Origin of the sequence: Pasteurella sp. XG20 (assembly GCF_018968665.1) — a bacterium.
Taxonomy (GTDB): domain Bacteria; phylum Pseudomonadota; class Gammaproteobacteria; order Enterobacterales; family Pasteurellaceae; genus Pasteurella; species Pasteurella multocida.
Window position 1 is genome coordinate 1,038,087 of sequence record NZ_CP076656.1, and the last position, 57,671, is coordinate 1,095,757.

50 protein-coding genes, 1 other RNA gene and 1 riboswitch (2 of these 52 cut by a window edge) are annotated in these 57,671 nt (G+C 40.2%); of the genes, 16 read left to right on the forward strand and 35 right to left on the reverse strand.

Going from position 1 to position 57,671, the window contains the following annotated elements; genetic code table 11:
• The 12 genes from aroG to KPF51_RS04795 form a co-directional block, all read right to left on the reverse strand.
• Positions 1-499, reverse strand: partial view of a 3-deoxy-7-phosphoheptulonate synthase AroG gene (aroG, locus tag KPF51_RS04740; protein ID WP_005726369.1) — the start only. Its footprint begins 587 nt before the window's first position; the window shows 499 of its 1,086 coding nt (coding positions 1-499); the start codon lies at positions 497-499; its stop codon lies beyond the left edge, outside the window.
• 146 nt (positions 500-645) lie between these two features.
• Positions 646-1,899, reverse strand: coding sequence for a lipoprotein-releasing ABC transporter permease subunit LolE (gene lolE / locus KPF51_RS04745; RefSeq protein ID WP_005726367.1), 1,254 nt, complete (start codon positions 1,897-1,899; stop codon positions 646-648).
• Complete coding sequence (gene lolD / locus KPF51_RS04750; protein ID WP_005726366.1) at positions 1,900-2,583, reverse strand: lipoprotein-releasing ABC transporter ATP-binding protein LolD; 684 nt, start codon at positions 2,581-2,583, stop codon at positions 1,900-1,902.
• Positions 2,584-2,599: 16 nt separating this feature from the next.
• Positions 2,600-3,790 (reverse strand): lipoprotein-releasing ABC transporter permease subunit, encoded by a 1,191-nt coding sequence (locus KPF51_RS04755; RefSeq protein ID WP_005756466.1) that lies wholly within the window; start codon positions 3,788-3,790, stop codon positions 2,600-2,602.
• An 81-nt stretch (positions 3,791-3,871) separates the two neighbouring features.
• On the reverse strand, positions 3,872-4,822 hold the full coding sequence (locus KPF51_RS04760) for a 2-hydroxyacid dehydrogenase (RefSeq protein ID WP_064661118.1): 951 nt from the start codon (positions 4,820-4,822) through the stop codon (positions 3,872-3,874).
• Positions 4,823-5,005: 183 nt separating this feature from the next.
• Positions 5,006-5,860 carry a 3-deoxy-8-phosphooctulonate synthase gene (gene kdsA / locus KPF51_RS04765; RefSeq protein WP_061406050.1) on the reverse strand — a complete coding sequence of 285 codons (855 nt, stop codon included), beginning with the start codon at positions 5,858-5,860 and terminating at the stop codon, positions 5,006-5,008.
• A gap of 13 nt (positions 5,861-5,873) precedes the next feature.
• Positions 5,874-6,668, reverse strand: a complete 795-nt coding sequence (locus KPF51_RS04770; RefSeq protein ID WP_005722041.1) for a SirB1 family protein — start codon at positions 6,666-6,668, stop codon at positions 5,874-5,876.
• Between the two features lie 5 nt (positions 6,669-6,673).
• Positions 6,674-7,570 carry a peptide chain release factor N(5)-glutamine methyltransferase gene (prmC, locus tag KPF51_RS04775; protein ID WP_061406049.1) on the reverse strand — a complete coding sequence of 299 codons (897 nt, stop codon included), beginning with the start codon at positions 7,568-7,570 and terminating at the stop codon, positions 6,674-6,676.
• Between the two features lie 58 nt (positions 7,571-7,628).
• Positions 7,629-8,711 (reverse strand): peptide chain release factor 1, encoded by a 1,083-nt coding sequence (gene prfA / locus KPF51_RS04780; RefSeq protein WP_005751423.1) that lies wholly within the window; start codon positions 8,709-8,711, stop codon positions 7,629-7,631.
• 164 nt (positions 8,712-8,875) lie between these two features.
• The gene (locus tag KPF51_RS04785; protein WP_005751422.1) at positions 8,876-9,340 is read right to left on the reverse strand and encodes a glycine zipper 2TM domain-containing protein; all 465 of its coding nucleotides are present in this window, start codon (positions 9,338-9,340) and stop codon (positions 8,876-8,878) included.
• A 27-nt stretch (positions 9,341-9,367) separates the two neighbouring features.
• Positions 9,368-9,673 carry a hypothetical protein gene (locus tag KPF51_RS04790; protein WP_005751421.1) on the reverse strand — a complete coding sequence of 102 codons (306 nt, stop codon included), beginning with the start codon at positions 9,671-9,673 and terminating at the stop codon, positions 9,368-9,370.
• A gap of 1 nt (position 9,674) precedes the next feature.
• Positions 9,675-10,265, reverse strand: a complete 591-nt coding sequence (locus KPF51_RS04795; RefSeq protein WP_005722027.1) for a VOC family protein — start codon at positions 10,263-10,265, stop codon at positions 9,675-9,677.
• An 86-nt stretch (positions 10,266-10,351) separates the two neighbouring features.
• Here KPF51_RS04795 and argS point away from each other — a divergent pair, with 86 nt between their 5' ends.
• Positions 10,352-12,085 (forward strand): arginine--tRNA ligase, encoded by a 1,734-nt coding sequence (gene argS, locus KPF51_RS04800; RefSeq protein ID WP_005756456.1) that lies wholly within the window; start codon positions 10,352-10,354, stop codon positions 12,083-12,085.
• A gap of 301 nt (positions 12,086-12,386) precedes the next feature.
• On the opposite strand, the gene mdh is transcribed toward argS, so the two are convergent.
• A complete protein-coding gene (gene mdh / locus KPF51_RS04805) occupies positions 12,387-13,322 on the reverse strand; it encodes a malate dehydrogenase (RefSeq protein ID WP_005726340.1) in 936 nt (311 codons plus the stop codon).
• Positions 13,323-13,540: 218 nt separating this feature from the next.
• Between mdh and argR the strand changes: the two genes are divergently transcribed.
• From argR to KPF51_RS04830, 5 genes are all read left to right on the forward strand, one after another.
• Positions 13,541-14,008 (forward strand): transcriptional regulator ArgR, encoded by a 468-nt coding sequence (gene argR, locus KPF51_RS04810; protein ID WP_005726338.1) that lies wholly within the window; start codon positions 13,541-13,543, stop codon positions 14,006-14,008.
• A gap of 23 nt (positions 14,009-14,031) precedes the next feature.
• Positions 14,032-14,919: a TIGR01777 family oxidoreductase gene (locus KPF51_RS04815; RefSeq protein ID WP_005726337.1), complete on the forward strand. Its 888-nt coding sequence runs from the start codon at positions 14,032-14,034 to the stop codon at positions 14,917-14,919.
• A 317-nt stretch (positions 14,920-15,236) separates the two neighbouring features.
• A complete protein-coding gene (gene purR, locus KPF51_RS04820; RefSeq protein WP_005722015.1) occupies positions 15,237-16,241 on the forward strand; it encodes an HTH-type transcriptional repressor PurR in 1,005 nt (334 codons plus the stop codon).
• Positions 16,242-16,485: 244 nt separating this feature from the next.
• Positions 16,486-19,125, forward strand: a complete 2,640-nt coding sequence (gene ppc, locus KPF51_RS04825) for a phosphoenolpyruvate carboxylase (RefSeq protein ID WP_005726336.1) — start codon at positions 16,486-16,488, stop codon at positions 19,123-19,125.
• A gap of 260 nt (positions 19,126-19,385) precedes the next feature.
• A complete protein-coding gene (locus KPF51_RS04830) occupies positions 19,386-20,417 on the forward strand; it encodes an ABC transporter substrate-binding protein (protein ID WP_064661119.1) in 1,032 nt (343 codons plus the stop codon).
• Positions 20,418-20,495: 78 nt separating this feature from the next.
• On the opposite strand, the gene KPF51_RS04835 is transcribed toward KPF51_RS04830, so the two are convergent.
• The 9 genes from KPF51_RS04835 to msrP all read right to left on the reverse strand — a co-directional run bounded on the left by KPF51_RS04835 (position 20,496) and on the right by msrP (position 34,909).
• Positions 20,496-22,952, reverse strand: a complete 2,457-nt coding sequence (locus KPF51_RS04835; RefSeq protein WP_061406006.1) for a glycogen/starch/alpha-glucan phosphorylase — start codon at positions 22,950-22,952, stop codon at positions 20,496-20,498.
• A 124-nt stretch (positions 22,953-23,076) separates the two neighbouring features.
• On the reverse strand, positions 23,077-24,519 hold the full coding sequence (gene glgA / locus KPF51_RS04840) for a glycogen synthase GlgA (RefSeq protein WP_046333160.1): 1,443 nt from the start codon (positions 24,517-24,519) through the stop codon (positions 23,077-23,079).
• Between the two features lie 79 nt (positions 24,520-24,598).
• Positions 24,599-25,906: a glucose-1-phosphate adenylyltransferase gene (gene glgC, locus KPF51_RS04845; protein WP_005722006.1), complete on the reverse strand. Its 1,308-nt coding sequence runs from the start codon at positions 25,904-25,906 to the stop codon at positions 24,599-24,601.
• Positions 25,907-25,978: 72 nt separating this feature from the next.
• Positions 25,979-27,997 (reverse strand): glycogen debranching protein GlgX, encoded by a 2,019-nt coding sequence (glgX, locus tag KPF51_RS04850; protein WP_061406005.1) that lies wholly within the window; start codon positions 27,995-27,997, stop codon positions 25,979-25,981.
• A gap of 43 nt (positions 27,998-28,040) precedes the next feature.
• On the reverse strand, positions 28,041-30,233 hold the full coding sequence (gene glgB / locus KPF51_RS04855; RefSeq protein ID WP_005726331.1) for a 1,4-alpha-glucan branching protein GlgB: 2,193 nt from the start codon (positions 30,231-30,233) through the stop codon (positions 28,041-28,043).
• A gap of 31 nt (positions 30,234-30,264) precedes the next feature.
• Positions 30,265-32,358 (reverse strand): 4-alpha-glucanotransferase, encoded by a 2,094-nt coding sequence (gene malQ, locus KPF51_RS04860; RefSeq protein WP_211599581.1) that lies wholly within the window; start codon positions 32,356-32,358, stop codon positions 30,265-30,267.
• Positions 32,359-32,812: 454 nt separating this feature from the next.
• Entirely contained in the window at positions 32,813-33,259 is a 447-nt protein-coding gene (locus KPF51_RS04865; RefSeq protein ID WP_061406003.1) for a YcgN family cysteine cluster protein, read from the reverse strand.
• Positions 33,260-33,359: 100 nt separating this feature from the next.
• Complete coding sequence (msrQ, locus tag KPF51_RS04870) at positions 33,360-33,950, reverse strand: protein-methionine-sulfoxide reductase heme-binding subunit MsrQ (protein ID WP_005726327.1); 591 nt, start codon at positions 33,948-33,950, stop codon at positions 33,360-33,362.
• Positions 33,950-34,909: a protein-methionine-sulfoxide reductase catalytic subunit MsrP gene (msrP, locus tag KPF51_RS04875; RefSeq protein ID WP_061406002.1), complete on the reverse strand. Its 960-nt coding sequence runs from the start codon at positions 34,907-34,909 to the stop codon at positions 33,950-33,952. The genes msrQ and msrP overlap by 1 nt, the downstream gene beginning before the upstream one ends.
• Positions 34,910-35,115: 206 nt before the next feature.
• Here msrP and KPF51_RS04880 point away from each other — a divergent pair, with 206 nt between their 5' ends.
• Positions 35,116-35,436, forward strand: coding sequence for an HI1450 family dsDNA-mimic protein (locus tag KPF51_RS04880; protein ID WP_005721994.1), 321 nt, complete (start codon positions 35,116-35,118; stop codon positions 35,434-35,436).
• A 39-nt stretch (positions 35,437-35,475) separates the two neighbouring features.
• Here the strand turns inward: KPF51_RS04880 and thiI are convergent, their stop codons facing one another.
• Positions 35,476-36,918: a tRNA uracil 4-sulfurtransferase ThiI gene (gene thiI / locus KPF51_RS04885; protein WP_005753929.1), complete on the reverse strand. Its 1,443-nt coding sequence runs from the start codon at positions 36,916-36,918 to the stop codon at positions 35,476-35,478.
• A gap of 300 nt (positions 36,919-37,218) precedes the next feature.
• On the opposite strand from thiI, the gene KPF51_RS04890 reads away from it, so the two are divergent.
• From KPF51_RS04890 to dxs, 5 genes are all read left to right on the forward strand, one after another.
• Complete coding sequence (locus KPF51_RS04890) at positions 37,219-38,334, forward strand: NapC/NirT family cytochrome c (protein ID WP_014325971.1); 1,116 nt, start codon at positions 37,219-37,221, stop codon at positions 38,332-38,334.
• Positions 38,335-38,336: 2 nt separating this feature from the next.
• Positions 38,337-38,473: riboswitch (molybdenum cofactor riboswitch) on the forward strand.
• Positions 38,474-38,493: 20 nt separating this feature from the next.
• Entirely contained in the window at positions 38,494-40,980 is a 2,487-nt protein-coding gene (gene torA / locus KPF51_RS04895; protein WP_061406001.1) for a trimethylamine-N-oxide reductase TorA, read from the forward strand.
• 177 nt (positions 40,981-41,157) lie between these two features.
• A complete protein-coding gene (xseB, locus tag KPF51_RS04900) occupies positions 41,158-41,403 on the forward strand; it encodes an exodeoxyribonuclease VII small subunit (RefSeq protein WP_005721990.1) in 246 nt (81 codons plus the stop codon).
• Between the two features lie 18 nt (positions 41,404-41,421).
• Entirely contained in the window at positions 41,422-42,309 is an 888-nt protein-coding gene (gene ispA, locus KPF51_RS04905; RefSeq protein WP_064661120.1) for a (2E,6E)-farnesyl diphosphate synthase, read from the forward strand.
• 66 nt (positions 42,310-42,375) lie between these two features.
• Positions 42,376-44,220 carry a 1-deoxy-D-xylulose-5-phosphate synthase gene (gene dxs, locus KPF51_RS04910; RefSeq protein WP_005756428.1) on the forward strand — a complete coding sequence of 615 codons (1,845 nt, stop codon included), beginning with the start codon at positions 42,376-42,378 and terminating at the stop codon, positions 44,218-44,220.
• A gap of 106 nt (positions 44,221-44,326) precedes the next feature.
• Here the strand turns inward: dxs and KPF51_RS04915 are convergent, their stop codons facing one another.
• The 4 genes from KPF51_RS04915 to glnS all read right to left on the reverse strand — a co-directional run bounded on the left by KPF51_RS04915 (position 44,327) and on the right by glnS (position 48,771).
• Positions 44,327-44,866: a hypothetical protein gene (locus KPF51_RS04915; RefSeq protein ID WP_005726321.1), complete on the reverse strand. Its 540-nt coding sequence runs from the start codon at positions 44,864-44,866 to the stop codon at positions 44,327-44,329.
• Positions 44,851-45,342 carry a GNAT family N-acetyltransferase gene (locus KPF51_RS04920; protein ID WP_061406000.1) on the reverse strand — a complete coding sequence of 164 codons (492 nt, stop codon included), beginning with the start codon at positions 45,340-45,342 and terminating at the stop codon, positions 44,851-44,853. Before KPF51_RS04920 ends, KPF51_RS04915 begins: the two co-directional genes overlap by 16 nt.
• Positions 45,343-45,441: 99 nt before the next feature.
• A complete protein-coding gene (locus KPF51_RS04925) occupies positions 45,442-46,887 on the reverse strand; it encodes a sodium:alanine symporter family protein (RefSeq protein ID WP_005726317.1) in 1,446 nt (481 codons plus the stop codon).
• Between the two features lie 204 nt (positions 46,888-47,091).
• Positions 47,092-48,771 (reverse strand): glutamine--tRNA ligase, encoded by a 1,680-nt coding sequence (gene glnS, locus KPF51_RS04930; RefSeq protein ID WP_005726301.1) that lies wholly within the window; start codon positions 48,769-48,771, stop codon positions 47,092-47,094.
• A 477-nt stretch (positions 48,772-49,248) separates the two neighbouring features.
• Between glnS and KPF51_RS04935 the strand changes: the two genes are divergently transcribed.
• A complete protein-coding gene (locus KPF51_RS04935; protein WP_211599582.1) occupies positions 49,249-50,616 on the forward strand; it encodes a TolC family protein in 1,368 nt (455 codons plus the stop codon).
• Between the two features lie 55 nt (positions 50,617-50,671).
• Positions 50,672-51,406 carry a copper homeostasis protein CutC gene (locus tag KPF51_RS04940; RefSeq protein ID WP_005726298.1) on the forward strand — a complete coding sequence of 245 codons (735 nt, stop codon included), beginning with the start codon at positions 50,672-50,674 and terminating at the stop codon, positions 51,404-51,406.
• Here KPF51_RS04940 and rnpB read toward each other — a convergent pair.
• An RNA gene (gene rnpB, locus KPF51_RS04945) (RNase P RNA component class A) lies at positions 51,400-51,779 on the reverse strand. The genes KPF51_RS04940 and rnpB overlap by 7 nt on opposite strands.
• 189 nt (positions 51,780-51,968) lie before the next feature.
• On the opposite strand from rnpB, the gene KPF51_RS04950 reads away from it, so the two are divergent.
• Positions 51,969-52,904: a KpsF/GutQ family sugar isomerase gene (locus KPF51_RS04950; protein WP_005726295.1), complete on the forward strand. Its 936-nt coding sequence runs from the start codon at positions 51,969-51,971 to the stop codon at positions 52,902-52,904.
• Complete coding sequence (locus KPF51_RS04955; protein WP_005726292.1) at positions 52,904-53,449, forward strand: HAD family hydrolase; 546 nt, start codon at positions 52,904-52,906, stop codon at positions 53,447-53,449. The genes KPF51_RS04950 and KPF51_RS04955 overlap by 1 nt, the downstream gene beginning before the upstream one ends.
• 62 nt (positions 53,450-53,511) lie before the next feature.
• Here KPF51_RS04955 and KPF51_RS04960 read toward each other — a convergent pair whose 3' ends face one another.
• The 7 genes from KPF51_RS04960 to recD all read right to left on the reverse strand — a co-directional run.
• A complete protein-coding gene (locus KPF51_RS04960; RefSeq protein WP_061405999.1) occupies positions 53,512-53,994 on the reverse strand; it encodes a ClpXP protease specificity-enhancing factor in 483 nt (160 codons plus the stop codon).
• 6 nt (positions 53,995-54,000) lie between these two features.
• Positions 54,001-54,639: a stringent starvation protein SspA gene (gene sspA / locus KPF51_RS04965; protein WP_005726291.1), complete on the reverse strand. Its 639-nt coding sequence runs from the start codon at positions 54,637-54,639 to the stop codon at positions 54,001-54,003.
• Positions 54,640-54,837: 198 nt separating this feature from the next.
• Positions 54,838-55,230: a 30S ribosomal protein S9 gene (rpsI, locus tag KPF51_RS04970; protein ID WP_005721962.1), complete on the reverse strand. Its 393-nt coding sequence runs from the start codon at positions 55,228-55,230 to the stop codon at positions 54,838-54,840.
• A gap of 16 nt (positions 55,231-55,246) precedes the next feature.
• Positions 55,247-55,675 (reverse strand): 50S ribosomal protein L13, encoded by a 429-nt coding sequence (gene rplM, locus KPF51_RS04975; RefSeq protein ID WP_005726289.1) that lies wholly within the window; start codon positions 55,673-55,675, stop codon positions 55,247-55,249.
• Between the two features lie 280 nt (positions 55,676-55,955).
• Positions 55,956-56,300, reverse strand: a complete 345-nt coding sequence (locus KPF51_RS04980) for a YegP family protein (RefSeq protein ID WP_005726287.1) — start codon at positions 56,298-56,300, stop codon at positions 55,956-55,958.
• 90 nt (positions 56,301-56,390) lie between these two features.
• Complete coding sequence (locus KPF51_RS04985) at positions 56,391-57,038, reverse strand: GrxB family glutaredoxin (RefSeq protein ID WP_005726286.1); 648 nt, start codon at positions 57,036-57,038, stop codon at positions 56,391-56,393.
• A 37-nt stretch (positions 57,039-57,075) separates the two neighbouring features.
• Positions 57,076-57,671 carry the 3' portion of an exodeoxyribonuclease V subunit alpha gene (gene recD / locus KPF51_RS04990; RefSeq protein WP_061405998.1) on the reverse strand. 1,378 nt of this gene lie beyond the right edge of the window, so only the last 596 of its 1,974 coding nucleotides appear in the window; the start codon falls outside the window, past its right edge — the gene reads right to left on this strand; it ends in the stop codon at positions 57,076-57,078.

Below are 57,671 nucleotides of genomic sequence, written 5' to 3' on the forward strand. Positions count from 1 at the left end.
CCCAACTCATGAAATCAGCCAGATATTGTGGGGTAATCATATCCAAAAATTCACCCGCAGCCGGTACCCCTAAATCATTAACGTCCGATAATAATTTACGCGCAAGACGCAACCCTTCATTCAGCTCAAAGGTACCATTTAGGTGAGGATCATTAATCAAGCCTTTCCACCCTACCGTGGTTCGCGGTTTTTCAAAATAGACACGCATAATAATCTCCAAGCTATCTTGGTATTTTTCGCGCATCATTTTAATCCGTTTCGCATACTCCAGCGCAGAAACAGGATCATGAATGGAACAAGGTCCCATGACAACTAATAAACGGTCATCTTTTCGATGAATAATATTATGTGCTTTTTTTCGTGTTTGTCTGACGGTTTCTACTGCCACATCACTGGCAGGAAATTTTTCTAATAACGCCACAGGCGGTAAAACTTGTTCAATTTTATCAATTCTGGTGTCATCATTTTCGATATAAATTTCATTTTTATATTCTGTCATACTGCGCTCACTTACTTCTTATAAAACGGTTCATTTTTTAATCTTATTTTTCAATAGGTTATTTTATCAAAATCATTGATACTGCCAATCTAGCACCAATAAACACACTAGTAAACTAGTTTTAAGCTTCAATTATAATAATTCATCTAATAATGACTCAAAACCTGTGCAGGTTGTAATTTGGCGGCACGATTTGCAGGATATAGGCTAGCAAGTAAACTCAAAATTAATGCTGAACAGAATACGAGCAAAATATCTTGCCAATGTAATTCACTTGGTAAGAAATCCACAAAATAAATCCCATCAGATAGCAGTTTCCGCCCTAGTAAATATTCAACCCCCTGTATGATTGAGGTTAAGTTTAACGCCAAAATAATGCCTAAAAAGATGCCAATTAAACACCCTTTCATGCCCGCTTGCAAGCCATACCAAATAAAAATTTGCTTAATAAAGCGATTATTTGCCCCTAAAGTACGCATAATCGCAATATCACCTTGTTTATCTTTCACCGCCATAATCAAGGTCGAAATAATATTAAAGCAAGCTACACCGATGACCAATACCATAGCGATATACATTACGCTACGAATTAATTGGATATCTCGATACATATAACCAAATTTATGAATCCAATGTTGTGCATAAAGGGCTTGCGGGTAGTCCTGTAACATCGGAAACGTTAATGTTTGTACTTGAAATGGCTGTTTCACTTTCAGTTCCACACCATGTACTTCGTCTGTGCTTATACCTAATAGTGTCTGAGCTTGTGTAAGCGGTAATAAAGCATAGCTGTGATCTAATTGACCTTCTAAACGTAAAATGCCACTGACTTGGATGCGATGACGAATGGGCTGAGCCAATTGATTTTGCTCATTGGGTGGCGAAATCAGTAAACTCACCCAATCCCCAGCGACTACGTCCAGCTCACGAGCAATGCCATAACCTAAAATCAAACCAGACTGCTGTTCAAAAACCTTCCACCCTTCATCTAATACAAATTGCCCTAACGCGCTGACTTGATCTTGTGCGGACTTTTCTACCCCTTTGACTTGCACCACTTTGAGTTTAGTGCCATTTTCAACTAAAGCAGTAAAAGTCACATAGGGCGAAATGCCGTCGATTTGCTCATGCTGCGCTAATGTTTTAACCAAGGGTTGCCAAGGTTTAATACTACTGGTACCTTTTTCATTGGGATAAGCCATTATTTCAACATGCGGAACCACCGCTAAAATGCGTTGATTTAACTCTCGTTCAAATCCATTCATAGCACTCAATCCCACAATTAGCACTGCCACACCCAGTGCAATACCAATGCTAGAAAACGCAGAAATCAAAGAAACTAAGCGATTTTTTTGCTTACTTCGCTGATAACGCCAGCTAATAAAAAACGGTGTATTCATTTAATGCTCCTCACGTAATACACCATCTTGCATCACTAAACGACGCGATAGTTTTTCAGCTAGCGCTAAATCATGTGTGACTAATAAAAACGCAATATTTTGTTCTTGATTGAGTTGTTTAATCAGATCGAAAATACTTTCTGTGGTTTTCCGATCTAAGTTACCAGTAGGTTCATCAGCCAGCACCAAGGCGGGATGATTGACCAATGAGCGTGCAATGGCAACGCGCTGTCTTTCTCCACCAGAAAGGGCGGACGGGCGATGTGAGATACGATGTGATAAACCCACCGCAGTTAACATTTTTTCTGCACGATCTTGCGCTTCCGATCTATTTTGCTTACCAATTAACATGGGCATCATCACATTTTCAAGCGCGCTAAAATCCGCCATTAAATGATGAAATTGATAAACAAACCCTAAATATTGGTTACGTAATTGCGCTAACTGATTCGCATTAATTTTCTGCAATGATTGATTTTGAATAAAGACTTCACCACTTGTCGGCTGATCTAATCCCCCTAACACGTGCAAGAGTGTGCTTTTCCCCGACCCTGAACTCCCGACAATCGCGACAAGCTCCCCTGCTTGCATCGAAAAAGAGACGTCTTTTAAAACTTGTGTCTGTTGCGCCCCTTCTTGATAATATTTTGTAATATGCTGACAATGTAATAAGTGTGATTTCATATCCAAGTTTGCCTTCTTATTCATAACGTAGTGCTTCTGCCGGATCAATTTGCGCTGCACGATAAGCAGGATAAATTGTGGAAATTAAAGATAATAATAACGAAAAAAATAAAATAATCATGAACTGGAGCGGATCAAATGCCGTCGGTAAATAAATATCCGCAGAATTGAACCAACCGACTAGCCTATCTAAGTTTAGCGTCACGAGAACACCTAATATGGCACCAATCACGGTACCAACAAAGCCGACCAAACAACCTTGATAAATAAAAATCGACCGCACTTGGCGTTTATTAAGTCCTTGTGTTTGTAAAATCGCGATCTCGCCTTGTTTATCCACGACCATAAGGCTAAGTGATGTCACAATATTAGAAACTGCCACAACAATAATTAAGCTAATTAAGAGTCCCATCATGTTTTTTTCCATACGCACCGCTTGGAAAAATTCGCCTTTTTGTTGACGCCAGTCGTATAATTGCCAAGATTGCTCAGCAAAATATTGTGGAAGTTCAGTAATTTGGAAAGGGTCTTGCAGAAATAAACGATAGCCTTGTGCCTGCTCAGGTTGAATGCGCATTAAACGTCCAATATCAGATAAATGAGCAAAAACTTCATAACTCGATGCTTCATCTCCTGAATAATAAATATCACTGACCGTAAACAGACGTTGTACGGGAACACGACCGAAAGGGGTATATTGACTGTTTTCTGTCATCATCAAGCGCACTTTATCGCCAATATGTAGCTGTAATTTTTGTGCGAGTTGCGCCCCAATCACTAAATTAAAGGCGCCTGGTGGTAGAATTTGTTCAAAATCAGGGCTCAACATATCCATTAATAAAGGATCATCAGCCGATTGTTGTACACCAATGACTTGACCTGCACTCACGCCTGTTGCCGTTTGTAAAATCACTTGTGTTTGATTGATCGGCACCGCTTTTTGCACAAAAGGCGGTAATGCAATCATTTCATCTGTTAATGTAATGCGTTGTGTTGCTGGCATAACAATAGCGTGTGGAATGTTTGCTAAGACATGCTTCTTTTGATGTTGTTCTAAGCCATTCATCACAGACAACACAATGATCAATGCCATCACGCCCAACACAATACCAATACTGGCCAGATTGGTAACCAGACGTCCAAAACGGTCCGCACTTTTTGCTCGCCAGTAACGCAATGCAATGAATAAAGGAACAGAAAATTTCATTTTTACCAAAATCAAGTCATAAAAAATATCGTGCTATTATTGCATAAACAACATACAACAACATCACGATATTTAATTTAGTTAAGCAATCTGCTCATTTTTTACAAAGTCTTCAATGTTTTGTTTCACCTTATTCACTAAGGTAGTAACCGCACTGTCGGATGCCCAAGCAATATGCGGGGTAACAATTAAATTAGGCAAACGTGTGGCAGCTTGGATAATTGGGTTGTTTTTTTCAGGCGGTTCTTTCACTAACACATCAACTGCGGCACCACCAAGATGTCCACTTTCTAATGCAGCGACTAACGCCTGTTCATCCACTAAAGGACCACGTCCTGTATTAATTAAAAATGCGCCTTTTTTCATCAAAACTAAGGTGTCTTGATTGATCAGATTTTGTGTGGTGTCCGTCAATGGGCAATGTAATGTCAAGATATCCGCTTGTGCTAACACCTCTTCAAAGGGGGTATAACCCTCACGACATGTTTTCGCACCTTTATGTTCTGCATAAAGTACATTCATGCCAAGTGCGGTCGCTAATCGACCGATTTCAGAACCTAAACAGCCTCGTCCCACGACACCAAGGGTTGAGCCTTTCACATCTGTAATCGGATAATCAAAGTAACAAAATTGTTTGCAATCTGCCCATTTTGCAGATAATTGATCGCGATACCAGCTCATAATACTGTGTTTGAGCGCATATATCAGACCTATCACATGTTCTGGTACGGTTGTGGATGAATACCCTGTCACATTTTTCACCGTGATTCCAAGTTCTTGTGCAGCCACCAAATCCACATTATTGGTCCCTGTTGCCGTAATCGCGATTAATTTTAATTTAGGTAATTGTTGCATCACTTCACGACTAAAGAGGACTTTACTGGTTACCGCAATGTCTACATCTTGCATACGTTCTACGACTTGATCTGGTGTCGTATGCTCATATTCAACCCATTGATGTGGAAAACTTGGGCGAGGAATCGGGATATGTTTAGGTATCGCGGTACTATCTAGAAAAACAATTTTTAACATTATTCACTCCTTTTTGTTATCAGCATTTCTATTCTGTCCAATTTAATTTCAGATAGCAAATAGAAATTTGCGCAATAATAAATTTTTGCAATACATTCAAAAATAAGTGACTTTTATGAATAATATAGACATATAAAAAAAGCCCTACCTCAGAAAAGGCAGGGCTTTCGTTTTTCACACAAATTAATTGGCGGTATCTAATTCTGGGAAATGTTTCACCAGATCATCAATCGCTTTCATTTGATGTACAAAACCTTCTAATGCAGATAGCGGTAAAGCTGAAGGCCCATCACATTTCGCTTGACTCGGATTCGGATGCGCTTCTAAAAATAACCCGGCTAATCCCACTGCCATTCCCGCGCGTGCTAATTCCGTGACTTGCCCACGGCGTCCCCCTGAGGCCGCACCGAATGGATCACGACATTGTAATGCGTGGGTCACATCAAAAATCACAGGGCAACCTTTTGATACTTTTTTCATCACAGAAAAACCCAACATATCTACAACTAAATTGTCATAACCAAAATTGGTGCCTCGATCGCATAAAATAACCTTATCATTACCACATTCTTCAATTTTCTCAACGATATTCCCCATTTGACCTGGACTTAAAAATTGTGGTTTTTTCACATTAATAATCGCGCCCGTTTTTGCCATCGCTGCCACTAAATCGGTTTGACGTGCTAAAAAAGCAGGTAATTGAATGATATCAACAACTTCAGCGACTGGTTGACATTGATAAATTTCATGTACATCTGTAATCAATTTAACCCCAAATGTGTCTTTCAACTCTTGGAAGATTTTCAGACCTTGTTCCATACCCGGTCCACGATAAGAATGGATAGATGAGCGGTTTGCTTTGTCAAAAGAAGCCTTAAACACATAAGGCACCCCTAATTTTTCCGTGACCTTAACATAAGCTTCGCACACTTGCATCGCCATATCGCGACTTTCTAATACGTTCATTCCCCCAAACAAAACAAAGGGTTTGTCATTAGAAATCTCAATTTCGCCTAAGCGAATCACTTTATTTTGCATCATGTTTTCCTTCTTAATGTATAGGATAAGTATCTTGTTTTAACTCTTCTAACTGATTTTTCAGTAAAAGCGCGGTTGGGTCCTGAGGGCATTGATCGATAAAATACTGAAAATCCTCTGTTGCCACATGGTAGCAGCCCATTTGCGCTAAAACCAATCCTCTATCACGAATTTCATAAGGATCTTCAGGATTATAATGAATTAAACGTGCAATATAACAAAAGGCTTCATCATTTTTTTCTTCCCGAATTAACGCATTCTTGGCAAGTTGACGGAAACGCCCTAGTAAATCGCCCACATTCGCAATCGCTAATTCAGCGGGTGTCAATGTCATACCAAATCCCATCGCTCCTTCGTACCATTTATGTAATAACGCTTGCGAAATATATTGCCCATCCCACGGGTTAATAAAGGCAACTTCTCCTTCTACTTCCGCACGAATCACTAATTGGGTTGGGAAATTGACAGGGTAAAGCGGTAAATTGAGCTTATCTGCAATATATAACAAAATTGCGCCCAGGCTCACCGGCATACCGCGACGTGTTTCTAAAACATCATTGAGGTATAAATTGGACGATAAAAAATACGACTCTGGATCACAATGAAATCCCCACTCGCCATAAAATAGCTGCAAAAGAAGATGAATTTTCGCTTTAGTTTCCAAGGTATCTGGAATTTCTTTTCTTGCTACACGGACTAAATGGCCTATCTGCCCACGAAGACGTAACCGATCTTCATGTTCCATACCGAGTGTTGTATGGTAAAAACTCAACATTTCATCATATAGGGCTTTTTTCACATAGTTCATTCTACTCACCTCCAACAACCTAAGGTTACCCTTTCATTCCCACTATAATCTTTTAGCGTCGCAACTTTATGCCATAAATTTTTTTGAAAAATTGACCGCACTTTTTCAGCTTGTTGCCAGCCATGTTCGAGTAATAACACCCCTTGTGGCTTTAAAAACAAAGGAGCTTGTTCAATAATATGGCGGATATCGGCATACCCCTCTTCCGCGGCGACTAAGGCAGATAAAGGCTCAAAACGGACATCACCTTGTGTCAAATGCGGATCGTTTTTATCAATGTAAGGGGGGTTACTGACAATCAAATCAAAGCGAATCTCTGGATTAAGTGCATCAAACCACACACTTTGTAAAAAGTTAACTTTTAAGTCATTTTGCTTGGCATTGTCTTTTGCTAAAGCGACCGCTTCAGCAATACGATCAACACCCAAAATATTTAAATTGATACCGCACTTTTGCGTTAACGGCGTCAATTCTGCCGCTAAGGCTAATGCAATTGCCCCCGTTCCTGTACCTAAATCAAGTATTGAAAGTTCGCCGGAAACGTGCGCTGAAGTCACTCGTTGTTTTGCGAAGTCTAACGCATGCTCAACTAAAACTTCAGTATCTGGACGAGGAATCAACGTGTGTTCTGATACTTTCAATGACAATGACCAAAATGCTTTTTCCCCGAGAATATAGGCAATCGGCTCACCTTTAGCACGACGCATTAAAAGTTGTGCTAACTGCTGTAATTCTACTTCCGTTAGCACTGTTTCTGAAAAAGCGAGAATATTCGCTTTTGAACGTTTAGTGACGGTTTGTAATAAGAGAACACTCTCACTTTTTACATCTAAAAAAGGATCGTTCTCCTTATTTTTCATCAATACATGTTCAGCGAATTGTCGCCATTCTTGATACGTCATTATTTAATCATTTGAATGTGTTTATATCCATCACCTACAGATTTCGCTTTAATATCTATTAGGCTTGCTCTGACAAGGCAGCAAGTTGATCTGCTTGATATTCGGTAATAATCGGTTGAATTAATTCATCAATTTTACCATTCATCACTTCATCTAAACGGTAAACCGTTAAGTTAATACGGTGATCTGTCACACGACCTTGTGGATAGTTGTAGGTGCGGATTTTGTCTGATCGGTCACCAGAACCCAATAAATTACGACGGGTATCCGCTTGAGCTTGCTCTTGACGTTCTTTTTCCGCCTGAACAATACGTGAAGCTAATACAGACATGGCTTTCGCTTTGTTTTTATGCTGCGAACGCTCATCTTGACACTCGACCACAATTCCCGTTGGAATATGAGTAATACGCACCGCCGAATCTGTGGTATTTACGTGCTGACCACCCGCCCCTGAAGAACGGTAAGTATCAATACGTAAATCAGATGGATTGATTTCTGGTAACTCAGACTCAGGTAACTCTGGCATCACGGCAACGGTACAAGCAGAGGTATGAATGCGGCCTTGTGATTCGGTCTTAGGGACACGCTGAACACGGTGACCACCTGACTCAAATTTTAATTGCCCATAAACGCCTTCACCATTGACCTTCACAATAATTTCTTTATAACCACCCTGCTCACTTTCATTGGCACTTAATACTTCTACTTTCCAACGTTTACTTTCTGCATAACGGCTATACATACGGAATAAATCGCCAGCAAAAATCCCGGCTTCATCCCCACCTGTTCCAGCACGAATTTCTAGATAGCAGTTATATTCATCATTTGGATCTTTTGGCAGCAATAAAATTTGTAATTGTTGTTCAACTTGTTCGATTTCTGTTTTACATGCTTCAATTTCTTCTTGCGCCATTTCTTTCATGCTAGGATCATCGAGTAAAAGTTGCGCTTCTTCCATATTACTGTTTAATTGATTCCAACGAGCAAAACATTTCACCACATCTTCTAATTGTGCATATTCTTTTGAGTAAGCTCGAAATTTATCTTGATCACTGATAACAGAAGCCTCACCCAATAATGCTTCTAGCTCCTCGTGGCGCTCTTTCAAACTTTCTAATTTACTGATAATTGTGGGTTTCATTCCTTAACCTTACTGAATTAACAAAAACGAAATAAAAAATCGAATAATTCTAACATGTATTGTGAAAGAAATTATAGAAATATTGCCAATAATCTGTTTCTAAGAGTAAAAGAAAAAGGCCTTCAGTTAAGTTACTGAAAGCCTTTTCATGAATAAAAGAAATCTTAATGAATCACAGATACATTCACTTTAGAACCACCTACGATACGCACACGCGCACCTGGAACTAAGCTTTGATCATATTTTTGTACAACAACGATTTCTTGTCCGTTGTCTTTTTTGATCACTAATTCTAAAGAATCTACTTGGTTCAATTTTTCTTCCGCTTTCGCGCCAATAACTGCACCAGCAATTGCTCCAACTGTCGTTGCAATCATTTGACCAGTACCACCACCGATACCAGAACCTACGATACCCCCTAGCGCACCGCCACCAAAGCCACCAAGAACTCCTTGGCTATCAGCTTGAATTTTGACAGGACGACTAGAAACAATCGTACCATAAGAAATTGAACGTACTTCTTTTGCTTGATTACCTTCGTACACATTACCACTGTAAATGTCGGTATTAGCGCAACCTGCTAAGCCTAAACTCATTAAAATAGCTAAGGCAAATGTTACTTTTTTCATAGAACTCCTACTTTAAAAATAGAATTATTATAAAGGTGATCTTGGATTAAAGGTAGAAATGTTCTTTAATCCTTCATTATTGTCAAGTACTCGAACACAAGCACCGACAACCAAAGTTGAATCGTATTTATGTCCAATTTGTATTGTTTCAATTGGACCATCTTCATGTTCGCAATTATTTTTACGCACAGTTAAGGTTAAATTTTCGCCATTGTATTCACTAAATAGGATTTCTGCACGATAACCATTACCATGATATTGGTCATTATAATTTTTACTACAGCCTGCTAATCCTAAACTTAATACCACTGCTAATACCGCTGCTTTCTTCATTTTACTCGGCCTCAATAATTTTTTTTATGTGATAAGGGTGAACTTTAATACAAGTAGGATTGTGTTGCTTATCCACAAAGCTGACGGCAATCGATGGATTAAGTAATTGTTCGCCTTCCACTCGAGGTTCACTCAATTTGACGTTTAAATTATCCGATAGTTCCCATAAAAATGTATGATTGATCCGCGCGACCCATTTCTCTACCGTTTCATGTGGCAAAAATGGCATCACAATTTCAATATGTTCCCATCCTTCAACGGGATAACTCTTATTTTTAGGAAAAGGTAATTCAATAACATCAATAGATTGTCCCAAAAACAGCAAGGGGCTATCTAACTTGATCAAATAAATAATCCGTCCATTCACCAGATTATCGGACAAAATTGTACCGTATTTTAATAAGAGTGTCAGCCAATATTTTGCACTTTGTTCCGTGTTAACACGCAATGCAATGTGATCGATTTCATATTGAGAAAGATCTAAGTGCATGATTTCTGCCAATTGCTGAATATTGTGTTCAAAGGTACGAAATTGTACGAAATGTTCAGCATATTGATTGCATAAATCATGTGAAGGATTAAAAGTTATCATTTTTTCTCGCTTTATCTTTTCTGAATAAGGAAAGAACGGTATCATAACCGATTATTTTATTAATTGTTATTCTTAGGTATAAAACGGTGAATATTCAATCTATTTTATCTCATAAAATTCAACAAGCCATGATTGCTAGCGGTGCAGATACCCAATCTGATGCTTTAGTTCGCCAATCAGCAAAAGTACAATTTGGTGACTATCAAGCTAATGGCATTATGGCGGCAGCGAAAAAGCTTGGACGTAATCCGCGTGAATTCGCACAACAAGTTATCGAACAACTTGATTTAAGCGAAATAGCTGAAAAAATCGAAATCGCGGGTCCTGGTTTTATTAATCTTTTCTTAGATAAAAATTGGTTAGCTGAACAAATCAGCCTTGCCGTCAACGATGACAAACTCGGTATCCAAGCCACAGAAACACAAACCGTTGTTGCCGATTATTCCTCACCAAATGTTGCCAAAGAAATGCATGTGGGTCACTTACGCTCCACTATCATTGGTGATGCTGTCGTACGAACACTCGAATTTTTAGGTAATAAAGTGATTCGTGCTAACCATGTGGGTGACTGGGGAACCCAATTCGGTATGTTGATTGCTTACCTAGAAAAAGTTGAAAATGAAAGTGCCAGTGAAATGGAACTGAGCGATTTAGAAGCCTTCTATCGTGCGGCGAAAGAACATTATGACTCGGACCCCGTTTTTGCGGAAAAAGCGCGTAACTATGTGGTGAAATTACAAAGTGGTGATGAATATTGTCGCACTATGTGGAAAAAATTAGTTGATATCACCATGCAACAGAATCAACACAATTATGACCGCTTAAATGTCACATTGACCGAAAAGGATGTCATGGGAGAAAGTTTATACAATCCCATGTTGTCCGATATCGTCGCGGATCTGAAACAACAAGGTCTTGCTGTTGAAGACGAAGGGGCATTCGTGGTTTACCTTGATGAGTTTAAAAATAAAGAAGGGGAACCAATGGGGGTGATTGTCCAGAAAAAAGATGGCGGATTTCTGTACACCACCACAGATATTGCGGCAGCCAAATACCGCTATGAAACGTTAAAAGCGGATCGCGCACTGGTATTTTCAGATACACGTCAAAGCCAACATATGCAACAGGCTTGGTTAATCACACGTAAAGCAGGTTATGTGCCAGACAGCTTCCAATTAGAACATAAAAACTTTGGGATGATGTTAGGCAAAGACGGAAAGCCTTTCAAAACGCGTACTGGGGGAACGGTAAAACTGGCAGATTTACTCGACGAAGCAGTTGAACGAGCCACCCAATTAATTCAGGAAAAAAGCACCGCACTTTCCGCACAAGAAAAAGCGGCGGTCATTGAAGCGGTTGCGATTGGTTCTGTCAAATATGCTGACCTCTCTAAAAATCGAACCACAGATTATGTGTTTGATTGGGATAATATGCTCAGCTTTGAAGGGAATACCGCACCGTATATGCAATATGCCTATACCCGTATTCGCTCTATCTTCAATCGTAGTGAACTAAATGAACAGGATCTTAGCGAAAGTCCTGTTGTGCTCAGCAATGAAAAAGAGCGCTTATTGGCGATTAAATTGTTGCAATTTGAAGAAGCAATCCAAATTGTTGCCAAAGAAGGCACACCTCATGTGTTGTGTACCTATTTATATGAATTAGCAGGTGTCTTTTCTTCATTCTATGAACACTGCCCAATTCTGAATAATGAAGATGAACAAATTAAACGCAGTCGCTTAAAACTGGCATTATTAACAGAAAAAACCTTAAAACAAGGACTCGATTTGTTGGGTATTAAGACTGTTGATAAGATGTAATCATCGAAGGCAATCACAAAAGCTGATAGAAATATCAGCTTTTTTTGAAACAAAAAAAAGTGCCTTGAAACAAGGCACTACTCGGAAAGCAAAATATGTCGGCTATTTTTTATAGCACTTATTTTTAGCTAGACACAGAATACGAAAATAAACCTTAGTTAGCAAATGGGTATTTTCAATAATGTGAACTAATTCACGCTTTTAAGATAAAAAAGTAAAAATGATTTCGGCTTAGCTGTGATAAAAAAAGAGTATCAATAAATCTCGATACTCTTTAGAAATCACTTTTTCCTGTCACAGATTATTGATTGACAAATTTCTCGCCTAATTCAATATCCGCACGTAATGTTTCTAGCATTGCATCTAATGCGTGTTGTTCAAATGCACTCAATGACCCTAATGGTAGAATTTCTTCAACGCCTTCTTTACCTAAACGAACAGGCTGAGCAAAGAAACGGGCATATTTGCCATCACCTTCCACATAAGTACATTCAACTACATTTTCCCCATTTAAGCCTTTAACTAAAGAAAGTGCAAAACGTGCTGCGGCTTGTGCCATGGATAACGTTGCTGAACCGCCACCCGCTTTTGCTTCGACCACTTCGGTACCCGCATTTTGAATACGTTTTGTTAATGGTGCAATTTCCGCTTCATTCCACTCTGCGTATTGGACTTGAGAAAGTAATGGAAGAATGGTGACACCAGAATGCCCACCAATCACAGGCACTGTCGTACGCGCTGGCTCTAAATTTTTCAATTCTGACACAAAGGTTTCAGAACGAATAATATCTAATGTGGTTACACCGAATAATTTACGCTTATCGTAAACACCCGCTTTTTTCAATACTTCAGCCGCAATTGCTACTGTCGTATTCACTGGATTAGTAATAATCCCCACACAAGCTTTTGGACAAACTTGCGCAACTTTCTCAATTAAGTTACGCACGATACCGGCATTAATATTAAATAAATCAGAACGATCCATACCCGGTTTACGTGCAACACCTGCAGAAATTAATACTACATCAGCCCCTTGTAATGCAGGTGTTGGATCTTCACCGGCAAATCCTTGCACTTTTACAGCTGTTGGAATATGGCTGACATCCGCAGCAACACCTGGTGTCACGGGGGCAATATCATATAATGATAACTCTGAACCGGCGGGTAATTGTAATTTCAATAATAATGCTAACGCTTGACCAATACCACCTGCGGCACCTAGAACTGCAACTTTCATTTGCTACTCCTTATGGGTTAATAAACTAAATACCTATGATTTTAGAATGAACCACAACCAATTTCAAATAAAGAAATGCAATAGTGAGATCTAACTCAAATTTTCACAAAAAAAGCCTCTTATTTGCATAAAAACAAAACAAGATGGCGGAATTCATTTGCATATTTATGCAAATTTATGCAAGATCATTGCATTATCTGGTGAAAGGAACCCCCACTATGAATTACGAGAAACAAGATAACTTACTCAATGCCTTTAAAGAGCTTCTTGCCCAGGAACGATTTGGCTCACAAAGCGAGATTGTACAAGCCTTACAAGAGCTTGGTTTTACACAGATTAACCAATCGAAAGTCTCACGAATGTTAACCAAATTTGGCGCGGTCAGAACACGCAATACCCGCATGGAAATGGTTTATTGCTTGCCAAATGAACTCAGTGTACCAAATACCAAAAGCCCACTGAAAAATTTAGTTCTAGACATTGATCACAACCATTTTGTTGTCGTGATAAGAACGACGCCTGGTGCCGCCCAATTAATTGCGCGACTGCTCGACTCGATTGGTAAAGCCGACGGCATCTTAGGAACAATCGCAGGTGATGATACGATTTTTGTCACCCCCACTTTAGATGCCAATATTGCAGATTTAATCAAAAGTATCCGAAATTTATTTGAAAGCAGTATATAACACAATGATAGTGGGGGCTTAACATGAATATTTTAATTACCGGTGCAACAGGATTAATTGGCTCCCACCTAACTTCGCAACTCATCAAACACGCACATGGGGTCACCGCATTGGTTCGAGATCCTAAAGCCGCCAAACAGAAGTTACCTGCTTCTGTCACACTCATTTCTTCTCTTGCACAATATACAACGCTAGATACCTTCGATGCGGTTATTAATCTCGCTGGCGAACCTATTTTTGAAAAACGTTGGACAGCCCAACAAAAACAACGTTTAGTAGAAAGCCGCGTCAATTTAACGGCACAGTTAGTACAACGAATCAATGCCAGTCGCACCCCACCGCATACCTTTATTTCAGGCTCAGCCACTGGTTATTATGGACATAACGCAGAAGAAATCATCACGGAAAACGCGCCAGCAACAGATACATTTCCAAGCCAACTATGCCAACGTTGGGAATCAGAAGCGTTATGCGCCAAAACACGAGTTTGTTTATTGCGTACGGGGATTGTCCTGAGTAAAACAGGCGGGGCTTTAGCTAAAATGCTTCCCCTCTATCGTTTAGGTCTTGGGGGAAAGTTAGGTTCTGGCAAGCAATATTGGGCATGGATCGCACTCGACGACATGGTGAAGGGCATTTTATTTTTATTAGAAAATCACCAATGTCAGGGCGCCTTTAATTTGGTTTCCCCTAATCCAGTTCGTCATGTTGAATTCAACAACACCTTAGCGAACATCCTTAAGCGACCTGCATTTGCCACTGTACCTGAATTGCTTCTCCGCTTTTTCCTCGGCGAACGCACACAGTTACTTTTAGATAGCCAAAAAATTGTGCCCGAAAAACTTCTCGCTCAAGGATTTGTCTTTGATTACCCTGAATTAAAATCCGCACTTCAAGCAATACTCAAATAAAAAAGACCGAGGCGATTATGCCTCGATCTTTCGTTATTTTTATTTTGTTTAGTCTTAAAAAATTGAGAACGCCAATACAACAATTAAACCTAGCGCCAAAGCAACTGTCATCATTGCATAACCAAATTCACTCATTGTTACCTCTACGGATTAATCAAATAGAGTTCCATTCTATCAATAAACCGATATGAAATAGAAGTCTCTTTCAACATTTAAAAATGAAAATTGTGATGTTAGACAAATATTTCTCATCTATTACTTAACCAATTGTCATTCACTCTTTATAATGAAATCCATTTGTATGGAGAAAAAGAATTATGGCAACAATTAAAGATGTCGCAAAAATGGCTGGAGTGTCCACCACCACAGTTTCGCATGTAATTAATAAAACCCGCTTTGTTGCAGCTGAAACAGAAAAACTGGTATTGCAAGCAATTCAAGAACTCAACTATTCCCCTAGTGCGGTCGCACGTAGCTTAAAAGTCAATACGACAAAATCGATTGGCATGATTGTCACCAGTAGTGAAGCCCCTTATTTTGCAGAAATCATTCACGCGGTGGAAGAACATTGCTATCGCCAAGGTTACTCACTGTTTTTATGTAATACACAAAATAACGTGGAAAAAATTAAAAACCACCTTGAAATGCTGATTAAAAAACGCGTCGATGGCATCTTAGTCATGTGTGCAGAATATACTCAAGATTCACTCGATTTATTAGCGAATTTCACCTCTTTGCCACTGGTCGTGATGGACTGGGGACCAGACAATAAACATACTGATATCATTCAAGATCACAGTTTTGAGGGCGGTTATCTTGCCACAAAATATTTAATTGATCACGGGCATAAAGATATCGGTATTATTGCAGGTGAGCTTACGAAAACGACAGCCAAAACACGCTATGAAGGTTTCATTAAAGCGATGAATGAAGCAGGGCTAAAGATTAACCCTGATTGGGTGATGGAGGGATTCTTTGAGCCTGAGGATGGTTATGAGTGCATGAATAAAATCTTGGCACAAGACACTCTCCCGACGGCTGTCTTTTGCTGTAATGATGTCATGGCGTTAGGGGCAATTTCCGCAATCGGTGAAAAAGGTTTACGTGTGCCAGAAGATATTTCAATTATTGGTTATGATAATATTCACGCTTCACGCTTTTACTCCCCGCCTTTAACCACCATACACCAATCAAAATCCCGTTTAGGTGCTCGTGCGGTGACTTTATTATTCGAACGCATTAATGAAAAATCTGAAGAGCGTGCCGTCATCGAAATGCATCCTGAACTTGTCATCCGTAAATCAGTCAAATCTCGCCTTTAACCTCCATAATGCCCTTATTTTTTCACAATATAAGGGCATTAATATTTGACGCCATTCATTAAAAAATATTCAATAAAAAATCTAAAAAATTGATTAAAAACAAAAGAAATCCACTTATTTCCATTTTTTTATTTTATGAATTAATTATCATTGATCTTTCAAAGTATTTTTGTTTATATCTTGCTTAGTCGAGGTATTTTACCTTTCATTCGTTGAAATCGAGGATTATTCAGAGAGGCTTTTTATGATTCAGCAGTATTCTACTATGCGTAATAATATCAGCATGTTAGGACGTTTTTTAGGCGAAACCATTAGTGATGCACAAGGTAGTGACATTCTGGAGTTAATTGAAAACATCCGTGTCCTTTCACGTAACTCCCGCCATGGGGATGATCAAGCACGTAATGCGTTATTAAACACCTTAGCGACTATCTCTAACGAAAACATTATCCCTGTGGCTCGCGCATTTAGCCAATTCCTCAATCTAACCAATATTGCTGAACAATATCAGACGATTTCTCGTCACCACCACGATCATGTTGCCTCTGAGCGTTCTATTTCAGCCCTTTTTAAACGCTTAAAAGCGCAACAGGTGCCCAAAGAAAACGTCATGGAAACCGTGCAAAAATTATTAATTGAACTGGTCTTAACGGCCCATCCCACTGAAGTAACGCGTCGTTCCCTAGTCCATAAACATGTCGAAATTAATAAATGTTTAAGTAAATTAGAACATACTGATTTAACCGACGCTGAGCGTAAAGCCATTGAACGCCGTTTATTACAGTTGATCGCACAAGCTTGGCATACCAACGAAATTCGTACCCAACGTCCTACCCCCTTTGAAGAAGCAAAATGGGGATTTGCCGTCATAGAAAACAGTTTATGGCAGGCGGTGCCTGAATTTCTGCGCCATTTAAATACCAGTGCGGTCGAATATTTTGGTTTTCATTTACCCGTTGAACTCAATCCAATTCGTTTTTCCTCTTGGATGGGAGGCGATCGTGACGGGAATCCTTTTGTCACCGCTGAAGTAACCCGTCAGGTATTGCGCTTAGCCCGTTGGAAAGCTGCCGATCTCTTTTTAACCGACATTCAAGCCCTGTCTGATGAACTTTCGGTAGTAAAATGTACCCCTGAATTCCAAGCCAAATACGGTTCACATGTAGAACCTTACCGCACTGTTGTAAAAGCATTACGGAGCAAGCTTACTGCAACACTAGCCTATTACGATGATCTCTTAGCTAACCGTACACCACGTGTTGCTGAAGAAGACATCATTACGCAAGATGCACAACTTTGGGAACCGCTTTATGATTGCTATCAATCTTTACAAGCCTGTGGCATGCGCATCATTGCTAACGGATTATTACTCGATTGTTTACGCCGTATTCGTTGCTTTGGCGTAACACTTTCTCGCTTAGATATTCGTCAAGAAAGTACCCGTCATGCAGAAGCGATTGCGGAAATCACACGCTATATCGGTTTAGGCGATTATGCGCAATGGAGTGAGAGTGATAAACAAGCCTTTTTAATCAAAGAACTGAGTTCACGTCGTCCATTATTACCAAGAGAATGGCAACCTTCTGCCGCAACGCAAGAAGTGTTGGATACCTGTCGTGTCATTGCTGAACAGCCTGAAGGGGTAATTTCTTGTTACATTATTTCTATGGCAAAAACTGCCTCAGATGTGCTTGCTGTACATTTATTACTGAAAGAATCTGGCGTGCCTTACCATCTCCCTGTGGTGCCGTTGTTTGAAACCTTAGATGATCTTCGCGCCTCAGAACAAGTCATGTCCGAACTCTTCAATATTGGTTGGTACCGTGGTGTCATCAATAATAAACAAATGGTGATGATTGGTTATTCGGATTCTGCCAAAGATGCGGGGATGATGGCGGCCTCTTGGGCACAATACTGTGCACAAGAAGCCTTGGTCAACCTCTGCGATAAATGCAATATTGAACTCACTTTATTCCATGGTCGTGGCGGTACCATTGGACGCGGTGGGGCACCAGCCCATGCGGCCTTACTTTCACAGCCGCCTCGCTCATTAAAAAATGGATTACGAGTCACAGAGCAAGGGGAAATGATTCGTTTTAAATTAGGTTTACCCGCCGTTGCCGTAGAAAGTTTGGGCTTATATGCCAGTGCAATTTTAGAAGCCAATCTCCTTCCCCCACCAGAACCTAAAGCACAATGGCGGACAGTGATGGATGAGCTGTCCACTATCTCTTGCCAGATTTACCGTGATGTCGTACGGGGTGAAAAAGATTTCGTGCCTTATTTTCGTGCAGCGACGCCAGAACAAGAATTATCCAAATTACCTTTAGGCTCGCGCCCCGCTAAACGTAATCCAAATGGCGGTGTAGAAAGCTTACGCGCTATTCCATGGATTTTCGCCTGGATGCAAAACCGCTTGATGTTACCCGCTTGGTTAGGGGCTGGCGCCTCTCTTCGTCAAGCGATTGAAAAAGGACAAAAAACTGTTATTGAAGACATGTGTAAAACGTGGCCATTTTTCTCCACGCGTATTGGAATGTTAGAAATGGTCTTTAGTAAAACGGATACTTGGCTTTCTGAACATTATGATCAACACTTGGTTGACCCCGCACTCTGGTATTTAGGCGAATCTTTGCGTGAGCAATTAAAACAGGACATTCAAACGGTCTTATCTCTTTCTCACGAAGATCAATTAATGTCCGATTTACCTTGGATTGCAGAATCTATTGCATTACGTAATGTGTATACTGATCCGCTCAATTTGTTACAAGTGGAACTTTTACGCCGGTTAAGACGTAATCCTGACAATCCAAATCCAGATGTGGAACAAGCGTTAATGATCACCATTACCGGTGTCGCAGCCGGTATGCGTAATACGGGTTAAGTCAAAACAAAAAGCCACAGTCTTGTTACTGTGGCTTTTCTTTTCTCAACAAAGTGCGGTGAAAATCGTTTAGTTTTTACCGCACTTTTTATCTATTTTATCTCTAGTCATTATTTATTTCAGTGTATAAATATTCTGTCTTAACTGTGTAATAAAAAACCTATCTATTTGATTTTAAATTGGAAATATTGAATTAACTTTGTTAAGATGACTTGCTTTTAGGAAGCAAGTAAGTTTTACCACTAATGGAATAGTATTTTATGGAAAAAATAAAACCTTCTTTTCTAAAAAACTGTGGGTTAAGTACCCTCTTTCTTATCCCTCATTCTCTCCACGCTGCAAATCACCTGAATATTTATTGCACGCTTCAAAACGATGCTTGTGAAGAAGTTGTTCAACGTTTCTCACAGCAATACAATATTAATACAAAATTTGTTCGCGCAAGTACGGGAGTCACTCTCGGCAAAATTAAAGCGGAGAAAGATAATCCACAAGCAGATATCTGGTATGGCGGCACTCTCGAACCACATTTGCAGGCTCGTGATTTAGGGTTATTAGAAAAATATCGTTCTCCCAAACAGACTGAAGTATTAGTACAGTTTAAAGATTTAATCAATAAATATGGTGACTATACTTCTTTTGGTTATATGTTAGTATTAGGTCTTGGTGTAAATACTGCAAAACTCAAACAACTTGGTCTTGAGACACCCAAATGTTGGCATGATTTACTTGATCCTCGCTTAAAAGGAGAAGTACAGCTGCCCGATCCACAAAGTTCAGGCACTGGTTACGCATTCATCGCCACACTTATTCAATTATGGGGAGAAGAAAAAGCCTTCGACTTCCTCAAAAAACTGAATAAAAATATCTCACAGTATGTGAAAAGTGGTCTAGTGACAAGTAATTTAGCGAGAGGCGATAGCAGTGTAAGTGTTGGCTTTTTACATACTTTTGAAGTAGAAAAAGCAAAAGGTGCCCCATTAAAATCAATCCCAGTCTGCGATGGCGATAGCTATACACTGGGTGGAATTAGTATTATTAAAGGAGCAAGAAACCTAGATAATGCGAAACTATTTATGGATTGGGCGCTCAGCAAGGAAGGACAAGAGCTTAACTGGATTCGCCGCGCCCCATATCAAATTCCAACGAACAAATATGCAACAGTGCTCCCTAGTGCAGTAAATCCAGAACAATTAAACTTAATGAAGTTTGATTTTGAAAAATTTGGCTCTAGCAAAGAAGCAAAACGCATTCTTTCTCGCTGGCTAGAAGAAGTCAAATTGTCTCAATAAAACTAACCTGATTCGCTACAAAAAAAGTGCGGTAAAATTTTCAAATTTTTTACCGCACTTTTTATTTCAACAGATATTTTATTTTACAGGCTTAATCTTCCAGATTTTTTCAGCATATTCCAAGATAGTGCGGTCTGAAGAGAAATAGCTCATATTGACAATATTCTGCAAAGTACTGTCAATCCACGCGTTTTGATCTTGGTATTTCGCATCTACGTTTTGTTGCATATCCACATAACTACGGAAATCCGCAAATGCCTGATAGTAATCATGGTATTGTAATGACTGCAACAACTGGTGATAACGGTTCGCATCCGTTGGTGAGAAACGACCTGAAACAATTTGATCAACTACTTTACGCAATTCTTCATCATTTTGATAATAGTCAAATGGACGGTATCCGTGATGACGTAACGCTTCCACTTCCTCAACCGTATTACCAAAGATAAAGATATGGTCTTGACCCACATTATCTAAAATTTCAACGTTTGCCCCATCTAATGTACCAATCGTGAGTGCACCATTTAAGGCAAATTTCATGTTACTTGTCCCTGACGCTTCAGTACCCGCTAATGAAATTTGTTCTGAAATGTCTGCCGCTGGAATAATCAACTCCGCCAAACTAACACTATAGTTAGGAATAAACACCACCTTTAAACGACCTTGTAAGCGTTCATCGTGATTAATGATATTCGCTACATCATTAATTAAATTAATGGTTTGTTTTGCAGCATAATACGCAGACGCGGCTTTCCCCGCCAAAATAAAGACACGAGGTACCCAATCTTTCTCTGGGTTTTCTAACATCGCGTTATAGCGGGCAATAATATGCAAGACGTTTAAAATTTGACGTTTGTACTCATGAATACGTTTCACTTGCACATCAAATAAGGCATTTGGATCAACTTCCACACCTAACTCATTTTTGATGTAATTGGCGAGTTTGACTTTGTTATTATATTTGATTTGCGCAATGGATTTTTTCAGTTCAGGATCTTGCACTTTGTCTTTTAATAAGGTTAATTGACTTAAATCACGGCGCCATTCTTTACCAATGTATCGATCAAAGAGTGCTGATAATTCTGGGTTAGCGACACCAATCCAACGACGTGGTGTAATCCCATTGGTCACGTTAGTAAAGCGTTCTGGATAAATACGGGCAAAATCCGCAAAGGTTGAAGTAACCATTAATTCAGAGTGAATTGCCGCCACCCCATTCACTTTATTCGACCCTACCACAGATAACCAGCCCATACGCACTTTACGGTGATCGCCTTCTTCAATTAAGGAGACACGACGAATAAATTCCGCATCAGTTGAAACATAGGTTCTGACATACTCTAGGAAGTAATCATTGATCTCAAAAATCATTTGTAAATGACGAGGTAAAATATGTGCCATCATTTCGACAGGCCATGTTTCCAACGCTTCTGACATTAACGTATGGCAGGTATAAGAGAACACGCGACGAGTAATGTCCCATGCTTTCTTCCATTCGTAACCTTCTTGGTCAATTAAAATCACCATTAATTCCGGAATCGCTAAGGCAGGGTGAGTATCATTTAAGTGAATTGCTACTTTATCTGCAAAGTTTTCCATCGTGTTATGAATACGCTTATGGCGATAGATAATGTCTTGTAACGACGCAGAAACTAAGAAATATTCTTGACGCAAACGCAATTCACGTCCACTCCAAGTCGAATCATCAGGATACAATACACGCGAGATATTTTTACTTAAAGTACGGTCTTGTACCGCGGCAAAATAATCGCCTTTATTAAAATCTGCTAGATCAAAACGATCCCCCGCATAAGCACTCCATAAACGTAGTGTTGCGGCTGAATCATTCGCATACCCCGGAATCATTTGGTCATACGCTAAGGCTTCAACTTCTTCTTTGCTCGTCCAAATACATTTTTTACCTTCAAAATGAATGCCGCCACCAAAACGAACAGTATGACGTTTCGAAGGACGAATAAACTCCCATGCGGCGCCTTTATCTAGCCAAGCATCCGGCTTTTCCACTTGGTGACCATCTTCGATTTCTTGCTTAAACATACCGTATTCATAACGAATACCGTATCCTACACCAGGTAAAGCTAAGGTCGCGATAGAGTCCATAAAACAAGCCGCTAAACGCCCTAATCCCCCATTACCTAAACCCGGATCAACTTCTTTTTCTAATACATCTTCTAAGTTGACGTTAAGTTCAGATAAGGCTTGCTTCGCGACGTCATAAACGCCTTCTGCGAGCATCGCATTAGACAGCGTACGACCAATTAAAAACTCCATTGACAGATAATAAACACGACGGGTTTCTTCACTTCTTGATTGACGTGCCGTCGTAATCCAACCTTCTGTCACAAAATCACGTACCGCATATAAAGTGGCATTCAACCAATCACGTTGACTGGCTTCTTTCGGTGATCGACCAATTGAAAAAATCAATTTATAAACAATACTTTTTTTCAACGAGTCAACAGTAATTTCAGGGCGATTATAGAGAAAAGGTGAATCAAAGTTATCCATAATCATAATTTATTTTACACTCCTAATTATTTTAGAAAACGGTGCAATTTAGTCATTTTTGACTAAAAATGCAACAGTTTTTTATCAAAAAAATAACAACAGACCAAAAATTTACACACTTCAATCTATACTAGTTGAACGATAAAAGACGTTGATATAGGGCATGATAACCCGTCGCTGAAATTTGCCAGCTAAAATCTTGTTCCATCGCGACGCTACGCACCGTAAACCAAAGGCGCTGTTTTTGCCATAATGCAAAAGCATTCACTAAGGCTTGGCGTAGTGCCTCACGGTTTGCTTGCTCAAACACAAATCCTGTCGCTAGTCGTGACTTGATGTTTTCTACTGTCGCATTTACCACCGTATCCGCCAAACCACCGGTAGCTCTGACTAACGGTAATGTGCCATATTTCAAACCGTATAACTGTGTTAAGCCACAAGGCTCAAAACGACTTGGCACTAAAATGACGTCACCACCTGCAATCATTAAATGAGATAAGGCTTCATCATAGCCAATTTTCACCGCAATTTGGTGTGGATATTGCTGGGCTAAATGCAAAATACCGGCTTCTAAATGCGGCGATCCTGAACCTAAAATTGTTAATTGCCCACCCTGTTTTACAATTTCTTCGGCACTGTCAATTAACAGATCCACACCCTTTTGCTCTGTTAAACGTGTCACCATCACAAATAATAACGCGTCCGGCTCTTGTGGTAAGTTAAAGTAAGCTTGCAATGCTTCTTTGTTTTTACGTTTACCCGTCATGGCTTTTAATTTGTAATGATGCTCAATGTACGCATCATGATTTGGATGCCAGATTTGATCATCCACACCATTTAAAATCCCAACCAATTTCCCTTGTGAATTTAATGTGGTTAATAGCCCTTGTAAGCCATACCCAAATTCAGGCGTAGTGATTTCTTTTGCATAAGTTGGGCTCACTGCAGTCACCGCATCAGAATAATAAAGTCCTGCTTTTAAGTAAGAAATCTGACCGTGCAATTCCAATCCATCCACATGGAACATGCCAGCAGGTAAACCAATTTCAACTAAATGGTGATAAGCAAATTGTCCTTGATAGGCTAAATTATGAATCGTGAAAACAGATTTAGCAGGGCGACCTTTATTAAACAAATAAGCACTGGCTAATCCGGCATGCCAGTCATGTGCATGCACCACATCCGCATGCCACCAACTGTCTAATCCCGTGGCTAATTCCGCTGCGACCCAGCCTAATAATGCAAAACGTTTATAGTTATCGGCATAATCGTTATACCATTGATCATGGTAAGGATTGCCTTCACGTTGATATAAATGAGGCGCATCAATTAAATACACACCAAGACCTTTATATTCACCATAACGCAACACAATATGCCCTGCAAAATTATCAAATTCACTGACAACAGTCGTCTCAGGAATGCCCGCCTTAATTGCAGGATATGCCGGTAAGACAATACGTGCGTCAATTCCAATCTCTTTTTGTGCAAAAGGTAATGCGCCCATCACATCTGCCAACCCACCGGTTTTTAACAAGGGGTATAACTCCGAGCAAGCATGTAATACTTTCATTTTTTATTCCTTTGAAGATATTGCAAAAGAAAATACGGCGTACGACAAAACACCGTATTTTCTTGGATGCCATACTTAATTAATCAAGATGGGCTTCTGACGCCACTTCTTCACCATTAAGCTTCTTTAACATGGATGGTGTCACCAATACAACACCACCAGAGCTGACTCTAAAACGTTGACGATCAAGTTCTAAATCCACGCCAATTTCCATGCCATCTGGAATCACAGAATGGCGATCAATGATACAACGTTTTAATTTACAGTTTTTACCAATCGTCACTTGTGGTAACACGACGCAGTGATCAATTTGAGAACCTTCATTAATTTTAATCCGGTCAAATAAGACGGAATAACTAATAGATGCATCTGTAATCACGCAACCACCAGAAATCAAGGAATTATCCACTGGACGCGCATTTTCTTTCTTATAGAAGAATTTTGATGGATAGGTTTGTACTGGGTTCCCACGAATTGGCCAACTTTGGTCATAAATATCTAACTGTGGATTTTCACACACTAAGTCAATATTCGATTGCCAGAAACTGTCTAATGTCCCTACATCACGCCAGTAAATTTCCCCTTCAGTGTTGCGTCCCATGCACGAACGGCTAAATGGATGCGCATACAATACGCCTTCTTCTAATGCTTTTGGTAAAATATCTTTACCAAAGTCATGTGAGGTATAAGGTGAACTGACTTCACGTTCTAACACATCATATAGATAATCCGCATCAAACACATAAATCCCCATGGAGGCGAGTGAAGTGTTTGGTTTGCCAACCATCGCTGGTGGATCTTTTGGTTTTTCCACAAATGACTTCACTTTTAAGTTTTCATTCACTGCCATCACACCAAATTCCGTGGCTTTTTCACGTTCAACTTCAATACAACCGACTGTACATTTTGCGCCACTATGAATGTGATCCAATAACATTTGGCTATAATCTTGTTTGTAAATATGATCCCCAGCCAAAATCAGGATATATTTAGGGCAGTAATGATCACGAATGATCGCCATATTTTGATAAACCGCATCGGCCGTACCACGGTACCACGTTGAATCATCAATCTGCTGACGCGCAGGTAACATATCAATAAATTCGCCGCGCTCAGCGGGTAAGAATGACCAACCGTTTTGTAAATGACGTAGCAAAGAATGCGCCGCATATTGTGTCACGACACCAATGCGGTTTAAACCTGAATTTAAGCAATTTGATAATGCAAAATCGATAATCCGACGATTCCCCCCGAAATACAGTGCTGGTTTTGCACGTTTATCCGTCAACTCATACAGGCGAGACCCCCGACCCCCTGCCAGAATTAAGACTAACGTATCTTTCACTAACTCATATTTATTAGGCAATTTTACAATGCTACTATTCATAATGACCTCCATTATTGGGTAACGTTGCACAACCTCATATCAACAACCCTTATTATTGTTTACATATAATTACTACTTATTTAACTGTTGCAACACACCAAAAGTGACATCATCCAACTCGATAAAACCGCCTTGAGTGGTTAAGTTTGTTGCACAATACATAACTTCCCAATCACCTTCTGGTAACGAAAAAGTTTGTAATTTTTGTTTCGCATTAATCAAAAAAAGCCATTTGTTATCTAAAAGCACTTGTAAGGCTTTGCTTTCTTGATTATGCCAATCCGCGATTGTCATTGGCTCCCCTTTTGTATTGAGCCATTGCACATTTACCTCAGACCACCAACAGTCTTGTTGTAAACTCGCTATTTGTTTTCGCAATGCAATCGTTTGCTTAGTCGCATTAAATAATACAGGATTAAAATCTTGCCATTTAAGCCAAGCAATTTCATTATCTTGGCAATAGGCATTATTATTACCAAACTGAGAATTGCCAAATTCGTCCCCCGCAAGGAGCATCGGCGTGCCATTTGCCAAGAGTAAATTCATCAATAAGGCAATGCTACTTAAAAGACGCCCATTTTCTACCGCACTTGGCACATTGTCGATCCCTTCAACACCGTGGTTATAACTGTAATTGTGATTACGCCCATCTCGGTTATTTTCACCATTTGCCCAATTGTGTTTCTCGTTATAACTGACTAAATCACGTAAAGTAAAACCGTCATGTGCGGTAATGAAATTAATCGAATTGTGTACTTGGCGGGTTTGTTGGAATAAATCACTTGACCCCGCTAAACGTTGTGCAAATGCACCACTTTCACCACTCTTCCACAACCAAAAACGCGTCACATCATCACGAAAACGATCATTCCATTCAGCAAAATAAGCGGGGAAGTTACCCATTTGATAGCCAAAATCACCAATATCCCAAGGTTCAGCAATCAATTTGCAGCCTTGTAAGCGAGGTTCTGCTTGAATATCGGCAAATAATTGTGCTTGTGGGTTAAAGCCCCCTTCTCCCTCACGCCCAAGTACTGAACCTAAATCAAAACGAAAACCGTCTACATGGCAAGCCTCAACCCAATAGCATAAACAATCTAGCACCCAACGACGCGTGATCGGCTGTGACAAATTAAGTGTATTACCGCAGCCCGTCCAATTGTGATAATGTCCTTGTGCGTCTTGCCAATAGTAAGTTTCATCATCAATGCCGCGCTGACTGAATGTCGGGAAATACTTTTCTGACTCAGCCGTATGGTTAAACACGACATCCAAAATTACTTCGATACCCGCTTGATGTAATGCTTTAACCATCGTTTTAAACTCATGCAATGCTCCCATACTGCTGTGCTGTGAGCTATAACGAGGTTCTAGCGCAAACATCGCTAATGGGTTATACCCCCAATAATTGGCTAAACCTTTTTCTTGTAAATGCACTTCATCCGATTGATATTGAACTGGTAATAGCTCGACTGCTGTCACGCCTAAATCTTGCAAATACGCAATCATATTAGGATGTGCTAAACCCGCATAAGTCCCTCGCAAGGCTTCAGGTAAATCTTCACGTAGTTGGCTAAAGCCTTTGACATGCATTTCATAAATCACTGTTTGTGCCCAAGGGGTTCGTAGTGGCTTATCTCCTTGCCAATCAAAAGCCTCATCTATAATAACTGCCTTCGGCGCAAGATGTGCGTTATCTCGAGGGTCATTAAGATCAAACCAAGCACGTTTTTCCGCTGTACTCAGATCCGGTTTGCCCACAACCGCTTTAGCATAGGGATCAAGCATCAACTTATTCGGGTTCGCTAAAGTGCGGTCAGTTTTACCCGAAATTCGATAAGCATATTCTGTCCCAACAGACACATCGCTCAACCAAATATGCCAAATCCCATCATCACTTGGCTGTAAATCAACCCGTCGCTCTTGCCCTTCGCTGAACAAACACAACTCAACTCGTCGCGCAGCTTGAGAAAAAAGCGCGAAGTTATAGCCGTCTTGCCCTTCTTCCGTTTGTTTTGAACACCCCAACGGAGAGGGTTTCCCACTTTTTATCGTATTCATTTGTACAACATTATCACTTTGACTACACATTTTGACTGCTTATATACGGAATAGGACAGCCTATCACGCACCGTTATTCCCCTTGATATTTCAAATAAATCGTGGCGAGTGGCGGAATAGATACACAAATTGATTGTGCTCGCGCATGGCTTGGAATCGCTTCACTGCCTACTTCACCGTAATTACCAACATTCGACCCCTGATAAAATGCCGAATCTGTGTTTAAGATTTCCACATAGTTACCCGCCATATTGACACCAAAACGATAATCATGACGTGGTACTGGCGTGAAGTTACTCACGACAATAATTCGCTCTCCGTCTTTACTGCGGCGTTCAAAGGCAAACACCGAGTTTTGACGATCATCAACCACTAACCAGTCAAATCCTTCTGGCGAGCCGTCGAGTTCAAATAACGAGGCATGTTGTTGATAAATATGATTGAGATCTTTCACTAACAATTGCACGCCTTGATGCCATCGCCCACCGTGCTCTTCTTCCAGTAAAAACCAATCGAGGCTTTCTTGATAATTCCATTCGCGCCCTTGCGCAAATTCATTGCCCATAAAGAGCAATTTTTTACCCGGATAGCCCCACATATAACCATAATAAGCGCGCAAGTTAGCAAATTTTTGCCATGCATCACCCGGCATTTTACCGAGTAAAGAACATTTACCGTGTACCACTTCATCGTGGGATAGCGGTAACACAAAATTTTCGCTGTATTGATACACCATACCAAAAGTCATTTGATCGTGGTGATATTGACGATACACAGGATCTTTTTGCATGTAAGACAAGGTGTCATTCATCCAGCCCATATTCCATTTAAAGTGGAATCCTAGCCCCCCTTCTGTGGACGGCTTGGTAACGCCTGCAAAAGATGTCGATTCTTCAGCAATCGAAATCGCGCCTTGTACTTCAGAATCAATTTTCCAGTTAGTGTGTTTTAAAAATTCAATGGCTTCTAAATTTTCACGTCCACCGTATTGGTTTGGAATCCACTCTCCTTCGGCACGGCTATAATCACGATAAATCATCGAAGCAACGGCATCCACCCGAATACCATCCAAGCCAAAACGTTCTAGCCAATAAAGTGCATTACTGGATAAAAAGTTACGCACTTCATTACGTCCATAGTTATAAATTAAGGTATTCCAATCTTGGTGGTAGCCTTCACGCGGATCAGCATGTTCATAAAGCGCCGTGCCATCAAATGCCGCTAAGCCGTGAGTATCACTTGGGAAATGACCGGGTACCCAGTCTAAAATAACATTGATCCCAGCTTGGTGTGCTTTTTCAATTAAACGCTTAAAGCCTTCTGCTGTACCAAACCGACTGGTTGGCGAGTACAGCCCCAAGGGTTGATAGCCCCAAGAACCATCAAATGGAAATTCAGAAATCGGTAAAAATTCAATGTGAGTAAAGCCCATCTCTTTCACATAAGGAATGAGCTCATCGGCGATTTGATCATAATCCAACCAAAAATTATTTTCTAAATTGCGACGCCACGAACCAAGGTGGACTTCATAAATCGAAATGGGTTGATCAAATTGATTCGCTTTACGACGTTGTTCTGTCATTGGCACAATTTCGGGTAACGCGCTAATTTGTGAGGCCGTATCAGGACGCAGTTGTGAACTAAAGGCATAAGGATCCGCTTTTAAGCGTAACTGACCATGACAATCTATCAATTCAAATTTATACAGTTGACCCAATGAGGCTTTCGGTAAAAACAGTTCCCACACACCGCTCTTTTGATGAAAACGCATTGGGTGGCGACGCCCATCCCAATAGTTAAAATCGCCCACAATCGAAACACGTTTTGCATTTGGTGCCCATAAACGGAAATTCACCCCGGACACACCATCACATTCCATAAAATGCGCACCAAGCACTTCATAAGGACGTAAATGCGATCCTTCACTCAACAGCCAATTGTCTAAATCCGCCAGCATCGGATGGAAACGGTAAGGATCTTCAATAAATTGTGATTCAGCGCCCCAAAAAACCTGTAACTGATAGGCAAAAAACGTTCTTGTTTTCGGTATGACCGCGGCAAAGAAACCGCGTTCATCGACGTGCTCTAATTCGCAAACGGCGTTATGCGTTTCCCTGTCAATCACAACCACACGGCTCGCATCCGGCAATAATGCGCGAATTTCAATTCCTTTCTCTGTTTCATGCATCCCTAACACAGAAAATGGGTCTGCATGCGTTCCTTCAAAAAATTGATTGATCACGGAAGGTGAAACTAATTGAACCATAACAAATCCTCAAATTCGACTTTAACTAAATTCATGCATGACGAGCTTGATCAATCGCGCTTAAAAACGCGGTGATATGCTTATCACTAAACATTTGTTCAAGTGTACATGCGAGCTTTTTACGCCAGTTTGGATATTCCCTATCAGTACCGGGTAAATTAAATGAAATTTCTTGGCTTAATATATTTTCCAGTTGTACCCCAATCAATTGAGTACAACTTCTGGCTAAATATTGGTGTAACACATAGTTAAGATGAGCATGCATCGCCATTGATAAGGCATTTCCTTCATAATGAGGGGGCAAATAGCCATCACGATGCAACGTGTCCAATAATGCTTGTTTATCAATCACGCGTTGTTCATATTTTTGTTGCAAGATCTCACCGTCTAGAATGCCGAGTTGATTAAAAAGTTGTAAATCAACACAGTGCCAGAAACTTTGTAACGACGGTACGTCATGCGTGCCAATGGTAGCAAAAGCTTTCACTGGAAATTGTTCACTTGCGGGATATTGACGATTACGTTGCTCAAAATATAAGACAAAGTAAGAAAAAATGTGTAACTGATTTAATTTTGACCGCACTTCATCTGGGACAGTGCCCAAGTCTTCCCCTACAATCAAGCAACGATTGCGTTGGCTTTCTATCGTTAAAATCGCCATTAACGCCTCAAAGGGATAATGGACATACACACCATCGGCTGCGCTTTTTTCTTCGGGAATCAACCATAAACGGAATAACCCCATCACATGGTCAATACGCAAGATCCCAAAATGCTGCATATTACTGCGCAACATATCAATAAAAGGTTGAAAACCACGGCGGGTTAAGATCGCAGGATTATAAGGGGGTAAGTTCCAGTTTTGCCCAACGGGTCCTAAAGGATCCGGCGGCGCCCCTACGGAGGCATTCACAAAGTACAATTCGGGATCAGTCCACACATCCGCACTACCGCGTGAACTATTAACTGCCAAATCACCATAAATCCCCAAATTCATGCCGAGGCGATGACACAATGCTTGAATATCCGTTAATTGTTCTGTCGCTAACCATTGTAACCAAGCGTAAAACTCAATCTCTGCTTGATGCGTTTTGAGTAACGTTTGGCGTTTTGCTGGGCTTAACTGTTGCCATTCACGACGCCAACCTAGCCAGCCAATCTCTTTTTCTGTTGGCATATTTGAGTGCGATTGACGGTCTAATACTTCAAATAAGCCTTGTAACAATAACGGTTCACCTTGCTGTTGCATGAATTGCAAAAAGGCTTGACGGCGTTGAATGATAGAAGTCGATTGACTGCGCTTTGAGAAAGCAAACAATTGTTCAAGTGCATTCTGCTTTAACCACATAACTTGTGCATAATCCACTAATTCTGTTGCTTGTAACTGCTCAAGCAAGTCTTGAATCTCGTCGGAAGCAAACCAATGCTGCACGCTTTTACAGCATTTAAATTCTGGCAATGTGGTCACAGATAAATAAATAGGGTTCAACCAACGACGAGAAGATGAGCTATAAGGGCTCGCCCATTCTGGTACCGCACTATACATCAAATGCAACGGATTAATGCCTATAAAATCCACGCCATACTTCGTCGCCTGTTCAACTAAATACGCTAGGTCTGCAAAATCCCCAATTCCCCAATTCTGCTTCGAGCGTAAGCTATATAATTGAACGTTCAATCCCCATGCTTTTCTTTGCTGTAACACAGGGGGTTGATACGCTGTTTTAGGACTGATCAATAAACGGACAGAATAAGCGTGATTTTCATAAGTGATCCGCAGATGATAATAACCAAACTCAAGTGCAGGTAAGGTGATAACGTCACGCTCAATACAGGATTGTGTCAGAATATGTTTACCCGCTTCATCCATGATTTGGCAAGACAGTGGCGTTTGGTTAACCACAGGAAGACGCGTTAATGCATACTGAATCGGTTCATTTTCAAGAAACACGACAACATCATCAAAATGTAATTGTGCCTCTGATGTGGCTGACGAAGATTTCAATAAATCCGTAAAATAAGTTAACGTCTCTTGGCTGGCGTAAATCAAATTCCCATTAATGTCATAATGAGAGGGCGCAATGCCTTGCTTTTCAGCCTCCCGCCGGATGTATGCAATATCCATTAATAACAACCTAAACTAGACTAATGATTAATAGTTATTCTATCCAAGCAACCTACAAAGGCAATGACTTTTATTTAAATTAGTGATCTTCGTCAAGATAATTTATTTTCAGGATTTGCAAGGTGTTAAGCTAATTTTGAGGACCGAATTGTGCATAAAAAATCCACATCAGAAAAGTGGGTTTGAGTGCAAAGGTTATGATTCAAAAATCAAATGTGACAGTGTGATAAATACAGCGCAAATATTTTTGGTATTGACACGTTTTTTAATCACATAACGTGATTTTACGCCGATAAGGGAAAATAAATCCCCTCATCAAGAGGACATATCAACGTATTTTGTGACTGGACTAACCTATATCTACTGGTTTTCTAATAAGTCGCCATCTCTAGCTCGTCTGCTTATTGAGCTCCTGACTCTCCCGGCGATAATCGCGAATAGAAATAAACAGGTTTTAATGTCCATCAACGACAAACTCAAACCAATCAATGACATCTTTTTCATGAATACCCTGTTTAATCAAAATATTGGCTTTTTTTACAGAATGAGGATCGCCGGAAATCAGCGGATGCCAGTCAAAGAGCGGTTTATTTTCATTTAATAAACGATAAGCACACGTCGGGGAAAGCCAATGAAAATCGGGTAAATTTTTCTTAGTTAGTTTCGTGCAATCAGTTTCTAACTGAAAACGTTTTGCATAATTAGTGCATCTTCCCGTTTCTAAGTCTAAAAGATTACATGCAATGCGAGTGTAATACAGTTTCTTACGTTTACCATGCCCCTCAATGAATTTTCGATAACAACATTTACCACAACCATCGCAGAGTGCTTCCCACTCTGCGTCGCTCATTTCAAGTAAGGTTTTGTGTTTCCAAAAATCAGGTTCAATTGACGCCTTCATCAATTCGTGACACTCTCTAAAACAGATCATAAAAAATAAGTGCGATATTCTACCGCACTTATTTCGTAGATCAATCTTTTCCAGTATGAGCGCTTGTGCCTCATCCTTTTCTTTTTATGAACAAACCGTATAAGGCGTCACACAGTATCATGACAGACAAAATCAAATATAACATAGAAGAAAATGTCACATTTTTGACCGACCAAACGTAATGGATTGCCCCCAAAAGCAACGCATAATAGCCTAATTGATGCAGGTAAAACCACCATTTGCCCATTTTCAGTTTTAAATAAGACCATGAACTGAGCGCCATCAAGGTCAAAATCAAAAAGGCAATAGCCCCAATAATTAGATAACCTCTGTTTACTAACTCTTGCACAAATAAAGAAAAGTCATAGCCTAACTCTAACGCCAAATAAGCATAAACATGTAAGACAACATAAAACCATGCCCATAAGCCTAATGCACGACGTAACACTTGAAGTTGTGGCTGTTTTAATAAATAGAACACCTTGCCCAAGATGAACATGATCAACAAAATAGTGAGCGCACTAAAGCCTAAAAAATGTTGAATTTCTTTAATTGGGTCTGCACCGAGCTGGTTTTCATCACCACTGAGCAAAACCCAAGCTAGCCAAGCAAGTGGACCTAAACAACACACATGAATGATAATTCTGAACAAACTTAACATCAGAAATAAGTCCTTAAATCCAAATCTTGATATAAATGTGCTACCTGTTCAGCATAACCATTAAACAGCAATGTTGGCTGACGTTTCACGCTCAATAAGCCACCAGAACCAATCACGCGCTCACTTGCTTGTGACCAACGTGGATGATCCACTTCGGGATTCACATTAGCATAAAAACCATACTCATGTGGAGCCGCATGATGCCAGGTTGTCATCGGTTGTTCAGATTTAAGCGTAATCTTCACGATGGATTTAATATTCTTAAAGCCATATTTCCAAGGGACGACTAAACGAATCGGGGCTCCATTCTGAGGGGCTAACGTTTTGCCATACAGTCCCACTGATAATAACGTTAAAGGATGCATAGCTTCTGCCATTGTTAACCCTTCTACATAAGGATAAATCAAGCCACCACCAAAAAAGTGATTTTTTTGTCCCGGCATACTGTCTGGATCATACAAGGTTTCAAATTCGACATATTTCGCCTGACTGGTTGGCTGAACTAACGCCAATAACTTATTCAGTTCAAAACCAATCCAAGGAATCACCATCGACCACGCTTCAACACAACGAAAACGGTAGATACGCTCTTCCAATGGTAGCTGCTGCATTAACTGATGCACATCAAATGTCATCGGTTTTTCGACTTCGCCTTCAATGCGCAACGTCCAAGGCTCCGTTTTTAATGCAGAGGCATATTTGGCTGGAGAAGCTTTATCCACCCCAAATTCATAAAAATTGTTATAACCGATCACCTTATTTTCAGGCGTCAACAGCAAGTTTTGCGGATTTTGATCTTTCGCAAAATGTAAGGCTTGACGAGAATCTTGTTTCTCCGCAGCCAATGAGAAACCTGGCAATAATGAAGCTGCCCCCATTAATCCCATACTTTGAATGATTTTACGACGTTCGAAAAAAATATGTTCCGGTGTGACATCATTTTCGTTTAATTTATGCATAGTATTCCCCCAATAAAGACAAGTAATTCGGTCTTTCTTTTTCTGTTTTTTTAATTTAATGGATATGACCATTAGACGATATCAAGCTCACCTTCTTACACAAAATCACATGAAAAAAGAAAGCAACAAACTGGCTGAATTGTCCTAATGTTTATCCCAATTCATGTTATGATGCATTTTTGATTACATGCTTAAAGGAATAAAGAATGACAGAGATAACAAAATTAGATCCCGATGTTGCCATTGACCTTGCTTATGATATCTTCCTTGAAATGGCACCAGAACACCTCGATCCTGCTGATATTTTGCTGTTTAATCTCCAGTTTGAAGAGCGCGGAGGTGTCGAGTTTGTCGAAACCGCGGATGATTGGGAAATGGAAATTGGGGTTTTAATTGATCCGGAAGAATATGCAGAAGTCTGGATTGGCTTAGTGAATGAACAAGATGAAATGGACGATATTTTTGCTAAATTCTTAATTTCTCATCGTGAAGAAGATCGTGAATTCCACGTCGTTTGGAAAAAATAAGTGAAACATGCCGAGTAAACTGCTCGGCATCTTTTTCCCCTATTGACGGAAAACCTTCACATTAGAAAATCCTTGTTCTTTTAGATATAAGGCTTGTAATTTGCTCATTACACCACGCTCACAATATAAAAGGTAATTCTTACTCTGATCCAAATTGGCAAATTGTGAAGATAATTTATAAAATGGCATTAATTGCACATTTTCCATATTGAGTGGCTTTTCATCCGTTTCTTCTGGACTACGAATATCCAAAATTACATCTTGCGCACTCAAAACAGCGACCGTATCTACTGCAACTACTTCTTTTTCAGTCTGTTCGGCAATCTGACGAATATCTAAATATTGTGCATTTTGCACCGCACTTTCTAATACAGCAAAATCAAAATGACGTTCTTCTTGCTCAATCTTCGCTTTAATTGCTTTCACCGTTGGATTTTTCGAAATCACACCACAAAACTCGGGCATCGATTTAGCAATATCATCCGTTCCAATTTCTTTCGCCATTGCGATAATCTGTTCTTTATCGTGGGTGATTAATGGGCGTAGTACTAAGCTCTCTGATGCCTCATCAATTAAGCGTAAATTGGTGAGGGTTTGACTCGACACTTGACCAAGTGCTTCGCCTGTCACGATCGCTTGAATCCCAAAACGCTCGGCAATACGGCTCGCTGCTCGCACCATCATACGTTTTAAGACAACGCCCATCTGCCCGTTATCGACTTTTTCCAAAATTTCGCCGACCACGCCTTCAAAATTGATTGCCACAAAACGAACTTTGTGTGATGCACTATAACGTTGCCAAATATGGTATGCCATTTGTTTCACACCAATTTCATGTGCCGCACCGCCAAGATTAAAGAAGCAATAATGCACACGTGAACCACGTCGAATCAGCATATAACTTGATACACCGGAATCAAAGCCACCTGAAATCAGTGATAATACATCTTCTTGCGTCCCAATCGGATAACCGCCAATGCCAACATGGCGTGCTTTAATCAACATCATGTTGTCATTTTCAATATCAATACGCACGGTGACATCTGGTTTGCTCAGTTGTACTTTGGCACTCGGAATATGTTGATTTAAGCCACCACCGACATAACGTTCAACATCCAAAGAATTAAACGTATGCTTGCCTTTTCGTCTAACCCGTACACAAAATGTTTTGTTCTCAAGACTTGTTCCAATATCTTGCAAAGTCTGTTCAAAAATATCGTGTATCGTTGTAAACGGCTTTTCATCTACTTCTAAAAAGTGATGAATGCCCGGAATACGCCCTAATAATTCAATTAAGTGCGGTCGATTTTCTTCTTTTTTCGAACGAACTTCGATGTAATCCCAATGACGAACCACCGCAATAGTTTCATCATGTTTTGTTAAAATATTACGAATATTCCCAGTTAAGATCTTGACGAATCGTTTACGTACCGATTCACTTTTAATCATAATTTCGGGAAACAGTTTAATCACAAATTTCATAGTTTATTTATTTTCTGTCTTCAAGTTACAAGCGGTGCATTCTATCAGATCTGCCCGAGAATCAAAAATCTTTCATCGACCTAACCCAAAGCTTTATAAAATAATTTATATAACAATAAGAAATAAACCTTTTTACTCAGTAAAAAAGCACTTTTACTACATTTTCCTTCAACTATTTGATTCAAATCAAAAATAATTCTGCCCACGCACCTACAATAGGATAACTCCTTTTAGGTAATTTTGCTGTTTTTATAACATCTTGCTATATAAATAAATATATAACCATTCATGGAGTGGCTTATGTCAAGAATAAAAAAACATTCTCTCCTAACAGTTTTTGCTTTGATGCTTGTGGGTGCGGGTACTTTGTTGGGAGTGCAATATGTGATGCATAAAACTAGCTCACCTGAATTCTGTGTAAGTTGTCATTCAATGCAATTTCCACAGGAAGAATGGGAGACAAGTGTTCATTTTTCCAATCAAAAAGGTATCCGCGCAAATTGTGCTGATTGCCATGTTCCTCCCGAAGGGTGGCATTATGTCAAAGCCAAAGTCTTCGCATTAAAAGACGTATGGTACGAGCTAAAGGGAAAAATACCAGATAGAGACGCTTTCGAAAAACATCGTTATGAAATGGCAAAAAAAGTTTGGGATGAGATGAAAGCGACAAATTCAGCGACCTGTCGTAGTTGCCATAGCTTAGATGCAATGGAAATTTCATTACAATCAAAATCAGCACAAACCATGCATGAATTGGCCAAATCAGATGGACAAACCTGTATTGATTGTCATAAAGGCATTGTCCATTTCTTACCAGATATCCCCGAAGAAATCACTCCAACAACAGTAACTGAAAACAAACCGGTTTTAACGACAGATCATTCTCAACCACTCTATGTAAAAACGATTTCTAGCGCACAAACAACAAAGGGAGGCGAAGTACGTTTAATGCCTTATGCCACATTGACTGAATGGAAAACGGACGAGGGAAAAACTACAGCAACCCTCAAAGGCTGGCAACAAGTAGGCGCTGAATCCATTGTCTATATGGCGCTTGGGAAGCGGATTATTTTGGCATTGTTGGAAGAAGAAGCGAGAGAACAGCTCACGATTACAAAAACAATCCAAGATGAAGTCACCGATTCTGAATGGAAAGAAGTGATGCTTAACATCACTGTACCACAAGATAAATTAACTGCCGATTTAGTTGGGCTCAACCAACTTGGTAATCGATTAAATCAAACTCATTGTAGTGGCTGCCATGCGGTGATTGAAGCAGATCACTATACTGCGAATCAATGGATTGGCGTCGTTAATTCAATGAAAGATCGTACTGCATTAACGGCTGAGGAAGTAAGAGCACTCACGATTTATTTACAACGTAACAGTAAAGATATATCAGGTGCTAGTCATTAAAAATTCATCACTGACGCCGAGCTTGTGAACCTAAGTCAAAAGATATGGTAACAAGCCTGCAATAAGTTCGCTTATGCCATGGATAAACAAGAAATTGATTGTCCACTCATCTTTAGAAAGGTGTCAAAACATTAACGACTTAAATAAGCGAGGCCTTATATGAAAAAAGAGAACAAAGTAGATGTTAAACGTAGAGCGTTTTTAAAAAGCTCCTCTCTTGGTATTGCTGGCGCATCGTTAAGCGGTGGTGTCGTTGGTGCACTTGTGTCACCAAAGGCGATTGCAGCTGACAGTAAAACAATTGTTACTGCTGCCCACTGGGGACCTTTAGGTGTTGTAGTTGAAAATGGCAAAGCCGTTAAATCTGGTCCTGCAATCCTGCCTGCTATTGAAAATGAATTACAATCCGTCGTACCTGATCAACTTTATAGTGAAACACGAATCAAATACCCTATGGTTCGTAAAGGCTATTTAGCGAATCCAGGAAAAAGTGACACGACTCTGCGTGGTCATGATGAATGGGTGCGCGTATCTTGGGATCAGGCTCTTGATTTAATTGATAAAGAATTTAAACGTGTTCGCTCAGAAGGCGGTTTTGAAAATATCTTTGGTGGATCTTATGGTTGGAAAAGCTCAGGTTCACTCCATTCAAGTCGTACATTATTACATCGTTATCTGAATGCAACAGGTGGCTTTGTCGGTCATAAAGGTGACTACTCCACTGGTGCCGCACAAGTTATCATGCCTCATGTACTTGGTACTATTGAAGTTTACGAACAACAAACCAGTTGGGAAACGATTTTAGAAAGTACTGATATCATCGTGCTCTGGTCTGCTAACCCACTGACTACAATGCGTATTGCTTGGACAGTGACAGACCAAAAAGGCATTGAATATTTCAAAAAATATCAAGCCACAGGTAAGCGTATCATTTGTATTGACCCAATCAAAAATGAAACCTGTAAAATGCTGAATGCCGAATGGATTCCAACTAATACAGCAACAGATGTGCCGTTAATGTTAGGAATTGCGCATACCTTAGTGACACAAGACAAACATGATAAAGCCTTCTTGAAAAAATACACTACAGGTTATGCAAAATTCGAAGAATACTTGCTTGGAAAAATTGATGGACAAGCAAAAGATGCCGAATGGGCAAGTAAAATCAGTGGTGTGCCTGTAGAAGTCATCAAGCAACTTGCAAATGACTTTTCATCAAAACGCACGATGCTGATGGGGGGCTGGGGGATGCAACGCCAACGTCACGGTGAACAAACACACTGGATGATGGTCACACTTGCCTCAATGCTAGGGCAAATTGGTTTACCTGGCGGTGGCTTCGGTTTCAGTTATCACTATTCAAATGGTGGTGTACCAACCACAACTGGTGGTGTCATTGGTTCTATGTCGGCAACATTGGATAACGATACCTCAAATACGGGTCAATCTTGGTTATCTAAATCAGCGAAAATCAGTTTCCCACTTGCACGTATTGCAGATGTCTTACTCAATCCAGGGAAAACCATCCAATACAATGGTACCGAAATCACTTATCCTGACATTAAATTAATTTATTGGGCAGGCGGTAACCCATTTGTCCATCATCAAGACACCAATACTTTAGTCAAGGCATGGCAAAAACCCGAAACAATCATTGTGAATGAAATCAACTGGACGCCAACAGCAAGAATGGCAGATATTGTATTACCGATCACGACAAGTTATGAGCGAAATGATTTAACCATGAGTGGTGATTATTCCATGATGCACATTCTGCCGATGAAACAAGTGGTTGAACCGCAATTTGAGGCACGTAATGACTATGATGTCTTTGCTGAATTAGCCAAACGTGCGGGCGTAGAAGATAAATTCACAGAAGGCAAAAGTGAAATGGATTGGTTAAAATATTTCTACCAATCCGCTTTTGATGCCGCACGCAAAAATCGTGTCCTCATACCTAAATTTGAAAAATTCTGGGAAGAAAATAAACCTATTACATTTAGTGCCAGTGAAAAAGCAAAAAAATGGGTTCGTTATGGTGAATTCCGTGAAGATCCATTATTGAATCCACTGGGCACACCTTCTGGTAAAATTGAAATTTACTCCGATACGATTGCGAAGATGAACTATGATGATTGCCGTGGCTATCCTTCTTGGTTTGAACCAGAAGAGTTTGCTGGTAATGTCACTACGGAACATCCATTAGCGCTAGTCACCCCGCATCCTTACTATCGGTTACACAGTCAATTAGCAAATACTTCGCTGCGTCAAAAATACGTCGTGAACGATCGTGAACCTGTGCTGATCCATGTAGAAGATGCAAAAACTCGAGGGATTTCTGACGGTGATATTGTGCGTATTTTCAATAATCGTGGTCAAGTCCTTGCAGGGGCAATTGTCACACCTGATATCATCAAAGGTACTGTCAGCTTATGTGAAGGAGCTTGGTATGACCCATTAGACTTAGGAGTAAGCGAAAAACCTCTATGTAAAAATGGCTGCCCTAATGTCTTGACAATGGACATTGGTACATCAAAACTTGCACAAGGTAACTCTCCAAATACCTGTATTGTGCAAATAGAAAAATTCACAGGTGAAGCACCAGAAGTCACGGTATTTAAACAACCAAAACAAGCGAAAGCATAAAAATGGCATGAAATGCCAAGGAAATAAAACAAAAGTGCGGTCAATTCGACCGCACTTTCTTGTTGATTATCCTATGAACGGGCAAGAAAGTGGGTTGAAAATCCGCAAATAATTTTAACATATGCCCAAAAATACAGTACAATGGTGCCCTTAATGCTTTCGTAAAAAGGATATACAATGGCTAAAAAAAGCACAGAAAAAACCGAATTAGATTTTGAAAATACGCTACAACAGCTAGAAGCCATTGTCACACGTTTAGAAAGTGGTGAACTTCCTTTGGAAAGCGCCTTAGAAGAATTTGAGCGTGGCATTAAGCTTGCCCATTTGGGACAAGAACGTTTACAACAAGCCGAACAACGCATTCAGATTTTATTACAAAAAAGTGACAGCGCGAAATTAAGCGATTACCAAGCGGAAGAATAACAACAATACGAGCATGTTATGTACCAACTTTCACAAGACTTACCCCAACTCCAACAACGTATTAATACTTTTTTAGCGCAACAATTGAATGTGGACAGCAGCCCCTCTCCTCTTGCCGAAGCCATGCGTTACGGTGTGCTCCTTGGTGGTAAACGTATCCGTCCTTTCCTAGTGTATGCAACAGGACGAATGCTCGGCGCAGACTTAAACCAACTCGATTATGCCGCGGCGAGTGTAGAAGCCGTTCATGCCTATTCATTAATTCACGACGATCTCCCTGCGATGGATGATGATCATTTACGTCGTGGACAACCAACTTGCCATATTGCTTTTGATCACGCCACCGCGATTTTAGCTGGTGACGCGTTGCAAGCCTTTGCTTTTGAAATATTAACTCAAGCACCTGCACTGCAAGCAGAGCAAAAACTTGCGTTGGTACAAACGCTAAGTCAAGCAGCTGGTGTAAAAGGAATGTGTTTGGGGCAAAGTCTCGATCTGATTTCTGAGCAAAAACACATTAGCTTAATCGAATTAGAACAAATTCACCGCAATAAAACGGGGGCAATGCTTTCCGCAGCGATTCAGCTTGGGCGAATTTGTTCTCCGCATTTTAAAAATGATACGCTAGCACAACAATTACAACGGTATTCGGAAACCATTGGCTTAGCCTTTCAAGTACAAGACGATATTTTAGATATTGAAGGCGAAAGTGACATTATTGGTAAAACCGTGGGTTCTGATTTATTAGCAGATAAAAGCACCTACCCCAAATTATTAGGCTTAGCGGGTGCCAAACAAAAAGCGCAAGAACTGTATCAAAGCGCAATCGCGGAATTAGAAAGTATTCCTTTTGATACCAGTGCACTTCGTGCTATCGCTGAATTTGTGGTAAATAGAAAAAGTTAAACCGCACAATATACCAAGATCAAAGTGCGGTCAGTTTTTTAATTATTTTGGAATTGACTAACAACTATGCAAAATTATCCTCTGTTATCATTAATTAATTCACCTGAAGATTTACGTTTATTAAGTAAAGAACAACTTCCCCAAATCTGTCAGGAATTACGTGCATATTTATTAGAGTCTGTTAGTCAAAGTAGTGGACATTTGGCATCAGGCTTGGGCACAGTAGAATTAACTGTTGCCTTACACTATGTCTATAAAACCCCCTTTGATCAACTGATTTGGGATGTTGGTCATCAAGCCTATCCACATAAAATCTTAACAGGTCGTCGTGATCAAATGTCCACCATTCGTCAGAAAAATGGTATTCATCCTTTTCCATGGCGTGAAGAAAGCGAATTTGATGTGTTAAGTGTTGGGCATTCTTCTACCTCAATTAGTGCAGGCTTAGGCATTGCCGTTGCCGCACAACGTGAAAATGCGGGACGTAAAACAGTCTGTGTGATTGGTGATGGCGCCATTACCGCAGGAATGGCGTTTGAAGCAATGAATCATGCTGGTGCCTTGCATACCGATATGCTGGTGATTTTGAATGATAACGAAATGTCCATTTCAGAAAATGTCGGGGCGCTAAACAATCATCTCGCCCGCTTATTAACGGGATCATTTTATTCTTCTATCCGTGAAGGGGGTAAAAAAATCCTCTCTGGTATGCCACCGATTAAAGAATTTGTCAAAAAGACTGAAGAACATGTGAAAGGCTTTGTTTCTCCTGTGGGTACCATGTTCGAGCAACTAGGGTTCAACTATATTGGTCCGATTGATGGTCATAACATTGAAGAACTTATCAGCACATTGAAAAATATGCGCGCCTTAAAAGGTCCCCAATTTTTACATATCATGACCAAAAAAGGGAAAGGCTACGCTCCGGCAGAAAAAGACCCAATTGGCTTTCATGGTGTACCTAAATTTGATCATTTAAGTGGTCAATTACCTAAATCAAATACAACGCCAACCTATTCAAAAATTTTTGGTGATTGGCTGTGTGAAATGGCAGAAAACGATCCTAAACTGATCGGCATTACACCAGCTATGCGTGAAGGGTCAGGGATGGTCGAGTTTTCTAACCGTTTTCCACAACAATATTTTGATGTTGCCATTGCTGAACAACATGCCGTCACGTTTGCCGCTGGCTTGGCGATTGGGGGTTATAAACCCGTAGTAGCGATTTATTCCACCTTTTTACAGCGCGCCTACGATCAACTCATTCATGATGTGGCTATTCAAAATCTGCCGGTTTTATTTGCTATTGATCGGGCTGGTGTGGTCGGTGCAGATGGTCAGACTCATCAAGGCGCTTTTGATATTAGCTTTCTGCGCTGTATCCCAAATATGGTGATCATGACACCTAGCGACGAAAATGAGTGTCGTCAAATGCTTTATACTGGTTACAAACTCAATCAACCTGCTGCCGTACGTTATCCACGTGGTAATGCCATTGGTGTTGAACTCACCCCATTAACGATGTTAGCACTCGGTAAATCCAACCTGATTCGTGAAGGCGAAAAAATTGCGATTTTAAATTTTGGCACTTTATTACCTACCGCCATCAACGTGGCAGAAAAATTAAATGCGACAGTAATCGATATGCGTTTTGTTAAACCTATTGATGTTGAGCGTATCCATCAAATTGCACAAACACATGACCTGATTGTGACTTTAGAAGAAAACGTCATTCAAGGTGGGGCTGGCAGTGCCGTTGCTGAAGTCTTACATTCTCAACAACATCAAACAAAATTATTACAACTTGGTTTACCTGATTTCTTTATCCCACAAGGGACACAACAAGAAATTTTAGCGGACTTACATTTAGACGAAGCCGGTATCGAAACACAAATAAAAAATTTTTTATAAAAAATAAAACTTTTTCTGAACTATTTTAAAAATGCTCGGTCTTAGATAATGCTAGTGCACTGCAAATGCAGTCGTCTTTTTAACTTTCTTATGTTAAGACCTCCCGCTACATCTTCTTGGTGTAGCGGTTTTTTCTTTTTTGAGCCTGTAACTTCTTAATTTCACGACACATTACTTTTGTCATCGGTTGAATGGGAGGAAGTAAGATCTCGTTTTGGACAGGCTGATCACATAAGTGTAAATACATTTCATAGACAACTTGCGCATCAACACCATGTGTATTTGGAAAAAAATTTTGTAAGCGATATACTTCCGTGTGTAAACCATAACTTGTCGCCCTTGCAACAACCTTTTCAATCTCCTTGGCATTCCCACCTACGTTACTGAGTACAATACAAACATCGTGCTGCGGGTTTTCAACACAATAGTTTAACGCATCAGCTAATTGTTGTTGTGCCAATTGTTTAGCTTGTTGAAAGCGCTCGACTGTCCAATGGTATTCACCGTTCTCTCGCAAAAAATGATCATTTTCAACATGAAAAAGCACACCCTCTGTAAAATTTTGCTTAAACTCAGCCATTTTTTGCAGGGCAAAGGTACTTTTTCCAGAACCAGAATGCCCGCGGATAATTAAGAGTGTTTGCATATTGAAAAATCCAAAGACAAAATATATTGCTTGCCTCGAATCCCCATTAGCTCACGTTGTGTGTGTTTGAAACCACAAGCAAGATAAAACGCATAGGCACGCTGATTAAGATGATTAACGCCCAGTACAATTTCATGACTACTAGGGAAATGGTGCAATAATAAAGGCATGAGCCTCTGATGAGATAAGGCTTGTTTTGCAATGCCGAGTCCCTGAAAATCAGGGTGAATTGACATCGAGCGTAATAAAACAGCTTGAGGATTATCAGAATATTTTTGCCGATCCTCTCCCTGATCTAACACAAAAAAGCCAACAGGTTCATCATCGGATAATATGCTGAAGGCTTTCCAAGGCTTTTTTGCATTAAGATCGGCAAACCAGACCGAAGGAAGCGCAGTAAATTTAGCTTGTTCTGGCGATAATGAATACGATAATGCACGAAAATGCTGTTGCTGACATTCTACGATCTTAACCATACTTCATTCCCACTCATTTGATTTATTGGCCACAAATTTCATTCAAATTCATCTGCTGAAAAGTGCGGTCAATCATAAAGGAATTTTACGTGTAAGTCATTAAGACCAAATATCGTTATCGACACCACGCTTTGCCAAAGTAGGATGTTGTTCGAGTTTAAATACCGGTTCAACGCCCGCTTTTATTTGCTGTTGATAATCTCTCAGAATTAACCAAACGATAGGTGATAATAATACAATCGCCACCAAGTTAATCATCGCCATGATGGCCATGACTGTATCAGCAAAATTCCACACGATATTGGCATGATTAATGGCACCAAAGTACACAAAAAAGAGAACCATCAAGCGGAAAATAAAAATAAAGAGTGGCTTATTACGTAGAAAACGGATATTGCTTTCCGCATACGCATAGTTACCAATAATGGATGAATACGCAAACAAAAATAAAATGGCTGCCAAGAAATGTAAACCAAAATCACCGACATGATATTGTAACGCATGCTGCGTTAAAGAAATGCCTTTTAATGTTTCATTGCCATAGTTATCCGAAAGTAAAATGATGACTGCAGTACAAGTACATACAATAATCGTATCAACAAAAACACCAAGCATTTGAATTAAGCCTTGACTCGCAGGATGTTTCACATCCGCCGAGGCAGCGGAATTTGGCGCGGATCCCATCCCTGCTTCATTAGAAAATAATCCACGTTTCACCCCCATTAGCATGGCTTTAGAAAAAATGGCACCAAACATACCACCCGCCATAGCACTGAAATCAAAAGCACTCGACACAATCCGTGAAATGACCATCGGAATCGCATGAATATTCATGCCTAAAATAATCACAGCAATAATCAGATAAAATAACGCCATCATGGGGACTAATTTCGCACTCACTGCGCCAATGCGTTTTACGCCACCGAAAATAATGAATGCTGTAATTGCAACTAACACCCAGCCAACATATTGTGCATTCCAATGCCAAGCATTATTGGTTGCTTCGACAATTGCATTCGCTTGTACTGCATTAAAAGCAAAACCAAATGTAAAAATTAAACTGACTGCAAATGCTGCTCCCAAGAGCGGTGCTTTTAATCCTTTGGTAATGTAATAGGCTGGACCGCCACGGTACAAACCACAAGGTTCTTTGACTTTAAATAATTGGGCTAAGGATGACTCAGCAAATGCACTACTCATGCCAATCAGCGCCGTGATCCACATCCAGAACACAGCACCTTCACCACCAATCGCAATTGCTGTTGCGACACCACCGATATTTCCTACGCCAACACGACTGGCTAATCCGGTCGTGAATGCTTGAAATGGCGTTAATGAATTGCCTTCTGCACTTCGACCTGACCACATTTCACGTAAACTGCGTGGTAATAAACGTAATTGCACTAACCCTGTTGTGATTGTAAAAAATAAACCAACACCTAATAATGTCACTATCGTAATGTCCCATAATGGACCATCTACTTTTTCAACAAACCACGTTAAAGCCTGTTCTACTATTGTTTCGAAAGTAGAAAATATGCTCATTATTCCTCCTGAGTTAAAAAGCAAAATTAACAAAGAGCCGTATTCTATTATTTTTTTACGAAAAATGGGGATTTTTATTATCTTTTCATTAAAAAAAGACAAATTAATTAGATAACTTCTAACAAAATGCTATTTTTTTAATCAACAAAAAAATTGCCCATAAAAAAGAGCGCTTCAAAAAGCGCTCTTCAAACGGCAAGAAAATTAGAAGCCTTCTTTTAAACTCACGGTTAAATTGAAGACCAAATGATCTGGACGGCTATCTTTGCTGTCTGCACAATAATAACCTTCACGCTCAAATTGGTAAGCTTTTTCTGGCTGTGCATTGGCTAAACTCTTCTCCACCACACCTTGTTTAATCACCAATGAATCTGGGTTCAGTACTTGGTGAATATCCTCTGCGGCTCCTGGGTTTGCCACCGTAAATAAACGCCCATATTGACGGAATTCAGCAGGTAAATAATCTTCCGCAGACACCCATTGAATCACGCCTTTCACTTTACGTCCATCTGCTGGATTTTTCCCTAGCGTGTCAGGGTCATAAGTACAATAAACGGTTGTGATATTCCCCTCTGCATCTTTTTCAACACGTTCGGCTTTAATCACATAAGCATTACGTAAACGCACTTCTTTACCAAGCACTAAGCGTTTATATTGTTTATTTGCTTCTTCACGGAAATCCGCTTGATCAATATATAGTTCACGCGTAAAGGGTAATTCGCGTACACCTAGTTCATCACGATTAGGGTGGTTTGGTGCAGTCAGCATTTCTTTGCCACTGAAATTCTCAATCACAATTTTAAGTGGATTAATCACCGCCATTGCTCGTGGCGCATTCTCATTTAAGTCTTCACGAATGCAAGCTTCTAGTGCACTGAATTCCACCATATTATCTTGTTTAGTGACGCCAATACGACGACAAAACTCACGCAATGAAGCTGGCGTATAACCACGACGACGTAAGCCCGAAATCGTTGGCATACGTGGGTCATTCCAACCATCGACAATACCTTCATTCACCAGTTGTAATAATTTACGTTTAGAAGTGAGGGTCGATTCTAAATTTAAACGCGAAAATTCATACTGGTGCGGCAATGGACGCGCAATCGAAATATTTTCTAATACCCAGTCATACAAACGGCGATTGTCTTGGAATTCCAATGTACAAAGCGAATGAGTAATGCGCTCAATAGCATCAGAGATACAATGAGTAAAATCATACATTGGGTAAATGCACCATTTATCACCTGTTTGGTGATGGGTCGCAAATTTAATCCGATAAATTACTGGATCGCGCATGACAATAAACGGAGACGCCATATCAATTTTCGCACGTAAACAGGCTTTGCCTTCTGCAATTTCTCCGTTCTTCATTTTCTCAAATAACGCGAGGTTTTCTTCAATAGAACGATCACGATAAGGGCTATTTTTACCCGGTTCCGTTAACGTACCACGGTATTCACGCATTTCTTCTGGCGAAAGTTCATCCACATAAGCTAACCCTTTTTCGATTAACTCAATCGCATAGCCATAGAGTTGATCAAAATAGTCGGAGGCATAACGAGGCTCTCCTTCCCACTTGAAACCTAACCATTCTACATCTTGTTTAATCGAATCCACATATTCCACATCTTCTTTGACGGGATTCGTATCATCGAAACGTAAATTACACAACCCTTGATAATCTTCAGCGATACCAAAATTTAAGCAAATTGATTTGGCATGACCAATATGCAAATAGCCATTGGGTTCAGGTGGAAAACGTGTTTGGACACCGGTATGTTTGCCGGATGCTAAATCTTCATCAATGATTTGACGAATAAAATTGGTGGGACGTTTTTCTGTATTTTCAGCTGCGACAACATTTTCAACTGGATGACTCATTCTGACCTCGAATTCCATAATGGTTTTGTTATAAAAATACTCACTATTCTACCCTGTTTGCCACCAGAATACAAAAATACGCCGCATTTTCTTGTGGCTTTCGTCTTCCTATTTTTCATTTTAATGATAAAATGAACGAACGTTCATTCACTCAATAGCGATTTAGAAATCTGGCGTGCGCTTCTTTCCACTTCTCGCATGAATAAATGAAGGGAAAAATAAAAAACAGCGCCAAACTTAGTCAGTGAACAAAATATCATGGAGGAAATAACCGCCGCTTTCCTTCCCATAAAACAATTGTTCTCTTGTGCTAATAAACATATTTTTGTGCAATTCCTATTATTGCCATACTTTCTTTCACACGAGAGCAAACCAAGAATTGCAATGAAGGTTTTAGCACGTAAAGAGAAAAGTTGCTATAATCCATTCTCGCAAATGGTAAAGGCAACTCGCATTTTTTAACTAAGGATTGTAATCATGTTAAAACGAAACCCACTCACTTTTTTACTCTTATCAACCGCTTTGGTTGGTTGTGCTAATCTGGATGATTCTTATCAACTCGCCAAACAAGACTTTCATCAGTATGAAGAGGTGACAAAACAATATTCTGTGCAAGAAAGTTGGTGGGCGCTATATCATGATACACAGCTCAATGCATTGATTACGCAAGGATTAGACAACAATAAAAATTTGGCTAAAGCCGCCATCAATGTGAATAAAGCACTTTATCAAGCCAATTTATTAGGTGCAAATTTAGTTCCAGCCTTTAGTGGCAGAGTCGAATCCAGTGCAACACGTAACATAGAACACAGTCAACCTTCCAAGATTCAGCATAGTGGTTCAATCAATGTCAGCTATACATTGGATTTATGGCGACGCTTAGCCGATGCGGCTTCGGCTGGTGAGTGGGCATACAAAGCGAGCGCCCAAGATCTTGAAGCCGCCCGTTTATCGCTCATCAATTCTCTCATCGCAACCTATTACCAAATTGCTTTCTTAAATGATGCGCTACAAGCGACAGAAGGAACAATTAAATATTACACGCAGATTAATACTATCATGCAAAATCGTTTTAAACTCGGTGTAGCAGACAGTGCGAGTTCTGATCAAGCACAGCAAGCCGTATTAAGAGCGCGTAACCAGCTGATCACCTACCAAACGCAGCGAAAAGTGGCAGAGCAAACTTTACGTAATTTATTAAATTTAAAACCAAATGAAGCATTAAATATCAAATTCCCAAGCATTTTAAATGTGAAAACGCTTGGAGTGAATACTAATGTGCCTGTCTCAACAATTGCGAACCGACCAGATATTAAAAGCGCACAATACCGTTTAAGCAGCACCTTCAAAGATGCTAAAGCTGTTCAAAAGAGTTGGTTCCCAACTATTACACTGGGCGCAAACCTAGCCTCTGCAGGATCGAAAGTTGATACCGCGTTAGATACCCCTATGGCTAGTGGACTCGTCAGTATTAATCTGCCTTTCCTCAGTTGGAATACGGTAAAATGGAACGTCAAAATTTCAGAAGCAAATTATGAACTCGCCAAAGTGAGCTATGAACAAACGATCACCACGGCATTAAATGAAATTGATACCCATTATTTCAGCTATCAACAATCACAAGCGAATTTAGCGAATCTACAAAAAGCAGATGCCTATAACAAACGCATTACACAGTATTACAAAAATCGCTATGATGCAGGCGTATCACCGTTACGTGATTGGTTAAGTGCCGCCAATACGGAGAATGATGCGAAATTGGCGATTTTAAATGCAAAATATCAACTTATTCAGCAAGAAAATACTATTTATAGCGCCATGGCAGGGTATTACTCAGCAAAATAACAAGAAAGAGGCAACTTGCCTCTTTTTTATTAACAAGAATCTTGGATAACTTCTCATGAAAATCGAAGTCTGTATTGATAATATTGAATCGGTACACATTGCGCAAAATGCTGGCGCCGATCGTTTAGAACTTTGTGCTTGCCTCTCCGTTGGCGGCGTTACGCCCTCCTATTCGTTGATAAAAAGTGCGGTCGATTTTGCTAACATTCCTTGTTATGTCATGATCCGACCAAGAGCAGGAGATTTTTTGTTCAGTACGCAAGAAGTCAACATGATGCTCGAGGATATTCGCCTTGCTAAACAGCTCGGCGCTCAAGGCATTGTGATCGGTGCATTGACCAAACATGCAGACATTGACCTTTCGGTTTGCGAAACATTAATACAGGCAGCAGAAGGATTGGGCGTCACTTTTCATCGTGCCTTTGATCTCTGTCGCGATCCCGTCACGAGCTTAGAACAATTAATTCAGTTAGGTTGCGAACGCGTATTGACTTCTGGACAAAAAGCCAGCGCAGTAGAAGGACAACCGTTAATCAAACAGCTTGTCAGTCAGGCATCAAACCGTATTCGTATTATGGCTGGTGCCGGCATCAATGCACAAAATGCCGCCTTATTAGTGAAAAATACGGGAATTACCGAATTGCATTTATCTGGAAAAGGTTATCGTTTAAGTGAAATGCCATATCACGCGAACGCTGTAATGGGGGAAAATAGCGAAGATGACCAAAAAATCTGGCGAACGGATTTTGCTACAATTCGTGCAGTTAAAACCGGTGTAGAAAAGTACTGAGTTGGTCGATAAGCCGAGTTCTGTCGCGGACAATCATTCCTCTAGGCGTACATTCGCACATACGCTCAAGCAACCTACCCGAATCCTGAGCGGGCCACTCATTGGATTCCTATTTGGTCTTGCTACGAGTGGAGTTTACCCTGCCATGTACTGTTGCCAGCCATGCGGTGCGCTCTTACCGCACCCTTTCACCCTTACCAGCCGAAACTGGCGGTCTGCTCTCTGTTGCACTTGTCGTAGGCTCGCGCCTCCCAGGCGTTACCTGGCACTCTGCCCTGTGTAGCTCGGACTTTCCTCTCGTCTATTTGTCCCACTAGGTCGTCATAAAGACGGTTAAGGGCTTCAATAAACCAGCGATTGTCTGACCAACTCAGGCGCGCAGTATAACGTAATTCTCCCCCAAAAGACAGAACTTATTTGAAACGCCACAAAAATCTACCGCACTTTTGAGCTTTTCTTGATACAAAACATTCTCTTACTCCAAATAAATGGAAAACTCAAAATCAAACGAAAATCTTATGTTATAATTCCCCCAGTTTTTATGTCGATAAAGGACTCAGAAATGAATTATTTGCAAATCGCACGTGAAACATTGGCGGTCGAAGAACAAGCACTGGCACGTTTAGGTCAGCGGCTTGATACCCACTTTAACGAAATCGTTGAGTTAATTTTACAGTGCCAAGGACGCTTAGTGATCGGCGGGATCGGAAAATCGGGGTTAGTGGGGAAAAAAATGGTCGCCACTTTTGCTTCTACTGGAACGCCCAGTTTTTTCCTACACCCGACAGAAGCCTTCCACGGTGACTTAGGTATGCTCAAACCAATTGATATTGTCATGTTGATTTCTTATAGCGGTGAAACAGATGATGTCAATAAACTCATTCCTAGCCTCAAAAATTTTGGCAATAAAATCATCGCCCTCACGGGAAACCCAAATTCAACCCTCGCCAAACACTCTGATTATGTCCTAGATATCAGTGTTGAACGTGAAGTCTGCCCTAATAATCTTGCCCCTACGACCTCTGTGCTGGTCACAATGGCATTAGGCGATGCCTTAGCGGTTGCCTTAATTAAAGCGCGTGATTTTAAACCAGCTGACTTCGCACGCTTCCATCCAGGCGGTAGTCTTGGACGGCGTCTATTATGTCGCGTCAAAGATGAAATGCAGACGCGTCTGCCTGTCACACGCTTAGAGACCTCTTTTACAGACTGTCTGAGTATTATGAATGAAGGACGAATGGGGGTTGCTTTAGTAATGGAACAAAATCAATTAAAAGGGATCATCACTGATGGGGATATTCGTCGTGCGCTTACGGCTAATGGTGCAGAAACCTTACGTAAAACAGCACAAGATTTAATGACATCGAACCCTAAAACCATTCATCAAGATGCCTATTTAGCTGAAGCTGAAGCCTTTATGAAAGAGAAGAAAATCCACTCTTTAGTGGTGATTAATGATCAACAAAATGTGGTTGGCCTAGTGGAGTTTACAAGCTAATGTTAACGGAAAAACTCAAAAAAATTAAATTTGTGATTACAGATATCGACGGTGTACTGACCGACGGCTCTTTGCATTACGATGCCCATGGTGAAGCTTTCAAAACCTTTCATGTTCGTGATGGTTTGGGGATCAGAATGTTAATGGAATCTGGCATTCAAGTCGCAGTACTCTCGGGGCGAGATTCCCCGATTCTACGCAAACGTATTGCAGATCTAGGTATCCAACACTTTTTCCTCGGCAAATTGGAAAAAGAAAGCGCCTGTCTTGAATTGATACAACAAGCCAATGTCTGTGCGCAAGAAACGGCTTATATTGGTGATGACAGCGTTGATCTGCCTGCTTTTGCCGTCTGTGGTGTTGCCTTTGCAGTACAAGATGCGCCGGCTTATATCAAAATGCACGCTGATCACGTACTAAGCCTGAAAGGTGGACAAGGGGCCTTTCGTGAAATGTCGGATATGATTTTAGCGGCACAGAATAAAAGTGACATCTACACAAGTGCACAAGGCTTCTTAAAAGCCGCAAAAAAAATGACACAATAAACCGTCCGCAACAAAAAAACACGCGTAAAAGCGTGTTTTTTTATGAAGAAAGAAAACCTCTCTTATTTAATAATTCTTAAATGAGAAGTCGCTTTTTTTTCCGCCGTTTTGTCTTTGTTTGTGCTTTTTTGAGTATTCTCACTGGTTTTTGGTTTATCAACAGCCTCAACAAAGCTCAGTGGCTGCTCAACACCAATATTTTGTGTTGCGAGCTCATCATAAATCGCTTCAGGTTCAAACAGTACACCATCACCATTTTCACGAGCATAAATGGCTAACGCAGCCCCCATAGGAATAAAAATATCTTGTGAAATACCACGAAAACGCGCGCTAAACTGAATACTTTCATTGCTTAGTACCAGATTACCTGTCGCATTCGCAGATAAATTGAGGACAATTTGCCCATCTTTGACATATTCCACAGGGACTTTCACACCAACATAAGTCGCATCCACCACTAAATAAGGGGTGAAATCATTATCCACTAACCAATCATAATACGCTCTTAACAAGTAAGGACGCTTTGGTGATGATTTATGTAGCATACTGAATTATTTCTCATCCATTAAGTTTTTCGGAGCCGACACGCCTAAAGATTGCATAAATGAATCACGTTCAAAAACACGTGCCATGTAAGCTTTAATTGCTTTGCTACCCGCCCCACTGAAATCCACACCCAGTTCTTGCATACGCCATAATAATGGGGCGATATAACAATCTACTAAACTAAACTCTTCGCTCATAAAATAAGGCATCTGCGTGAAAATAGGCGCAATCGCTAAAATCTCTTCTCTTAATTGTTTTAATGCGACAGCACGTTCCGCGTCAGTGCCTTTTTCAGCTTTTGCTAATACTGGGTACCAATCTTGCTCAATACGTAACATTAATAAACGGCTTTTCCCACGTGCCACTGGATAAACAGGCATCAAAGGTGGATGAGGGAAACGCTCATCAAGATATTCCATAATAATACGTGAATTAAATAACACTAAATCACGATCAACTAATGTCGGCAACGTGCCATACGGATTTAATTCCATTAAATCTTCTGATACGACTTGAGGATCTACAACTTCCGTTTCATAAGCAACACCCTTTTCAGCCAAAACAATCCTTACTTGGTGGCAATAAATATCTGTTTTATCTGAAAAAAGTGTCATTATTGAACGTTTATTTGCAGCGCTTGTCATCTATTCCTCCGACAGCTCTAAAATGAATTAAAATTTATTAAACTTTGCCTGATTCTGGCATGATTTTATATAAAAAATGGGCATTTATTCTACCACAAATCGCCCACTGATTTCCAAAGATTCTCGTAAATTTTATTGAGATAAAAAAATTGCAAGCCTTTTGGGCTTGCAATCTGAATATAAAACGTAAAAGAAAAATTAACGTTTTGAGAATTGTGGACGACGACGCGCTTTGCGTAAACCCACTTTTTTACGTTCAACTTGACGTGCATCGCGAGTAACGAAACCAGCTGCGCGTAATACAGAGCGTAAACTCTCATCATATTCGATTAATGCACGAGTGATACCGTGACGGATTGCACCCGCTTGACCAGAAATACCGCCACCTTTAACAGTAACGTATAGGTCTAATTTTTCAGTCATTTCAACCAACTCTAACGGTTGACGAACGATCATACGTGCTGTTTCACGACCGAAATACACGTCTAAATCACGTTGGTTGATAGTGATTTTACCACTGCCCGGTTTAATAAATACACGAGCTGAAGAGCTTTTGCGGCGACCTGTGCCGTAGTTTTGATTCTCTGCCATATCCTAAACCTCGTGATTAAATATCTAAAACTTGTGGTTGCTGTGCAGCGTGGTTATGTTCAGAACCTGCATACACTTTCAATTTACGATACATTGCGCGACCTAATGGACCTTTTGGCAACATACCTTTTACCGCAATTTCAATCACTGCTTCAGGACGGCGTGCGATCATTTCTTTGAAAGTCGCTTGTTTGATGCCACCTACATAGCCAGTGTGCCAGTGGTAAAGTTTATCGCTTTCTTTGTTACCGGTTACAGCAACTTTCTCTGCGTTAATGACGATGATGTAATCACCCGTATCAACGTGTGGCGTGTATTCCGCTTTATGTTTACCACGAAGGCGACGTGCTAATTCAGTCGCTAAACGACCTAAAGTTTTACCTGTCGCATCTACTACATACCAGTCGCGTTTAACCGTTTCTGGCTTTGCTACAAAAGTTTTCATTAATTAATTACCAATAAAATAATATTAATACCCAGTGTTTATGTTGTTTATTCACCCATAAACACAACCATGAATCTTAATCAAGCACCCCTTCGAGTGTGATCTCGATAAAATAATGTCTGGTGGGAAATCCAGTACATTCACAGGGTCGCAAGATTATACTCGAGAAAAAAAGGAAAAGCGACTACTTTTTGTTAAATTTTGCCACAGAAAAAGCAAGAGAAAGGAAAAAAGAAAACCGTCTGCGACTTACGGATTCACCACAAACGGTTTGATTGGCTTATGCTTCGCTTGTCAAATCTTTAATGACTGTTGAAGCGGCATTTTTGGTCACTGACACAATCCCTTTTTTAGCAGAGACGGACGAGGAATAATATTGACTACGACCAATTTCTTGATGATTTTTTGCTTTTAAAACGAAATAAGGCTTATCGTTTTTTGCAACACGGACTTCAAAATTTTTTTCATCAAGACCATTTTTTTGGACCGATGCAATGCCATTTTCAGCGGCAGAGCGTGAACGATAAAGTTCGCTAGTTAAAATCACTTGGCTATTTGCAGCTTTTAAATTAAACATAAATTGACCATCTTTTGCCAATTTCAGTTCATACCAACCTAATGCCATATTGTTCTCCTTCTTATAAAGTTCCCATGAGACGAAATTCTCATCAACAAGAATAAAATTTTTGGCGAAAATTGCAACCTTTTTAACCAATTAAATTGCCTGTGAGGTGTAAAGTTCAACTTTACTCAATTCGGACAAACGTTTGATATACTTTTCTAAGCGCGCAGGAAAACGAAGTCCTTTGACACAAGTTAAGTTTCTCAGCAACGGAAAAACTAAAATATCTTCGAATGACAAATGCTGATTTAATGAAGTTTCCCCCATTACGAGCGCAGATAATTTTTCAAGATCTTGTGTTAAACGTGCAAGATAAGTCGGCGTATTATTGAAATGTTGCGTAAAATCACCCACATAGTCGGTTTTCTTTTTGGTGAAATAATCAATCGCACTTTGCGTAGCAAATTCCGCCAAGTCCAGTTTTACGAAACGTGGCATCAATAAATAATTAGAATAACTCGTGATTTCCGCTAACAATGCCTCAATTTCTGGACGAACCGCTGTCTGTAAAATTGCTTCCCCATAATGTGCGTCAATGTATTTCACAATATCTAAGCTTTCTGGCATGGCAGTACCGTCTTCTTTCACTAAAATAGGCACCACTTTTTTTCCCACTAAACGAATTGGGGTTTCTTCATCATCATTTAACAGAACATGTTTTTTGAAGGGTATGTTCTTTAAGCCAAAAATCATCATCGCACGGACACAATAAGGGCAATGATCATAAACATAGAGTTCCATTTTTTTACTCCTTTTAATTTACATGAAATAGTTTACTCTAATCAGATTTGTTAAATAATTCAACTAACAATTGGTTCAAGCCACTTTGTCTTTTTACTGGATTTTTCACCGCACTTTTCCAAATTTCGGCACTTGAAAAAACGGTTAATTGCTGTTTCGCACGTGTCACGCCTGTATAAATCAATTCACGTGATAAAATCGGGTTAGGTTCGGTCGGTAATACTAAACACGTGTGTGCAAACTCAGACCCTTGTGATTTATGTACCGTCATCACAAACGCGGTCTCATAGTTTGGCACACGGCTAGCGAGCACAGTTTTATAATGCCCTTGTCCCTGCTCAAACCAGACTTTACCTTGTCCTAAAAATAAGCCAATGTCGCCATTATATAAGCCAATATGGCGATCATTTTGCTGGATCATAATTGGTTTACCTAAATACCAATCGCGTTCGTGTTTAAAATCAAGTAAGCCTTTTTGTTGTAAGCGTTGCGCGATTTTCTGATTTAGCTGTTCTACCCCTAGCTCCCCAACGCGTAATGCTGTTAAGAAACGAACCGCATTAAACAAGACAAAAATTTCTCCCACTTGTTGTTCATTCAGTATAGGTGACTGTTGTTGTAATGCTTTCAGTT

Coding starts and splice junctions, on each gene's coding strand:
- KPF51_RS04890 (WP_014325971.1), top strand. CDS start 37,219: ATGTCAAGAATAAAAAAACATTCTCTCCTAACAGTTTTTGCTTTGATG.
- KPF51_RS04760 (WP_064661118.1), bottom strand. CDS start 4,822: ATGTTAAAAATTGTTTTTCTAGATAGTACCGCGATACCTAAACATATC.
- xseB (WP_005721990.1), top strand. CDS start 41,158: ATGGCTAAAAAAAGCACAGAAAAAACCGAATTAGATTTTGAAAATACG.
- malQ (WP_211599581.1), bottom strand. CDS start 32,358: ATGGATATTGCATACATCCGGCGGGAGGCTGAAAAGCAAGGCATTGCG.
- KPF51_RS04755 (WP_005756466.1), bottom strand. CDS start 3,790: ATGAAATTTTCTGTTCCTTTATTCATTGCATTGCGTTACTGGCGAGCA.
- prmC (WP_061406049.1), bottom strand. CDS start 7,570: ATGACGTATCAAGAATGGCGACAATTCGCTGAACATGTATTGATGAAA.
- glgX (WP_061406005.1), bottom strand. CDS start 27,997: ATGTGTAGTCAAAGTGATAATGTTGTACAAATGAATACGATAAAAAGT.
- KPF51_RS04960 (WP_061405999.1), bottom strand. CDS start 53,994: ATGCTACATAAATCATCACCAAAGCGTCCTTACTTGTTAAGAGCGTAT.
- KPF51_RS04865 (WP_061406003.1), bottom strand. CDS start 33,259: ATGAAGGCGTCAATTGAACCTGATTTTTGGAAACACAAAACCTTACTT.
- prfA (WP_005751423.1), bottom strand. CDS start 8,711: ATGAAACCCACAATTATCAGTAAATTAGAAAGTTTGAAAGAGCGCCAC.
- msrQ (WP_005726327.1), bottom strand. CDS start 33,950: ATGTTAAGTTTGTTCAGAATTATCATTCATGTGTGTTGTTTAGGTCCA.
- lolD (WP_005726366.1), bottom strand. CDS start 2,583: ATGAAATCACACTTATTACATTGTCAGCATATTACAAAATATTATCAA.
- rplM (WP_005726289.1), bottom strand. CDS start 55,675: ATGAAAACTTTTGTAGCAAAGCCAGAAACGGTTAAACGCGACTGGTAT.
- thiI (WP_005753929.1), bottom strand. CDS start 36,918: ATGAAATTTGTGATTAAACTGTTTCCCGAAATTATGATTAAAAGTGAA.
- msrP (WP_061406002.1), bottom strand. CDS start 34,909: ATGCATAAATTAAACGAAAATGATGTCACACCGGAACATATTTTTTTC.
- KPF51_RS04985 (WP_005726286.1), bottom strand. CDS start 57,038: ATGGAACTCTATGTTTATGATCATTGCCCTTATTGTGTCCGTGCGATG.
- glgC (WP_005722006.1), bottom strand. CDS start 25,906: ATGAATAGTAGCATTGTAAAATTGCCTAATAAATATGAGTTAGTGAAA.
- glgB (WP_005726331.1), bottom strand. CDS start 30,233: ATGGTTCAATTAGTTTCACCTTCCGTGATCAATCAATTTTTTGAAGGA.
- KPF51_RS04795 (WP_005722027.1), bottom strand. CDS start 10,265: ATGATAACTTTTAATCCTTCACATGATTTATGCAATCAATATGCTGAA.
- KPF51_RS04770 (WP_005722041.1), bottom strand. CDS start 6,668: ATGAACTATGTGAAAAAAGCCCTATATGATGAAATGTTGAGTTTTTAC.
- mdh (WP_005726340.1), bottom strand. CDS start 13,322: ATGAAAGTTGCAGTTCTAGGTGCCGCAGGTGGTATTGGTCAAGCGTTA.
- KPF51_RS04935 (WP_211599582.1), top strand. CDS start 49,249: ATGTTAAAACGAAACCCACTCACTTTTTTACTCTTATCAACCGCTTTG.
- torA (WP_061406001.1), top strand. CDS start 38,494: ATGAAAAAAGAGAACAAAGTAGATGTTAAACGTAGAGCGTTTTTAAAA.
- ispA (WP_064661120.1), top strand. CDS start 41,422: ATGTACCAACTTTCACAAGACTTACCCCAACTCCAACAACGTATTAAT.
- glgA (WP_046333160.1), bottom strand. CDS start 24,519: ATGAAAGTATTACATGCTTGCTCGGAGTTATACCCCTTGTTAAAAACC.
- rpsI (WP_005721962.1), bottom strand. CDS start 55,230: ATGGCAGAGAATCAAAACTACGGCACAGGTCGCCGCAAAAGCTCTTCA.
- ppc (WP_005726336.1), top strand. CDS start 16,486: ATGATTCAGCAGTATTCTACTATGCGTAATAATATCAGCATGTTAGGA.
- KPF51_RS04980 (WP_005726287.1), bottom strand. CDS start 56,300: ATGGCATTAGGTTGGTATGAACTGAAATTGGCAAAAGATGGTCAATTT.
- KPF51_RS04925 (WP_005726317.1), bottom strand. CDS start 46,887: ATGAGCATATTTTCTACTTTCGAAACAATAGTAGAACAGGCTTTAACG.
- dxs (WP_005756428.1), top strand. CDS start 42,376: ATGCAAAATTATCCTCTGTTATCATTAATTAATTCACCTGAAGATTTA.
- sspA (WP_005726291.1), bottom strand. CDS start 54,639: ATGACAAGCGCTGCAAATAAACGTTCAATAATGACACTTTTTTCAGAT.
- KPF51_RS04815 (WP_005726337.1), top strand. CDS start 14,032: ATGAATATTTTAATTACCGGTGCAACAGGATTAATTGGCTCCCACCTA.
- KPF51_RS04920 (WP_061406000.1), bottom strand. CDS start 45,342: ATGGTTAAGATCGTAGAATGTCAGCAACAGCATTTTCGTGCATTATCG.
- KPF51_RS04835 (WP_061406006.1), bottom strand. CDS start 22,952: ATGATTATGGATAACTTTGATTCACCTTTTCTCTATAATCGCCCTGAA.
- KPF51_RS04790 (WP_005751421.1), bottom strand. CDS start 9,673: ATGAAGAAAGCAGCGGTATTAGCAGTGGTATTAAGTTTAGGATTAGCA.
- lolE (WP_005726367.1), bottom strand. CDS start 1,899: ATGAATACACCGTTTTTTATTAGCTGGCGTTATCAGCGAAGTAAGCAA.
- KPF51_RS04950 (WP_005726295.1), top strand. CDS start 51,969: ATGAATTATTTGCAAATCGCACGTGAAACATTGGCGGTCGAAGAACAA.
- KPF51_RS04915 (WP_005726321.1), bottom strand. CDS start 44,866: ATGCAAACACTCTTAATTATCCGCGGGCATTCTGGTTCTGGAAAAAGT.
- KPF51_RS04940 (WP_005726298.1), top strand. CDS start 50,672: ATGAAAATCGAAGTCTGTATTGATAATATTGAATCGGTACACATTGCG.
- purR (WP_005722015.1), top strand. CDS start 15,237: ATGGCAACAATTAAAGATGTCGCAAAAATGGCTGGAGTGTCCACCACC.
- kdsA (WP_061406050.1), bottom strand. CDS start 5,860: ATGCAAAATAAAGTGATTCGCTTAGGCGAAATTGAGATTTCTAATGAC.
- KPF51_RS04830 (WP_064661119.1), top strand. CDS start 19,386: ATGGAAAAAATAAAACCTTCTTTTCTAAAAAACTGTGGGTTAAGTACC.
- glnS (WP_005726301.1), bottom strand. CDS start 48,771: ATGAGTCATCCAGTTGAAAATGTTGTCGCAGCTGAAAATACAGAAAAA.
- KPF51_RS04880 (WP_005721994.1), top strand. CDS start 35,116: ATGACAGAGATAACAAAATTAGATCCCGATGTTGCCATTGACCTTGCT.
- argR (WP_005726338.1), top strand. CDS start 13,541: ATGAATTACGAGAAACAAGATAACTTACTCAATGCCTTTAAAGAGCTT.
- KPF51_RS04785 (WP_005751422.1), bottom strand. CDS start 9,340: ATGAAAAAAGTAACATTTGCCTTAGCTATTTTAATGAGTTTAGGCTTA.
- KPF51_RS04955 (WP_005726292.1), top strand. CDS start 52,904: ATGTTAACGGAAAAACTCAAAAAAATTAAATTTGTGATTACAGATATC.